66 protein-coding genes, 2 pseudogenes and 2 riboswitches (1 of these 70 cut by a window edge) are annotated in these 55,131 nt (G+C 34.9%); of the genes and pseudogenes, 35 read left to right on the forward strand and 33 right to left on the reverse strand.

Annotated elements, in window-relative coordinates:
• Window positions 1–765: the 5' portion of a diacylglycerol/lipid kinase family protein gene (locus AC22L0_RS12585; protein WP_000167895.1), read on the reverse strand. 138 nt of this gene lie to the left of the window's left edge; the window shows 765 of its 903 coding nt (coding positions 1–765); its start codon is at window positions 763–765; its stop codon lies off the left edge, out of view.
• 175 nt (window positions 766–940) lie between these two features.
• Entirely contained in the window at window positions 941–1,468 is a 528-nt protein-coding gene (gene hpt, locus AC22L0_RS12590) for a hypoxanthine phosphoribosyltransferase (RefSeq protein ID WP_001019298.1), read from the reverse strand.
• Window positions 1,469–1,629: 161 nt separating this feature from the next.
• Between hpt and AC22L0_RS12595 the strand changes: the two genes are divergently transcribed.
• The 6 genes from AC22L0_RS12595 to AC22L0_RS12620 all read left to right on the forward strand — a co-directional run bounded on the left by AC22L0_RS12595 (window position 1,630) and on the right by AC22L0_RS12620 (window position 6,318).
• Window positions 1,630–1,845: a hypothetical protein gene (locus AC22L0_RS12595; protein ID WP_002001286.1), complete on the forward strand. Its 216-nt coding sequence runs from the start codon at window positions 1,630–1,632 to the stop codon at window positions 1,843–1,845.
• A 183-nt stretch (window positions 1,846–2,028) separates the two neighbouring features.
• Entirely contained in the window at window positions 2,029–2,361 is a 333-nt protein-coding gene (locus tag AC22L0_RS12600) for a hypothetical protein (RefSeq protein WP_000415619.1), read from the forward strand.
• 179 nt (window positions 2,362–2,540) lie between these two features.
• Window positions 2,541–3,032 (forward strand): LPXTG cell wall anchor domain-containing protein, encoded by a 492-nt coding sequence (locus AC22L0_RS12605; protein WP_000728023.1) that lies wholly within the window; start codon window positions 2,541–2,543, stop codon window positions 3,030–3,032.
• Between the two features lie 89 nt (window positions 3,033–3,121).
• Window positions 3,122–3,742, forward strand: a complete 621-nt coding sequence (locus AC22L0_RS12610; protein WP_487272286.1) for a class D sortase — start codon at window positions 3,122–3,124, stop codon at window positions 3,740–3,742.
• Between the two features lie 39 nt (window positions 3,743–3,781).
• Window positions 3,782–4,471: a response regulator transcription factor gene (locus tag AC22L0_RS12615; RefSeq protein ID WP_000041848.1), complete on the forward strand. Its 690-nt coding sequence runs from the start codon at window positions 3,782–3,784 to the stop codon at window positions 4,469–4,471.
• The gene (locus tag AC22L0_RS12620) at window positions 4,468–6,318 is read left to right on the forward strand and encodes a sensor histidine kinase (protein WP_087967184.1); all 1,851 of its coding nucleotides are present in this window, start codon (window positions 4,468–4,470) and stop codon (window positions 6,316–6,318) included. The genes AC22L0_RS12615 and AC22L0_RS12620 overlap by 4 nt, the downstream gene beginning before the upstream one ends.
• Window positions 6,319–6,526: 208 nt before the next feature.
• Here AC22L0_RS12620 and thiT read toward each other — a convergent pair whose 3' ends face one another.
• Window positions 6,527–7,195, reverse strand: coding sequence for an energy-coupled thiamine transporter ThiT (gene thiT, locus AC22L0_RS12625; protein WP_001246585.1), 669 nt, complete (start codon window positions 7,193–7,195; stop codon window positions 6,527–6,529).
• A gap of 86 nt (window positions 7,196–7,281) precedes the next feature.
• Window positions 7,282–7,383: riboswitch (TPP riboswitch) on the reverse strand.
• A 194-nt stretch (window positions 7,384–7,577) separates the two neighbouring features.
• Between thiT and AC22L0_RS12630 the strand changes: the two genes are divergently transcribed.
• The 3 genes from AC22L0_RS12630 to AC22L0_RS12640 are packed head-to-tail and all read left to right on the forward strand — an operon-like array spanning window position 7,578 to window position 9,974.
• Window positions 7,578–7,805 (forward strand): FeoA family protein, encoded by a 228-nt coding sequence (locus tag AC22L0_RS12630; RefSeq protein ID WP_000060512.1) that lies wholly within the window; start codon window positions 7,578–7,580, stop codon window positions 7,803–7,805.
• Window positions 7,802–9,790, forward strand: coding sequence for a ferrous iron transport protein B (feoB, locus tag AC22L0_RS12635; protein ID WP_070757021.1), 1,989 nt, complete (start codon window positions 7,802–7,804; stop codon window positions 9,788–9,790). Before AC22L0_RS12630 ends, feoB begins: the two co-directional genes overlap by 4 nt.
• Window positions 9,791–9,803: 13 nt before the next feature.
• Window positions 9,804–9,974 (forward strand): FeoB-associated Cys-rich membrane protein, encoded by a 171-nt coding sequence (locus AC22L0_RS12640; RefSeq protein ID WP_000989593.1) that lies wholly within the window; start codon window positions 9,804–9,806, stop codon window positions 9,972–9,974.
• A 36-nt stretch (window positions 9,975–10,010) separates the two neighbouring features.
• Here AC22L0_RS12640 and AC22L0_RS12645 read toward each other — a convergent pair whose 3' ends face one another.
• Window positions 10,011–10,589 carry a lipoprotein BA_5634 family protein gene (locus AC22L0_RS12645; protein ID WP_000737502.1) on the reverse strand — a complete coding sequence of 193 codons (579 nt, stop codon included), beginning with the start codon at window positions 10,587–10,589 and terminating at the stop codon, window positions 10,011–10,013.
• A gap of 403 nt (window positions 10,590–10,992) precedes the next feature.
• Here AC22L0_RS12645 and AC22L0_RS12650 point away from each other — a divergent pair, with 403 nt between their 5' ends.
• From AC22L0_RS12650 to AC22L0_RS12665, 4 genes are all read left to right on the forward strand, one after another.
• Complete coding sequence (locus AC22L0_RS12650; protein ID WP_000110280.1) at window positions 10,993–11,658, forward strand: PspA/IM30 family protein; 666 nt, start codon at window positions 10,993–10,995, stop codon at window positions 11,656–11,658.
• Between the two features lie 79 nt (window positions 11,659–11,737).
• Entirely contained in the window at window positions 11,738–12,142 is a 405-nt protein-coding gene (locus AC22L0_RS12655) for a DUF350 domain-containing protein (protein WP_000220087.1), read from the forward strand.
• 21 nt (window positions 12,143–12,163) lie between these two features.
• Entirely contained in the window at window positions 12,164–12,670 is a 507-nt protein-coding gene (locus tag AC22L0_RS12660) for a DUF4178 domain-containing protein (RefSeq protein ID WP_000051746.1), read from the forward strand.
• Window positions 12,671–12,682: 12 nt separating this feature from the next.
• The gene (locus tag AC22L0_RS12665; RefSeq protein WP_000071185.1) at window positions 12,683–13,501 is read left to right on the forward strand and encodes a DUF4247 domain-containing protein; all 819 of its coding nucleotides are present in this window, start codon (window positions 12,683–12,685) and stop codon (window positions 13,499–13,501) included.
• 257 nt (window positions 13,502–13,758) lie between these two features.
• On the opposite strand, the gene AC22L0_RS12670 is transcribed toward AC22L0_RS12665, so the two are convergent.
• Entirely contained in the window at window positions 13,759–14,631 is an 873-nt protein-coding gene (locus tag AC22L0_RS12670; protein WP_000411244.1) for a YitT family protein, read from the reverse strand.
• Between the two features lie 187 nt (window positions 14,632–14,818).
• Entirely contained in the window at window positions 14,819–15,856 is a 1,038-nt protein-coding gene (locus AC22L0_RS12675) for a YdcF family protein (RefSeq protein ID WP_000990101.1), read from the reverse strand.
• 673 nt (window positions 15,857–16,529) lie between these two features.
• Between AC22L0_RS12675 and AC22L0_RS12680 the strand changes: the two genes are divergently transcribed.
• On the forward strand, window positions 16,530–16,763 hold the full coding sequence (locus AC22L0_RS12680) for a spore germination protein (protein ID WP_002062565.1): 234 nt from the start codon (window positions 16,530–16,532) through the stop codon (window positions 16,761–16,763).
• 168 nt (window positions 16,764–16,931) lie between these two features.
• On the opposite strand, the gene cydB is transcribed toward AC22L0_RS12680, so the two are convergent.
• Window positions 16,932–17,960: a cytochrome d ubiquinol oxidase subunit II gene (cydB, locus tag AC22L0_RS12685; protein ID WP_000017662.1), complete on the reverse strand. Its 1,029-nt coding sequence runs from the start codon at window positions 17,958–17,960 to the stop codon at window positions 16,932–16,934.
• Complete coding sequence (gene cydA / locus AC22L0_RS12690; RefSeq protein WP_087967186.1) at window positions 17,950–19,299, reverse strand: cytochrome ubiquinol oxidase subunit I; 1,350 nt, start codon at window positions 19,297–19,299, stop codon at window positions 17,950–17,952. The genes cydB and cydA overlap by 11 nt, the downstream gene beginning before the upstream one ends.
• A 224-nt stretch (window positions 19,300–19,523) precedes the next feature.
• Between cydA and AC22L0_RS12695 the strand changes: the two genes are divergently transcribed.
• On the forward strand, window positions 19,524–20,087 hold the full coding sequence (locus tag AC22L0_RS12695) for a beta-class carbonic anhydrase (RefSeq protein WP_000838164.1): 564 nt from the start codon (window positions 19,524–19,526) through the stop codon (window positions 20,085–20,087).
• On the opposite strand, the gene yidD is transcribed toward AC22L0_RS12695, so the two are convergent.
• On the reverse strand, window positions 20,084–20,320 hold the full coding sequence (yidD, locus tag AC22L0_RS12700; protein WP_000809334.1) for a membrane protein insertion efficiency factor YidD: 237 nt from the start codon (window positions 20,318–20,320) through the stop codon (window positions 20,084–20,086). The two genes, AC22L0_RS12695 and yidD, sit on opposite strands and share 4 nt — an antisense overlap.
• 128 nt (window positions 20,321–20,448) lie before the next feature.
• Here yidD and luxS point away from each other — a divergent pair, with 128 nt between their 5' ends.
• Window positions 20,449–20,922: an S-ribosylhomocysteine lyase LuxS gene (gene luxS / locus AC22L0_RS12705; protein WP_001141371.1), complete on the forward strand. Its 474-nt coding sequence runs from the start codon at window positions 20,449–20,451 to the stop codon at window positions 20,920–20,922.
• A 62-nt stretch (window positions 20,923–20,984) separates the two neighbouring features.
• Here luxS and AC22L0_RS12710 read toward each other — a convergent pair whose 3' ends face one another.
• The 4 genes from AC22L0_RS12710 to ytzI form a co-directional block, all read right to left on the reverse strand.
• Entirely contained in the window at window positions 20,985–21,215 is a 231-nt protein-coding gene (locus AC22L0_RS12710; RefSeq protein ID WP_000916673.1) for a YczI family protein, read from the reverse strand.
• A gap of 353 nt (window positions 21,216–21,568) precedes the next feature.
• Entirely contained in the window at window positions 21,569–21,796 is a 228-nt protein-coding gene (locus AC22L0_RS12715) for a DUF3953 domain-containing protein (RefSeq protein WP_487272287.1), read from the reverse strand.
• A gap of 12 nt (window positions 21,797–21,808) precedes the next feature.
• The gene (locus AC22L0_RS12720; RefSeq protein ID WP_000944456.1) at window positions 21,809–22,039 is read right to left on the reverse strand and encodes a DUF3953 domain-containing protein; all 231 of its coding nucleotides are present in this window, start codon (window positions 22,037–22,039) and stop codon (window positions 21,809–21,811) included.
• Between the two features lies 1 nt (window position 22,040).
• Window positions 22,041–22,190, reverse strand: a complete 150-nt coding sequence (gene ytzI, locus AC22L0_RS12725; protein WP_139894694.1) for a YtzI protein — start codon at window positions 22,188–22,190, stop codon at window positions 22,041–22,043.
• A gap of 83 nt (window positions 22,191–22,273) precedes the next feature.
• Here ytzI and AC22L0_RS12730 point away from each other — a divergent pair, with 83 nt between their 5' ends.
• The 3 genes and pseudogenes from AC22L0_RS12730 to AC22L0_RS12740 all read left to right on the forward strand — a co-directional run.
• Entirely contained in the window at window positions 22,274–22,591 is a 318-nt protein-coding gene (locus AC22L0_RS12730; protein ID WP_000448409.1) for a hypothetical protein, read from the forward strand.
• A gap of 84 nt (window positions 22,592–22,675) precedes the next feature.
• Window positions 22,676–23,155: an antimutator 8-oxo-(dGTP/GTP)ase gene (gene mutTA / locus AC22L0_RS12735; protein WP_000276385.1), complete on the forward strand. Its 480-nt coding sequence runs from the start codon at window positions 22,676–22,678 to the stop codon at window positions 23,153–23,155.
• Between the two features lie 112 nt (window positions 23,156–23,267).
• Window positions 23,268–23,390, forward strand: a pseudogene (locus AC22L0_RS12740) (DUF3267 domain-containing protein); the annotation flags it as partial.
• A 14-nt stretch (window positions 23,391–23,404) separates the two neighbouring features.
• On the opposite strand, the gene AC22L0_RS12745 reads toward AC22L0_RS12740, so the two are convergent.
• The gene (locus AC22L0_RS12745) at window positions 23,405–24,070 is read right to left on the reverse strand and encodes an HAD family hydrolase (protein WP_139894693.1); all 666 of its coding nucleotides are present in this window, start codon (window positions 24,068–24,070) and stop codon (window positions 23,405–23,407) included.
• Window positions 24,071–24,162: 92 nt separating this feature from the next.
• Between AC22L0_RS12745 and AC22L0_RS12750 the strand changes: the two genes are divergently transcribed.
• Both AC22L0_RS12750 and AC22L0_RS12755 read left to right on the forward strand, forming a co-directional pair.
• Window positions 24,163–25,275 carry a hypothetical protein gene (locus AC22L0_RS12750; RefSeq protein WP_000737832.1) on the forward strand — a complete coding sequence of 371 codons (1,113 nt, stop codon included), beginning with the start codon at window positions 24,163–24,165 and terminating at the stop codon, window positions 25,273–25,275.
• A 227-nt stretch (window positions 25,276–25,502) separates the two neighbouring features.
• A complete protein-coding gene (locus AC22L0_RS12755) occupies window positions 25,503–25,730 on the forward strand; it encodes a hypothetical protein (protein WP_000849112.1) in 228 nt (75 codons plus the stop codon).
• A 34-nt stretch (window positions 25,731–25,764) separates the two neighbouring features.
• Here AC22L0_RS12755 and AC22L0_RS12760 read toward each other — a convergent pair whose 3' ends face one another.
• The 3 genes from AC22L0_RS12760 to AC22L0_RS12770 are packed head-to-tail and all read right to left on the reverse strand — an operon-like array spanning window position 25,765 to window position 28,347.
• On the reverse strand, window positions 25,765–26,571 hold the full coding sequence (locus tag AC22L0_RS12760; protein ID WP_000368771.1) for an ABC transporter permease: 807 nt from the start codon (window positions 26,569–26,571) through the stop codon (window positions 25,765–25,767).
• Entirely contained in the window at window positions 26,564–27,328 is a 765-nt protein-coding gene (locus tag AC22L0_RS12765; protein WP_000009025.1) for an ABC transporter ATP-binding protein, read from the reverse strand. The genes AC22L0_RS12760 and AC22L0_RS12765 overlap by 8 nt, the downstream gene beginning before the upstream one ends.
• 11 nt (window positions 27,329–27,339) lie before the next feature.
• Window positions 27,340–28,347: an ABC transporter substrate-binding protein gene (locus tag AC22L0_RS12770; RefSeq protein WP_139894692.1), complete on the reverse strand. Its 1,008-nt coding sequence runs from the start codon at window positions 28,345–28,347 to the stop codon at window positions 27,340–27,342.
• A gap of 120 nt (window positions 28,348–28,467) precedes the next feature.
• Here AC22L0_RS12770 and AC22L0_RS12775 point away from each other — a divergent pair, with 120 nt between their 5' ends.
• The 3 genes and pseudogenes from AC22L0_RS12775 to AC22L0_RS12785 form a co-directional block, all read left to right on the forward strand.
• The gene (locus AC22L0_RS12775) at window positions 28,468–28,764 is read left to right on the forward strand and encodes a DUF3986 family protein (protein WP_000455580.1); all 297 of its coding nucleotides are present in this window, start codon (window positions 28,468–28,470) and stop codon (window positions 28,762–28,764) included.
• Between the two features lie 10 nt (window positions 28,765–28,774).
• Window positions 28,775–29,005: a hypothetical protein gene (locus AC22L0_RS12780; protein WP_000578981.1), complete on the forward strand. Its 231-nt coding sequence runs from the start codon at window positions 28,775–28,777 to the stop codon at window positions 29,003–29,005.
• Between the two features lie 65 nt (window positions 29,006–29,070).
• Window positions 29,071–29,142, forward strand: a pseudogene (locus tag AC22L0_RS12785) (DUF2196 domain-containing protein); the annotation flags it as partial.
• An 82-nt stretch (window positions 29,143–29,224) separates the two neighbouring features.
• On the opposite strand, the gene AC22L0_RS12790 reads toward AC22L0_RS12785, so the two are convergent.
• Window positions 29,225–30,478, reverse strand: a complete 1,254-nt coding sequence (locus AC22L0_RS12790; protein ID WP_487272288.1) for a glycosyltransferase family 39 protein — start codon at window positions 30,476–30,478, stop codon at window positions 29,225–29,227.
• Window positions 30,479–30,768: 290 nt separating this feature from the next.
• On the opposite strand from AC22L0_RS12790, the gene AC22L0_RS12795 reads away from it, so the two are divergent.
• Entirely contained in the window at window positions 30,769–32,838 is a 2,070-nt protein-coding gene (locus AC22L0_RS12795; protein WP_061654618.1) for an LTA synthase family protein, read from the forward strand.
• 211 nt (window positions 32,839–33,049) lie between these two features.
• On the opposite strand, the gene AC22L0_RS12800 is transcribed toward AC22L0_RS12795, so the two are convergent.
• Window positions 33,050–33,859, reverse strand: a complete 810-nt coding sequence (locus AC22L0_RS12800; protein WP_000498275.1) for an alpha/beta fold hydrolase — start codon at window positions 33,857–33,859, stop codon at window positions 33,050–33,052.
• A gap of 250 nt (window positions 33,860–34,109) precedes the next feature.
• Between AC22L0_RS12800 and AC22L0_RS12805 the strand changes: the two genes are divergently transcribed.
• Window positions 34,110–35,363, forward strand: coding sequence for an ATP-binding protein (locus AC22L0_RS12805; RefSeq protein ID WP_061654617.1), 1,254 nt, complete (start codon window positions 34,110–34,112; stop codon window positions 35,361–35,363).
• Complete coding sequence (locus tag AC22L0_RS12810; protein ID WP_001032637.1) at window positions 35,360–36,580, forward strand: ATP-binding protein; 1,221 nt, start codon at window positions 35,360–35,362, stop codon at window positions 36,578–36,580. Before AC22L0_RS12805 ends, AC22L0_RS12810 begins: the two co-directional genes overlap by 4 nt.
• Before the next feature lie 423 nt (window positions 36,581–37,003).
• On the opposite strand, the gene AC22L0_RS12815 is transcribed toward AC22L0_RS12810, so the two are convergent.
• Both AC22L0_RS12815 and AC22L0_RS12820 read right to left on the reverse strand, forming a co-directional pair.
• A complete protein-coding gene (locus AC22L0_RS12815) occupies window positions 37,004–37,924 on the reverse strand; it encodes a Nif3-like dinuclear metal center hexameric protein (protein WP_061654616.1) in 921 nt (306 codons plus the stop codon).
• Between the two features lie 32 nt (window positions 37,925–37,956).
• Window positions 37,957–38,133 (reverse strand): hypothetical protein, encoded by a 177-nt coding sequence (locus AC22L0_RS12820; RefSeq protein ID WP_033667186.1) that lies wholly within the window; start codon window positions 38,131–38,133, stop codon window positions 37,957–37,959.
• A 165-nt stretch (window positions 38,134–38,298) separates the two neighbouring features.
• Between AC22L0_RS12820 and AC22L0_RS12825 the strand changes: the two genes are divergently transcribed.
• Window positions 38,299–38,622, forward strand: a complete 324-nt coding sequence (locus AC22L0_RS12825) for an iron-sulfur cluster biosynthesis family protein (RefSeq protein WP_000289569.1) — start codon at window positions 38,299–38,301, stop codon at window positions 38,620–38,622.
• A gap of 297 nt (window positions 38,623–38,919) precedes the next feature.
• Window positions 38,920–39,825, forward strand: coding sequence for a DMT family transporter (locus AC22L0_RS12830; protein WP_001255414.1), 906 nt, complete (start codon window positions 38,920–38,922; stop codon window positions 39,823–39,825).
• Between the two features lie 28 nt (window positions 39,826–39,853).
• Here AC22L0_RS12830 and AC22L0_RS12835 read toward each other — a convergent pair whose 3' ends face one another.
• Entirely contained in the window at window positions 39,854–40,075 is a 222-nt protein-coding gene (locus AC22L0_RS12835; protein WP_000639042.1) for a hypothetical protein, read from the reverse strand.
• Between the two features lie 279 nt (window positions 40,076–40,354).
• Between AC22L0_RS12835 and AC22L0_RS12840 the strand changes: the two genes are divergently transcribed.
• The gene (locus AC22L0_RS12840) at window positions 40,355–40,738 is read left to right on the forward strand and encodes an ATP synthase subunit I (protein WP_000624926.1); all 384 of its coding nucleotides are present in this window, start codon (window positions 40,355–40,357) and stop codon (window positions 40,736–40,738) included.
• 352 nt (window positions 40,739–41,090) lie between these two features.
• Here AC22L0_RS12840 and pckA read toward each other — a convergent pair whose 3' ends face one another.
• Window positions 41,091–42,677, reverse strand: coding sequence for a phosphoenolpyruvate carboxykinase (ATP) (gene pckA, locus AC22L0_RS12845; RefSeq protein ID WP_000108802.1), 1,587 nt, complete (start codon window positions 42,675–42,677; stop codon window positions 41,091–41,093).
• A 228-nt stretch (window positions 42,678–42,905) separates the two neighbouring features.
• A riboswitch (SAM riboswitch) is annotated at window positions 42,906–43,027 on the forward strand.
• Between the two features lie 169 nt (window positions 43,028–43,196).
• Here pckA and metK point away from each other — a divergent pair.
• Complete coding sequence (gene metK, locus AC22L0_RS12850) at window positions 43,197–44,396, forward strand: methionine adenosyltransferase (protein ID WP_000163123.1); 1,200 nt, start codon at window positions 43,197–43,199, stop codon at window positions 44,394–44,396.
• A 41-nt stretch (window positions 44,397–44,437) separates the two neighbouring features.
• Here the strand turns inward: metK and AC22L0_RS12855 are convergent, their stop codons facing one another.
• From AC22L0_RS12855 to AC22L0_RS12865, 3 genes are read right to left on the reverse strand one after another with little or no spacing between them, the layout of a single operon-like run.
• Entirely contained in the window at window positions 44,438–44,962 is a 525-nt protein-coding gene (locus AC22L0_RS12855) for a GNAT family N-acetyltransferase (protein WP_000464120.1), read from the reverse strand.
• Window positions 44,963–44,982: 20 nt separating this feature from the next.
• Window positions 44,983–45,162, reverse strand: coding sequence for a hypothetical protein (locus tag AC22L0_RS12860; protein WP_000473617.1), 180 nt, complete (start codon window positions 45,160–45,162; stop codon window positions 44,983–44,985).
• 6 nt (window positions 45,163–45,168) lie between these two features.
• Window positions 45,169–45,348 carry a hypothetical protein gene (locus AC22L0_RS12865; RefSeq protein ID WP_000424800.1) on the reverse strand — a complete coding sequence of 60 codons (180 nt, stop codon included), beginning with the start codon at window positions 45,346–45,348 and terminating at the stop codon, window positions 45,169–45,171.
• Window positions 45,349–45,584: 236 nt separating this feature from the next.
• Between AC22L0_RS12865 and AC22L0_RS12870 the strand changes: the two genes are divergently transcribed.
• Together AC22L0_RS12870 and AC22L0_RS12875 are read left to right on the forward strand one after the other, a co-directional pair.
• Window positions 45,585–46,094 (forward strand): MogA/MoaB family molybdenum cofactor biosynthesis protein, encoded by a 510-nt coding sequence (locus AC22L0_RS12870; protein WP_000117124.1) that lies wholly within the window; start codon window positions 45,585–45,587, stop codon window positions 46,092–46,094.
• Window positions 46,091–46,693 (forward strand): molybdenum cofactor guanylyltransferase, encoded by a 603-nt coding sequence (locus AC22L0_RS12875; RefSeq protein WP_000030834.1) that lies wholly within the window; start codon window positions 46,091–46,093, stop codon window positions 46,691–46,693. The genes AC22L0_RS12870 and AC22L0_RS12875 overlap by 4 nt, the downstream gene beginning before the upstream one ends.
• A 281-nt stretch (window positions 46,694–46,974) precedes the next feature.
• On the opposite strand, the gene AC22L0_RS12880 is transcribed toward AC22L0_RS12875, so the two are convergent.
• The 3 genes from AC22L0_RS12880 to AC22L0_RS12890 form a co-directional block, all read right to left on the reverse strand.
• Window positions 46,975–48,117 (reverse strand): glycosyltransferase family 4 protein, encoded by a 1,143-nt coding sequence (locus AC22L0_RS12880; RefSeq protein WP_087967196.1) that lies wholly within the window; start codon window positions 48,115–48,117, stop codon window positions 46,975–46,977.
• Window positions 48,118–48,129: 12 nt separating this feature from the next.
• The gene (locus tag AC22L0_RS12885; protein ID WP_000868592.1) at window positions 48,130–48,663 is read right to left on the reverse strand and encodes a phosphatase PAP2 family protein; all 534 of its coding nucleotides are present in this window, start codon (window positions 48,661–48,663) and stop codon (window positions 48,130–48,132) included.
• A 143-nt stretch (window positions 48,664–48,806) separates the two neighbouring features.
• Window positions 48,807–49,319 carry a gamma carbonic anhydrase gene (locus tag AC22L0_RS12890; RefSeq protein ID WP_000640186.1) on the reverse strand — a complete coding sequence of 171 codons (513 nt, stop codon included), beginning with the start codon at window positions 49,317–49,319 and terminating at the stop codon, window positions 48,807–48,809.
• A 74-nt stretch (window positions 49,320–49,393) separates the two neighbouring features.
• On the opposite strand from AC22L0_RS12890, the gene AC22L0_RS12895 reads away from it, so the two are divergent.
• Entirely contained in the window at window positions 49,394–50,197 is an 804-nt protein-coding gene (locus AC22L0_RS12895) for an alpha/beta hydrolase (protein ID WP_000267424.1), read from the forward strand.
• A 40-nt stretch (window positions 50,198–50,237) separates the two neighbouring features.
• Window positions 50,238–51,302: a tetraprenyl-beta-curcumene synthase family protein gene (locus AC22L0_RS12900; protein WP_070757014.1), complete on the forward strand. Its 1,065-nt coding sequence runs from the start codon at window positions 50,238–50,240 to the stop codon at window positions 51,300–51,302.
• Window positions 51,303–51,339: 37 nt separating this feature from the next.
• Here the strand turns inward: AC22L0_RS12900 and AC22L0_RS12905 are convergent, their stop codons facing one another.
• The 4 genes from AC22L0_RS12905 to AC22L0_RS12920 form a co-directional block, all read right to left on the reverse strand.
• The gene (locus tag AC22L0_RS12905) at window positions 51,340–52,641 is read right to left on the reverse strand and encodes a PepSY-associated TM helix domain-containing protein (RefSeq protein ID WP_087967198.1); all 1,302 of its coding nucleotides are present in this window, start codon (window positions 52,639–52,641) and stop codon (window positions 51,340–51,342) included.
• Window positions 52,642–52,796: 155 nt separating this feature from the next.
• Window positions 52,797–53,471 carry an aspartate/glutamate racemase family protein gene (locus tag AC22L0_RS12910; protein WP_061654612.1) on the reverse strand — a complete coding sequence of 225 codons (675 nt, stop codon included), beginning with the start codon at window positions 53,469–53,471 and terminating at the stop codon, window positions 52,797–52,799.
• Between the two features lie 24 nt (window positions 53,472–53,495).
• On the reverse strand, window positions 53,496–54,176 hold the full coding sequence (locus AC22L0_RS12915) for a hypothetical protein (protein ID WP_000457775.1): 681 nt from the start codon (window positions 54,174–54,176) through the stop codon (window positions 53,496–53,498).
• Between the two features lie 18 nt (window positions 54,177–54,194).
• Window positions 54,195–55,028 carry an ABC transporter ATP-binding protein gene (locus AC22L0_RS12920; RefSeq protein ID WP_000959746.1) on the reverse strand — a complete coding sequence of 278 codons (834 nt, stop codon included), beginning with the start codon at window positions 55,026–55,028 and terminating at the stop codon, window positions 54,195–54,197.
• Window positions 55,029–55,131: the final 103 nt, after the last annotated feature.

Below are 55,131 nucleotides of genomic sequence, written 5' to 3' on the forward strand. Positions count from 1 at the left end.
TACGTGGAAGATGTCATTTTCATTTGAGTCTTCAAATAGTTTCTTTCCGATGTAATCTTTAAATGCTTGAATACCTGTTGATTTGACTACGAAAATATCAAGTGTTCCGTCATCACATTTTACGTTCGGAATAAAGGATGGAATACCACCAAGATATTCACCATTTCCAACCATGACAAGGACAGCTTCGTCTTCATATACTTGTCCGTCATAAGTAATTTTTACCGGGAATGTTTCAGCATTTTTTACAGTTCGAATTGTGCTTAAATAGTAACCGATTTTACCAAGCTTTGCTTTTTCTTCTGCATCGATATTGTTTGATACTTCAGATACGAGTCCAATGCCCCAGAAGTTTAAGAAATGTTGTTCATTTGCTTTTGCAACGTCAACTGGTTTTATATGTTCTTTTGTAATAAGTTTTGCCGCTTCTGCAATGTTTTGCGGAACACCAAGTGTGCGAGAGAAGTCGTTGCAAGTTCCACCTGGAATGATTGCAAGTGTAGGTCTAGTTTCGAGAGGTGCTAAGCCATTTGTGCATTCAAATACTGTTCCATCACCACCAAAGACGATAATTAAATCTACTTTACTAGCAAACTCTTGGCAATATTTTGTTGCATCACCTTGTTTTTTCGTATGAAGGATATGTAGATCAGGAAAAGCTGCGGCAAGAGGTGGTACGATTTTCGTTAAATTTGTATGTAAGTCACCTTGACCAGCTTTCGGATTTACGATGAGGAGTACTTTTTCAAATTTTGTCTTTGTCATATTTCATCTCTCCCTGTAGTTTGTAATGGAAAGAAAGGAGCTGTTCCCATGTATTTTAGAACAGCTTCTCCCTATTAATTGGGTGCTAAGATTGTCAGTTATTGTCGGTAAGGCGATATATTTAAAAAATCGCCGATATACATTTTATGTACTATCGATTTTTTAAGTTATACGATTATTCCGTTACAACTGAAGCAATGAATGGTAAGTTACGATATTTTTCCGCACAGTCGATACCGTATCCAACGATGAATTCGTCTGGAATTTGGAAGCCAACATATTCAGCTGTTAAGTCTACTTTACGACGTTCTGGTTTATCAAGTAATGTACAGAACTTGAGTGCTTTTGGTTTATGCATAAAGAAGTGATCTTTTAGGAAATGAAGTGTTAAACCAGAATCGATAATATCTTCTACAACAATTACGTTTTTCCCAGTAATGTTTACGTCGATATCTTTTAGTAGTTTCACTTTTCCTGTTGTTTCTGTTTGATTTCCGTAGCTAGATGCAGAAATAAAGTCAATTGTTACATCATTTTTGATGTTACGAATTAAATCAGCAGCAAATACGAATGAACCTTTTAATACTGCGATAACTACGATTTCTTCTCCTTCAAAGTCACGTTCGATTTGAAGTGCTAATTCTTTAACTTTTGCTTGTAATTGTTCTTCAGAAATTAAAGTGTCTTTTATTTCAATATTCATTGTAATCCTCCTACAGTGTAAAACTTATGAACATTTCGACTGTAAAGGATAGAATAGAAAAAGTCAAAGGAGATAGTAATTTTTTACAAAGATAATGACAAAATCATCTGATGATATGATATACTAAGTGTATTAAGAAAACGCTTCCATGAAGGGTGAATATGATGAAGAAGAAACAGTACACAAGTGTAACATTTATAAAAGCATTACTTTTAACAATTGTTCTTGGCCTGTTGGCTTACGTAATTGATGTACCTGCGATTCGTATTTCATTAATTGGAATGACTTTAGTGTTAGGAGCAATTTCGCATGGTATGATGTCGCAGCTAAAAGAAGCTGGACTTGATGATATGAGAGATCATATAGATAAAAAGTGAGAAACCTTCATTATATAGAGTGAAGGTTTTTTTGTTTCTTACAAAAATGTAAGGTAGTTGTAAGGCAAATCGATAGTTGCATAAGAGCATTTTGGATAAACTATGGGTGTAAGGTAAAAGGCAAGCATATTTTAGGTAAATTAAGTTTTAGGCACTCTATATGTGAAAAAGGAGTAGGAGGGCATGGAGAAACGTTGGACGACCTTTTCTTTTTTAGCGACTAGTAACACCGTAATGCTAGATGGAAAAATGGATTTTTTGCACTTGTTTGATCGTGAAAATGATCATTCTTCTTCTAAATTTACAATGAAATGGAATAAATGGAGCGAGAGTTGTAAGATTGAAGAAGAGGCCCCTAACGAAGAGCAAAAGATTATTTTAACAAACCCTATTAAAGCGTGGGTTGTTCAACGTCGTAAGTGTAACGTCAAAAATCACTTCAAGAAAACTGAGCCGAGACAATTAGTTATCGCTCCGGCCCGTTCTACTTCCAAATCACGCGAAAGTAACATGTAAATAATTGAGACACACACCCGAAAAAAACATCGTACATATTGCGATGTTTTTTTCTTTTTCTACAATGAAATCTTTAAATGAAATATATTTCATCTGCATCTTATATTTATATCTCTTGCTTATTCTAGTAATACATCCGATGCGAGTAGATGTGAATAAAATATAAGGAGAGAGTGAAAATGAAAAAGAAACTATTACCAATTTGTGCAATGGCACTTTTAACAGTAGGATATTCTTCAGTAGCGAGTGCGGATACTGGAACAGTAACAAAGGAAGAAGAAGCGCAAGTACAACAGGATAAAGCTAAAAAAGAAGAAGCAATTAAGGAACAGCAAAAAAGTGAAATAGAGAAAAAGCAAGCAGCACAAGTACAAGAAAAAAATGATATGGCTAAAAAAGAGGAAACAATAAAAGCTGAGAAAAAAAGTGAAGAAGAGAAAAAGAGAATAGCGCAAGAACAGTTAAAAAACGATATGGCTAAAAAAGAAGCAGCGATAAAAGCCGAGCAAAAGAATGAAGTAGCTAAAAAAGAAGAAGCAAAGCCAGTTGTACAAGGTGAAAAATTACCAAATACAGCATCAAATAATGTAGCAATGATGGGATTAAGTGCATGTCTTGTAGCGGTAGGTACATTATTTGGTTTGAATCGTCGCAATAAGATTCAAGCGTAAATAAAATATTTTCCTATAAAGAATGGGATAATTTCATATATTAAAAATGGTAGGTTACTCCTACCATTTTTGGCATGGAGGAATGAAGAATGAAGTTACTCAATTATATCGGTATCATATTGATGGCTATAGGGCTATTCATGGGATCCTATTATGCTGTGGAATGGTATAAAGGAAGAAGCTCTGCCGGGCAATTAACGGCAGAAGAAATAAAGAGCCTTAAAAATATACAAGATACTCAACTTTCTCATGAAACACCTGTAACTTCTCAAGTGCCTTCTTCTCAAACAGAAAATAAAGAAGGAGAAAAGGTAGCGATGTTAAACATACCGAAAATAAAGAAGAAGTTTTCTATATATTGGGGAGCAGATGATACGACTTTGAAAAAAGGAGTGGGTATGTTCGTTAGTGATTTAACGACAACTCCATCTGGAGGGGGACATACTGTACTGAGTGGACATCGAGATACTGTATTTACAGATTTAGAAGAGTTGAAAGAAAAGGATACCCTTGTTTTAGAGTATGATAATAAAACGTACACATATGAAATTCAAAAGACATGGATTACTCATGCGGATGATCGTACTGTTATTATAAAAAAAGAAGAACCGATATTAACACTGACAACTTGTTACCCATTTGATTATATAGGGGATGCACCAGATAGATATATTATCGAGGCGAAGTTAACTGGCAGTTATTCAAAGTGAAATTATAGTTTCTGAAAGCGAGAGGGGGATATATAAGTTATGTCAAAAAACATTTTAATTGTTGAAGATGAAGACATATTACGTGAAATATTAAAAGATTATTTTTTAAGTGAACAATATGTAGTGTTTGAAGCGAGGGACGGGAAAGAGGCTTTAGTTGTATTTGAAGAAGAAGAGGTTGATTTAGTTATTTTAGATATCATGTTGCCAGAACTCGATGGATGGTCTGTTTGCCGAAGGATTAGGAAGACGTCCGAGGTGCCTATTATTATGCTGACGGCGCGTGTAGATGAAGACGATACGTTACTTGGTTTTGAACTTGGAGCAGATGACTATGTGACGAAGCCGTATAGTCCTCCAATTTTATTAGCAAGAGCGAAACGATTATTAGAAAGTAGAAAAGCATCGAAGAAACCTTTAGAGAACGAAGATGATACGTTATCGATTCATGGCATCCATGTCCATTTTCCGTCGCGTACTGTTACTGTTGATGAGGCAGATGTTAGTTTAACGCATACGGAGTTTGAAATATTGGTGTATTTCATGAAAAATCAAGGAATCGTTTTAACGCGAGAGCAACTCATTTCAAGAATTTGGGGATATGAATTTGCTGGCGATGATCGAACGGTGAATAGCCATATTCGTAATTTAAGAAATAAATTAGGAGAGAAAGCAAAGTATATTACAACTGTAGTACGAACTGGTTATAAATTTGAGGGGAATGTATGAAGAAAGGAATTGTACTAAAATTATTTACTCTTACAACAGCATTATGTATGTTGATTTTAGCGACGATATTTATTGGACAAACGATATTTTTTAAACAATATTATGCGAATCGAAAAGTGGAAGATATTAAAGTGAATTTAAATTCTTTTGAGAAGAATTATTTAAATTATGCAGGAAATGCAGAAGAAATTCAGAAACTAGAGCAAGACTTTTTAAGAGAAAATAATACGTGGATTACGACATTAGATAAGAACGGGAATTTAAAACATGCAGATGATTTTTATTTTGAAGTAACGATAGATCGTAGGCAACAAAAGAGCTTTGGACAACAAATATTTAAAATTCCCTTAGGTAATCTCGTCAATATAGAGGAAATTGATAATAAATTATCAGAGCAGTTTTTAGGGCAAGAAATTTATTTTTCTGGAGTGAGAAAAGAAGATAGTTTTATTCCATTCTCTTTTTCTTTATCTAAGCAGAATTTAAGTGGATCTAATAAACCGTTAGAAAAAGCATTTAATGAGAAAATGAGCAAATTAAATGAGGAGAAAAAGAGAGCAGTTGAGGAACAACTTGTTAAGGAAAAGAAACCAGCTGTTCAGGAGCAAGCTGCTCAAGAATTAAATGTTTACATAGGAGGACGTGTTACAAAAGTACAGTTACCAGATGTAAAAGGTCCTGTGAATCCAATTTATAAAAATGGCATCTTCTTAGATAGCATAAAAGAATTTCAAACTAATTTATTATTAAAAGAGAGCAAGCCCATACAATATACAACACAAACAATGGACTATGAAAAAAATGATATTAAATATAAATTATTAATCAAGCCAATAGAAAAAGACGGATCAGTAACATATATTTATGCGATGGCTTCTTTACAGCCCGTAGATGAAGCTGTACAAATGGTGCAAGATTACTATATCTATATCATTGCATTTGTAGTTGTTCTTATTTTTTTAGCTTCGTTCTATTACTCAAAACAAATTGCCAAACCGTTATTAAAAATAAATGATACGACGAAGAAAATAGCACAATTAGATTTTACAGAAAAAATACCGATTACTTCAAAAGATGAAATTGGAGATTTATCGAAAAATATTAATGTGCTATCAAATAAACTCCATTCCCATATTGGACAGTTAGAAGAAGATATTGAAAAGGAAAGAAAGTTAGAAAATACACGGAAAGAATTCATTTCTGGTGTTTCGCATGAATTAAAAACACCGCTAAGTATTATGAAAAGTTGTATTTCCATTTTAAAAGACGGGGTAGCTGAGCATAAAAAAGAGTATTATTTTCAAGCGATGGAGAGAGAAGTAGACAAAATGGATACTTTAATTTTGGATATGCTTGAGTTAGCTAAATTTGAATCTGGTACATATAAAATGAAAAAGTCTTCGTTTTATATTGATACAGTAATTGAAGATATATGTGAACATCTATCTGTGGAAATAGAGAAAAAAGAACTTCATGTTCATAAAAATATACATTCATTTGAAGTGATTGCAAATCAAGGCCGGATTGAACAAGTCATCGTTAACTTCATTACGAATGCCATACGTTATACACCAAATAAAGAAGATATTATTATTTCTACAATAGATGAGAAGGATCGTATAAAAGTGTGCATTGAAAATAAAGGTACTCACATTGAAGAAGAACAATTAGATAAAATTTGGGATCGTTTTTATCGAGTGGATACAGCTCGTCAGCGTTCACAAGGTGGGACGGGACTTGGGCTTGCTATTTCTAAAAATATTTTAGAATTACACGATGCTGAATATGGAGTGAAAAATACAGAAGACGGTGTATTATTTTACTTTTACTTACCGAAAAAAGCGTAGATAATGCATGCTACGCTTTTTTTAATTTATTTTCATATTATCTTTACCTAATCTTTATTTTTAAGCGATATAATCTGGTTAGAAAATGAGGTTATGTAAGGAGTCGATGAACCGTGCATAGCAATTGGCTAAGTATAATGGTATTTATTTTCTTTTGCGCATTTATTGTATTTTTAATTAATATTACGATATGAAAAAAGAGCGCTCATTAAGCGCCCTTTTTTTGTGTATTCATTTGATAAGCACTGATGCTTTTGAATAAGCGTGGGGAAGTGAGGAATAAAAATATAAGTAAAACTGTACATAAAATAAAAGAACCAAGCATTGTACTTCCATTTACGATTAATGAATATAACACAGCTGATTGACCTTTCGGCGCATATTGTCCCCAGAAAATAATACCGGCAATAAAGTGACAGAAATAGCGAGCAAAGCTACCGACAAATGTAGCAAGGATAATGTAAACAAGGATTTTCTTACCATGGTTTTGTTTTGCTGAAGGTTTTTCATTGCGACTACCTAAACTTGAATGTTCTTCACTATTTTCATTAGACGTTAAAAGTGCTTTTTGAATTGGACGATAGAATAAGCCAGCAAATCCGATAAAAGCAAAGGCAATGAAGTACTCAATGAATGCTTGAACAGGTGTTAAAATATAAGCATCCCCCACGACTATTTGTAATAGTCCCCAAACTAAACCACCTAAGAAAGCTGATTTAAAGCCCCAGCGGTAAGCAATAATAAAAATAGGAATCATAGCGAATGAGATAGAACCGCCTGTTGGAAGTTTAAGTGATAATGGTAAAATATCGATAATCATGGCGAAGGCTGCAAGAATAGCAGATTCGATCATCGCTTGTAAATTGGTGTTACGCATGTTGTCTCCCCCTAAATCCAAGTTGTACAAAAAAGAATAGATATCATAGGAGGATACGAAATACGTAAATAAAAATGAGGTATGTATTTCGGACGTTTGCACAATCCCTGCGTTAGCATTAACTAACAGGTTCGAAGGGTCGGAACGAAGTGTTCCCTCTCAGCGGCATGGCTCCCCCAGTGATAACGAGATTCTTTATTTGCTATTGTTTATTGTAAGCGAAATGGATGAGAATGGCAAACGAATACAGTATGACAATAATTGAAATAGAATTGTAGCGAAATGTTAATAAATATGAAGCAAAAGGGTATAGTACAAGAGAAATTGGGTGTGGTATAATTTTTTTGAAAATAATTATCATTCTCTTCTGAGGGGGAAGGTTATGAGTTTAGTAGATATTAAAATTGGAGAGAAAGTGTTAGTAAAAAGTATTCAGTCTTTAGATCAGCTATTAAAGCGTAGACTAGCTGCTTTCGGTCTTGCTGAAGGAAGCGAACTTCGCCTGAAACAGAAAGCGATGTTCAAAGGTCCTTGTACATTGGAGTGTCGTGGACAGTTAATTAGTATTCGTCATTGTGACGCGAAAATGATAAAGGTGGAATTAGCGTGAATAAGGTAGCTTTGCTAGGGAATCCGAATACAGGGAAGACATCATTATTTAATGCACTTACTGGTTCTTATGAGTATGTAGGAAACTGGAGCGGTGTAACAGTAGAAAAGAAGGTTGGTAAATTAAAAGATAGACAAGGAACATTAATTGATTTACCAGGTGTTTATGATTTAAATCCAGTTTCACGTGATGAAGGTGTTGTAACAAACTTTCTATTAACAGAAGAATTTAATCATATGTTAAATATCGTAGATTCCTCGCAGTTTGAAAGAAATATGCATTTAACGTTGCAATTACTTGAATTTGGTAAGCCAGTCTCAATTGGTTTAAACATGGTTGATGTGGCGAAGCAAAGAGGAATTGTCATTAATGTAAAACGATTATCAGAACTATTAGGTGTAACAGTCGTTCCTGTTGTTGCAAGAAGTGGAAAAGGCTGTGAAGAACTGCTTACGACTCTTAAAGAAAATGACAAAAAAGAGAAAAAGCCATTCCTTATTTCATATGGTGTACAAATGGATGAAGGAATTGGAGAAGTAATTGCTCTTTTAGAGACAGCGAATTACGAGCATCCGAGATGGTTAGCACTTCAATTTTTAAGCAATAACGAAGTAGTAGAAAAAGAAATGAAAGCATTACCAATTTATAAGGAACTCATAGCCATTCGATCTCGCTTAGAAGGAAAACTTGATTGTACGTTAGAAGAGCACATTTACAAAACTCGTGAAGCGTATATTGAAAAGTTAAAAACAAATGTTATGAAGCATGAGAAAGAAGGAAAAATTCCTTTTTCAGAAAAAATTGATAGATTAATTACACATAAAATTTTAGGACTTCCAATCTTTTTAGCAGTTATGTTTTTTATTTTTCAGGTTACGTTTACGTGGATTGGTACACCTTTATCTGATATGTTAGATGAGTTTTTTGGTGGCCAGCTTACGGATTGGGTGACGGCTGGACTTACAAGTATTGGAGCTTCTCATTTTATTCAAGCACTCGTTACAGAAGGTATTATTGCCGGTGTTGGTGCTGTATTAGTATTCGTACCACAAATCTTTGCACTATTCTTTTTCATTTCATTATTAGAAGACTCAGGGTATATGGCGCGAATTGCAGTTGTTATGGATAGAATTATGGAGTTTTTCGGCTTAAACGGAAAAGCTTTTATTCCGATGATTATCGGTTTTGGATGTAACGTTCCAGGTATTATGGCTGCGAGAACGATTGAACAGGAGAAAGAACGTTTACTTACCATTTTAGTAACACCATTTATGTCTTGTTCAGCACGATTACCTGTATATGCATTATTTGCGGGCGTATTCTTCCCGCATAGTCAGGCGACTGTTGTATTTTCTTTATATGTTGCAGGGATTGTTCTTGCGTTATTAGTTACAAAAATTATGTCTCTTACGATTTTGAAAGCGGAAAAGTCTATTTTCGTAATTGAATTACCGCCTTACCGTGTGCCACAAGCGAAAACATTATGGCTGAGCACGTGGGAGAAAGGAAAAGGATTTGTTCGTAAAGCTGGTACATTCATCTTTGGTGGTTCGGTTGTCATTTGGTTATTAAACTATGCAGGTCCATCAGGATTTGGTGTTGATATGGGAGACAGTTACTTAGCGATGATTGGTGGATTTATCGCACCGCTATTTGCACCGCTCGGCTTTGGAACGTGGCAAGCTGCAGCATCCCTTTTAACAGGATTTTTAGCGAAGGAAGTTGTCGTTTCAACAATGGCAATTATTTATGCAGTTAAAGAAGATGTGCTTGGAAACGTAATGGGAGCACATTATACAGCATTATCAGCTTATGCATTTATGTTCTTTATTTTATTATACGTTCCATGTTTAGCGACGGTGGCTGTTATTAAACGTGAAACAGGATCAGCGAAATGGACGATTTTCTCAGTCGTTTACCCGCTTGTTGTTGCTTATGTATTAACGCTTATTATATACCAAGTTGGATCTTTACTAGGATTCTAAAAGGAGATGTATAATGATGGTCAATATTATAATTGGAGCTATCATTTTTGGTTATGCAGCATACACGTTAGTTAATTTTGTAAAGAGAAGTAAAAAAGGAAAATGCGCAGCATGTTCTTTAAATAAGTCATGTCAGTCGAAAACTTGTAGTCCAGATATGGAACAAGTTGCTCATAATAAATAGAAAAAAGCTTTGCGAATGTCGCAAAGCTTTTTTGTTTTACTTTTTAATTTTTACAAGTTGAGAAGCTTCGACGCCGTTGTAACCAGGGAATTCTTTACTTGGGTCTTTATCAAATTTTAATACACCTACAGATTTTTCATCACCTTTTACATTGTTGTAAGTTGCGTCATCGACAATCGCATACATATCTGTATATGCACGGCCACTTCCGATAATTGTGTTGCCTTCATATTTTAATTTCGCTCCATCAAGTGTAGCATTTTCTACTTTTTCTTTTGCAAATAATACACCTTGTTCTGTTGTTACAGCTGGTAATTTATCAAGTGGTTTCGTGTTGTCTTTTTCATCAACTTTGCTAAGTAACTCTTTTTTCACTAGTTCCTCACCAGTTTTCTTATCCATTACAAGAACTTTTTTACCATCTAATGTTGTCATTTTCATTTTATAGAAGTCTTTTTCTTTCACTTCTTTTTTGTTTTTATCTGTAATTTGCTGAACTTGTTCTTCTGAGCCGTACAGTACAAAACCGTTCGCTTTCTCTCCTAATAAAGAACAACCTGATAATGCTCCAAGTGAAATTGCTGCTGCTAATCCGATTCCTACTAATTTTTTCATGATGATTTCTCCTTTTATATGTTTTATATTAAATACAATTTTTGTATTATTGCTTACAAGTGAAGAAGCTTGTTTGTTGCTTCTGGTATTAGTGTATAAGAAATATCAGAATGCAACTATCGAGTTAGCTTACAGTAACATTACACTTATGTAATTTAGTGAAATTGCACAAAAGTAAGTTAATTTCAAAGAGGGATAATGAGAATATATTAGAAATACAATATTGTATATAGAATGTCATATTATAATGGATGTATTTTGGAAATAACATGTAAGGACATATTAGTTTTGTTATAATAAACACATAGGCTGTAAAAATGAATATTCTTTACTGTAAAGGGAGATTTTTCAGTTTTCCAAGTAGTGAATTTGAAATATGAGGTATATCATAGGAGGAATTTAGATGTCTGTATTCAAACGATTAAGAGATTTAACAATGTCGAATGTATATTCATTAATTGAAAAAGCGGAAGATCCAGTTAAGATGACTGATCAATATTTACGTGATATGCAAGCGGATGTACAAGAAGCAGAGAAAAGTGTAGCGGCTCAAATCGCGCTTGAGAAGAAATTCAAAATATTATTTGAAGAGCAAGAAGCACTTGTGAAAAAACGTGAAGAGCAAGCTCATATGGCTGTTCAAGCTAATAACTTAGATCTTGCGCGTCGTGCTCTTGAAGAAAAACAAAACGCAGAACAAAAGATGAATGAGTATAAAGCAAGCTATGAGCAAAATAAAGCTGCTGCTGATAACCTGCGCCTAAAGCTAGAAGAAATGCGTAAGCAATTAAATGAGCTGAAAAATAAACGTGAGACACTTGTAGCGCGTGTAAATGCGGCGAAAGCACAAAAGAATATTAATCAGGCGATGTCTGGATTTGATTCAAACTCAGCAAAAGCTGGTTTAAGCCGTATGGAAGAGAAAGCTCTTCAATTAGAGGCTGAAGCAGAAGCAAGCGGTGAAGTTTATAAGAAAGAAAAATCATTAGATGATGAATTCGCAAGCTTAAACAAAAATTCTGCTGTTGACGATGAATTAGCTCGTATTATGAAGCAGTATGAGAAATAATATAGAATAAAGACAAATGAACCGACATGTCTAAATATATTCATGTCGGTTTTCTATTATATTTAGAGGAGGTTTTGCAATGACATGGATGAATGTAGTTGCCATGCTTGTATGGACTGGAGCGAGTGCAGTACTTTTATTTGCAATTATGTGGGTTGATTCAATTTTTACAAAATACAATGATTTAAAAGAAATTAAAAATGGAAATACAGCTGTAACAACTCGTTTTATTATGAAATTATTTGCACAAGGGTACATTTTATCCCAATCAATTACGAAAGCAAATGACTTATGGCAGGCACTTCTTGCTTCAGCAGTTTCTTTCGTTATTTTATTAGTGGTAGAAATGTTTATCGAATTTGTATTAAAGAAAATGTCTGGTCTTGATTTAGAAGAAGGTACGAAAGAAGGTAGCGTTGCACATGCGATGTTAGCCGGATCATTACATATTGTTGGTGCACTAATTTTAGGTGCTTGTTTATAAAGAGAAAAGGAGGGGTAGATCATGAGTTTATTTAAACGAATTAAAAATATAATGAAAAGCCCAGAGCCACCGAAGCCGGAAAAGAGTCTTTTAACGTTAGCTCCTGGCGATATGATTGAAGTGTCATTAGTTATGTATGAATTAATTGGGAAAACGAGTATGCATTCGCGTAAGGAAATTGTTTTGACATTGCAAGATGGAAAAGACATTCGTTATTTAAAAATTGAAGATCGTGAAAATACGTATTACAAATTATATACACCAATTGATGGTCGCTTAGATTCAATTGATGAAATTCCGACGACAATTGAAATGGATGATACCGAGTACCATATGGAAGAACAATATAACGGACGTGTTGTTGTTATGGGAAAAACTCCATTCTCAGCTTCAGAAGAACAGTACGTATGGGAATTCCAATCAGACAATCGAAAATTATTGCGTATTGAATGGCAAAATGGTCGCACAATGATGTATGAGGGAGAAGCAATCATTCCTGCTGATGTACAAATTATAAGAGCAACGTAAGGGGGCGTAATCATGTCAAACCGATTGTTTACCATGATTAAATCGTTTGTAATCCCTATACTTGCTATCGTTATATTACTTGTTGTTGCTGGTTATGCCTTATCAGGTTGTCAAGGCGGGCAGACAAAGTCGATTCAAGACCGTTATCCACTTGAATCTGTTGCCAAGGAAGGTAAACAAGAATCTTACGTGTATAGGGCCGCCAATCGGTCAGTTCCTGAAGTAGCGAAGGAACTCATTAACGAAAGAGAACCGAAGCAAGCATCTAAAGAAGACGAAAATCAAATGTTCCTCGTTTATTCTGATAAGATTTATAACCTGCAAAAGGATAAAGAGAAACCATCTGATACGTTAATTGAAATAAGTAATAAAGAATTTGTCCGTCAAAATTACCAACCGTCCTTCTTGCAAGGATATATTATGGGTAGCATATTAAACGATATATTCGGTTCAAAAAGATCATCATCCGGTGATTACCGAGGATATAATGACAGACAAAATCATCAACCAGTTATTCCAGAAAGACCACCTACAAAAGAAGAAAAGAAAACCCCACCTCCAATTACGAAGGAAGGGAAAGGGTCTATCATTAAGCGAGGCGATAATGTAGATTCGAAACCATCAGTAGGTGATAAGGGAAGTATTACTGAAAAAGGAAGTAATACGACGCCCCCACCTTCTACTGGAAGCAAGGGGAAAATTACGAAAACACCAGGCGGTTCAAGCGGATCAGATGTGAAGCCAAAATCATCTATTAAAACGCCGCCAAGGAATACATCTCCTCCGAAAACGAGGGTCGGTGGTTCAGGAAAGATTACGAAGAGAAGATAGTGTAGAGACCGAAAAGTGTAAATTGCTTTTTGGTCTTTTTTTGTTATGGGAATTAATCCCTTTCAGTTGGTACGATTTAGGCATAAGGGGGGAAGTAAAAATATATCAGCGATTATTAGAATATATCGACCACAACTTAAAATATATCAGGGATTATTGAAATATATCGACTTACCCACAAAAACTGACAACGATAGCAACTTAATAATAAACAGAGGGTGTGCCAAAATTTTGGCACACCCTCTTTTATATAACGATTAATGAATATCACGTTTCTTGAAATTACCGCCTTTTACTTCTGCTACGTCATAAACTGTAATAAAGGCGTGTGGATCGATTTCATTAATAAGTTCTTTCATTTTACTTTCTTCTAAACGGTTAATTACGCAAGAAATTTCTTTGAATTTCTCTCTTGAATAACCACCGTATACTTCGTTATATGTTGCACTTCGGCCTAAACGATCGCGAATTGTTTCTACCATTAATTCAGGCTCTTTTGTAATAATTTTAAATGCTTTTGAACCACTTAAACCAACTTCAACGATATGAATCACTTTCGAAGCGATAAAGTAAGCAATTGCCGAAAGGATAGCTCCCTGAAGACCGAATACCGTTGATACGAAAATAAATACGAACATGTTTAAGAATAAAATAAGGTCACTCGTTCCAAATGGTAACTTACGAGAAAGCAATACAGCAAGCATATCGATTCCATCTAATGCCCCACCGTTACGTAATGCTAGTCCCATACCAAAACCGATGATAATACCACCAACAACTGTAACTAATAATGTATCGCCTTCAATAATAGCTGGTATTCCGTGCATGACAACGGTACCTACTGCTAATGAAGCAATTCCGATAATAGAATAAATCGCAAAGCTTTTACCGATTTGCTTATACCCTAACCAAACGAAAGGAATGTTAATAACTGCGATTAGAGCTCCTAATGGCAATCCAAATAATCTTGAACTAACGATACTTAAACCAGTCACCCCACCGTCTGATACGTTATTTGGAATTAATACTGCTTCTAATCCGTACGCTGTGATAAATGCCCCAATAATAATCATCAAAGCTTTTGAAGCAATTTTTAGCTTATTGGGCTTGTTTTTGATAATTTTCTCCATATAATTTCCTCGTTTCAAACTAGTTTCTTATTTGTTACGTCATTCACACCTAAATTTTATTTTAACATTTAATTTGAAAAAATTCTCCTTTAATGGATGTATGCAGGGAATATTATCACCATATTATCTTTAAAATATTTTTGAAATCAGTATAAGAAATCCCATCCTTTCAAAGGATGGGATGCTATTAAGAAAATATAAAACTAAGTATTGATACGAATAAAGCGAAACCTAAAATAGTTCCACATATTTTCATATGGCGCTTACGTCCCATTACGACAATCGCAACATATTCGCGAATCATTGCGTTAGGCCAGTAATAAAATGCAGTTTTTGACCCGATTCCTTGGCTATTAAGACCAGCTTGTCTAGCGTATATGCCAGCGCGGAAAAGGTGGAAATTATTTGTGGTAAAAATACTTTTATATTTACCTTCAGGTTTTAAAGAATCCATAATTTCTTTAGAGAACAACATATTTTGATATGTGTTTACAGAGCGATTTTCTTGCACCGTATGTTCAAGAGGAATTCCTTTTTCAACAGCATAATTTTGCATTGCTTCTGCCTCTGGAAGACCTTCATCTGGACCTTGACCACCAGAGAAAATAATTGTTGGTGGTGTATTTACAGCTGCTTGTTTCCAATAGAAGTCGATAGCTTTATTAATGCGGCTTGCAAGTAATGGTGGTACTTTATCATTAATTAAGCCGCTACCAAGAACGATAATGAAATCTTGATTACGTCTTGGTCTGTTGAATTGGTATAAAAAATATGCGCTTAAGAAGTTAGATAAGTGTATAAAGAAATAGAAGCTTATAAGAGAAATAGCTGCAAAAATAGGCTCTAAATGCGATGAGACCAAACTTGCTGGGTTTATAATAGGGAGTAACATAAAGAATAACATCCCTAAAGCAGCAAGGAGTGTTAAACAGTTAGTGAACCGTCTTCCTTCTCGCTTCATTAAAATTCTAGCATTAAGAAATAGCCCAAACATTAAAGCAACAATACCGAAAGGAAGCATAATAAGAAGTGCTAAAATAGGTAAAATTATAATATAGCGTAGGACATCACTACTTGAATTTACAGATATAATCACACAAAAAAGAAGGAAAAAACAGACAAAGGAATTAAATAAAAAGCCGTTTATTATTTTTCGCGGATCTTTTAAATATGAGATAAGAAAAATAATAAATAATATAAGAGGAATAATTCCGAAATACATCATAAATATAGTACACCTCAATTTGTATAAGAATTTGACATACCTTTTATATTACATGATTTTATAAGTGAAAATGAAAGAAAAAGGATTTTGAATTTTCTCAATAAAATATATGGATACATATGTTACAATATATTCAAAGCGATATATTAAAAGTAAAATGGTTGAAAAGGCACTCAATAGAGTGCTTTTTCTTTTTGTATGCAATTGTGCATATTATATTTTTTTTCAAATGAAGAGGATTACAATATAATTTGTAGACAGACTTTATAAAGCAGAATTTAATACAAACATTTCCCTCTACTTTTTGTATCTAACAATCGTATAACAATAAATAATTCTGTTTTATAGTGTCTGTTTTTGAAAGGTGTCTTTTTTGAAGGCACCTTTTTTTATTAGTATAGATAGTTTTCACTGTTAGCATAGTGTAAACTATCTATACTAAACATTAGCAATCTTCCGTATAAATATTATCAATTTACTATATATTCCAGTGGTGTTAACCTACATATGAAAGGCTTTCTTTTTCAAAATATTACCCCTAATAAAATTTTGAAGAAGTCAACTGTCTCCAAACTTGTCTTTATGCTTAAAGAAAAAGCACTCAAATTGAGTGCTTTTTCTTATTGAAACATGCTATTTTTCTAGGCGATTTTCATAAAATAAAAGTAAAGAAATGAAAGTGGGTGACAAAATGCCGGCAGTTGTGGAAGGTGTTATTATTGAAAACTGCAATGGAACAATTAATGTAGGGGATAAATATAACGTACAGCCGATTGAAAAGACGAAAGCTTATAATGGATCGGGATCATCAAATACAGGAATGAAAGTACAAACGTTTAGCGGGATTAGTACGGCGGATGTAAGGGATAATGATGCGTATGATCAAGTTATTCAATCAACGTTATAATTTTAAAATGCAAAATTGCATAAAGTAACATGTTTGTTGTATGTTACACTCTAGCTGTGAGCTGTTAATGATTCTTCTGTATTATAGTTGTTAGATTAGAAATATAACATCTTATCGAAAATCATACGTACAAAAAAAGACACTTCAAACGAAGTGTCTTTTTTTACTTTAGTGATACCCTTTAGCAGAGTCTTTATGAATTTTATTTTTAAAAATACTGTAGCTCCAAAGCTGATATCCAATAACGATTGGTACCATAACCATTGCAACGAAGAACATAATTTTTAAGTTTAATTGACTACCAGCTGCGTTATATAACGTTGTACTGTATGCATCGTTAATACGAGATGGTAACATTCTTGGGAACATACCTGCAAAGCCAGTTGTCATAAACATTGCGATTGTTAGGCAAACGAATGTGAATGCAAGGCCAATTTTATGTTTGTACACCATAATAAGTGCGAGTACACTCATTAGCATTGCAAGTACTGGAAGAATGAATAGTACCGGATATTCCGTAAAGTTTTGGAATAAGTTTGTCCGATTAGCAGTTGCTACATAGAAGATAGCTAAAATAATAGCAGCTGCCATTGAAAATGGTCTTGCGATTTTATAAGCACGATCAGATACTTCACCAGTCGTTTTAATCATGACCCAAAGGGCACCGGATACGACAAATATAGCAGTGAAGAAAAGACCACCTAATATACCGTAATGGTTTAGTAAGCTAAGTAAATTTCCTTCATAGCCATTTTTTCCGATTTGTAGTCCGTAATAAAGATTAGCGAACGTAACACCGAATAAGAAGGCGATTAGGAAACTGCCAATTGCAAATGCCCATTTACAAGTTTTTTGCCAAATTGGTGAATCATCTTTATGCATGAATTCCAGTCCAGCGGCACGAGCAAATAGTGCAAGTAATACTAAGAATAACGGTGTATATAAATAACTAAACATATTAGCATATGTGACTGGGAAGGCAGCAAATGTTGCGCCACCAGCTGTAATTAACCATACTTCATTACCGCCCCAGAACGGGCCAATTGCTTCTTGTAATTGATTTCGTTCTTGTCGATCTTTCGTAACGAAAGGAAAAATCATTCCGTTACCAAGTGCATACCCGTCAAGAATGAAGTAAACTGTCCAAATCACGCCCCATAAACCGAACCAGATGATTGCAAGCATATCATGAGACATGAGCCACACCTCCCTCAGTAGCAGATTCTTCTAATGCGGCAGGTCCTTTTTTCGCGAACTTCAGCATTAAGTATACGTCTGCGATTAAAAGTAAAGTGTAGAATAAAATTAAACTAATTAATGAGAACCAAATTTGCGGGACAGATATAGGCGATACAGATTCTGCTGTACGCATTAGTTTATATACTGTCCATGGTTGACGACCTACTTCAGCGACAATCCATCCTGCGTTAATCGCGATATAAGGAAGTAAGACAGACCATATTGTAATTTTTAAATAACGTTTTGAGTTTTCTAGTTTTCCTTTTCGGTTTAAATAGAAGCCATACCAAGTTAATGCCATAAAGAACATGCCGAGTGCAACCATTAAGCGGAAGCTATAATACACGAGGTTAACATTTGGACGTTCATCTTTCGGAATATCTTTTAAACCAACAATTTCGCCATTAAATGAATTTGTGTAGAAGAAGCTTCCGAGTTTTGGAATCGTAAGGAATTCAAAGTTCTTCTCATTTTTTACATCAGGAATTTGAACAATTGAGAAGCCTTGTCCTTTTCCAGTTTCCCAAACTGCTTCCATTGCAGCACCTTTTGCGGGTTGATATTTAGCCGCTGATACACCAGATTGATGTCCCATAAACGGTGTAATTGTTGCGGCGAATAAGCCTAACATTAAACCAAACTTAAATGATTTTTTGAAGAATTCTACTTCATTTTTACGTAATAAGTGATAGGCACTAATTGCCATAACGAAGAAAGCACCTACGATATAACAACCAACTACAGTATGGAAGAACATGTTCCAAGCGTATGGATTCGTAACGAGTGCCCAGAAATCATTTAATTCAGCGCGGCCGTTACGCACGACGTATCCAACAGGGTTTTGCATAAAGCCGTTTGCTGTAATAATCCAAAGGGCGGAAATGTTTGTTCCAAGTGCAACCATCCACATACAGAAGGCACGGAACTTTGGTGAAATTTTGTCTTTACCGAATAACCATATTCCCATGAAAGTAGATTCTAAGAAGAAGGCAACGAGTGCTTCGATTGCGAGAGGTGATCCGAAAATGTCTCCCATATATTTGGAGTACTCAGACCAGTTTGTTCCAAATTGGAATTCCATCGTAATCCCGGTTATAATCCCCATTACGAAGTTAATTGTAAATAATTTACCCCAGAAATTTGCCATTTTACGGTATGTTGGATTCAATGTGCGGGCGTATTGAGTTTCCATACATGCTACTAAAATGACAAGTCCGATTGTCAAAGGTACAAATAAAAAGTGATAAAAAATAGTAATTGCAAATTGAAAACGACTCAGTAACAGAACGTCGGACATAATAAATATTCACTCCTTTTTTACATTATCTACAATCAGTTTATAGTGAAAATACGTTTAAAGTATGTGAAACTTGTTACAAAGATGTGTGTATATTTTGAAAGAATTATGTCGATTATCTGAAAATATCTTATTTTTACTATAAAGCGATATCCTTTTTGAGTTTTTCATATTTTGGTACACTATTTATGTAGTGTAAACGAGAGAAAAGAGGGTCCTTTACTATGAAGTCATTAGAAGAGATTTTGCAGTACAATGAGAAATTTGTTGAAGAGAAAAAATATGAAGAGTTTGTAGCGGGGAAATTTCCAAACAAAAAGATGGTAATTATTTCTTGTATGGATACACGACTTGTTGAACTATTACCGAAAGCGATGAATATGCGTAACGGTGATGTGAAAATTATTAAAGTCGCAGGCGCTGTTATTTCACATCCATTTGGAAGTATTATGCGTAGTATTTTAGTCGCTGTATACGAACTTGGCGCTGATGAAGTATGTGTAGTTGGTCACCATGATTGTGGTATGGCAAAAATTCAAGCAAGCAGTACGATTGAGAGAATGAAAGAACGCGGTATAACAGAAGAGAAATTAGATATGCTTCGTTATTCTGGAATCGATTTAGAACAATTCTTGCGCGGTTTCTCTAGTGTGGAAGAAAGTGTAGAACATAGCGTATCAGTACTTCGCAACCACCCATTACTTCCGGAAGAAGTACCTGTTCACGGTCTTGTTATAGATCCTGATACAGGAAAATTAGATTTAGTTGTGAATGGTTACGACAATTAAGAATTTACTTTGTCATCCTTTTTATCTGGGACAGGATCAAATCCTCCCGGGTGGAAGGGGTGACATTTTAATATACGCTTACAAGTAAGCCAAAAGCCTTTGAGTGCACCATGTTTTTGAAACGCCTCTAATCCGTAATGAGAACAAGTTGGATAAAAACGACATGTTGGTGGCGTCATCGGAGAAATGAACTTTTGATAAAAGCGTATAATCCCAATAAAAATCTGTTTCATAACGGTCTCCTTTTCAGCATATTCTTAAAGTATTATAGCACGACTGTACATAATACTTTACTAATGTGCATTTCCGTTATATCATATTGGATATAACGGAATTAAATTAAAAGCGGGAGAGATGTTGTATGCCATCAGTAGAAAGCTTTGAATTAGATCATACGATTGTAAAGGCACCTTATGTAAGACATTGCGGAGTTCACAATGTAGGTAGTGACGGTATTGTAAATAAATTCGATATTCGTTTCTGCCAACCGAATAAACAAGCAATGAAACCAGATGTTATTCATACGTTAGAGCATTTATTAGCATTTAATTTACGTAAATATATTGATCGTTATCCGCACTTTGATATTATCGATATTTCACCGATGGGCTGCCAAACAGGATATTATCTTGTAGTAAGCGGAACACCGACAGTACGAGAAATCATTGATTTATTAGAACTAACATTAAAAGATGCAGTTCAAATTACAGAAATTCCGGCTGCAAATGAAACGCAATGTGGTCAAGCGAAGCTTCACGACTTAGAAGGAGCACAACGCTTAATGAACTTCTGGTTAAGCCAAGATAAAGATGAACTTGAGAAAGTTTTTGGATAAAAAGAAAAACTGCCTGTGAAAGGGCAGTTTTTTATTTTATTAAGAGCGAACATGTTCTTTTTTTATGAAAGTATACTAGACACTCCAACATATAAAACAAAGGCAGAACAGAGAAAATAAACAAATGCTTTCGTTTTTTGCTGCTTCTTTATTTCATCGATTCCAAAAAGGATACACATAATACTTAAAAGGATAGACACGTAAGGTAAAAGAATAGTGAAGTTTGCAAAGAAGCTAAATAGGGCGAGAGAAAGAGCGATAGTGGCGATTATAATTTGAATGTTTTTTAACATGGAATCCCCCTTAAGTAGAAAGAAATAGTTACTGAGAGAAAATAATTATAAATGCTAAATTGGTCAAAATTTCATTCTACATATAACGAAAGTAGTTTGATATTAAAAAGAAGAATATGAGACTGGAAACGAAAAAATACGGGATACTCATTGATTTTCGTCCGGATTTCAATTCATTAATTCCTAGAAGAATAAAGAAACAACTGAGAATAAATTGTACGTATGGGAGAAGTGAAAAATTATCGGTAACATGGATATAAGTGCTTAGAATGAGTAAGAGAAGCATGAGAAATGCTAAAAAACTCCGTAATATAGTTAGAGTTAGCATTGTATAGCCTCCTTTAGACCATTTACTAGAATATTTCTGTGAAACCAATAAATAAAGCAGCGGCCCCTGCTAGTAGAGCGAACAGACTACCTCCTGTTTGTCGTTTTAATATTCCCTCTAAACTTATGGTGAGGGCCATACCTCCTAAAAAGATGAACATATAAGGCATTATTTCTCTACTACCAGTAAAAAATCCATAGATTGCTATAGATAAGGCAATAAGTGATAAAGTAATCCGACCCCCTTTTAGCATAAAAGACCTCCTCTATTTTATGTAGGTAATAATGAGAACTATCCAAATGAAAGCACCGGCAATAATACAAATAAATCCAGTTGCTGCCTCCTTTTTCTTTATTTGTTCAAATGCGATGAGAAACATTAAAGCCCCTAATAGAAATTGTGAAAGAGGTAAAAAATTATTTTGACCTGTATATAATCCAATTGCCGACATAACGATCACAGTGAGTGCTACTATGATGCGAAGTATACGAAGCATATTAGGAATTCTCCTTATTCTTTTTTGTATAAGGATTGTCTTCTAGTTTATCGATGGAATGTTTATAAGCATAGCCTTTATTAATTGTCATGATGGAGAGTACGAGGATGATTAGGACGATGATAATACCGATAATTAATATTTTGAACATAAAATCCCTCCTTTTCTTTATTTTACATAATTTTGTAATTGATGAAAACAATAGAAAATAAAAGGATGAAAGAAGGGTGTTACATGGAGACGAAAAAAACATATTATATATCAATAGGAAATGGTCAAATTTCACAAGTGAAGACGGCGGATACGTATAATTTTGAGATTTCCGCAAATGATGAGGAAATTACGGAATTAAGAGAGCACTTTGATCAAGCATATGTAGAAGATTTAGGGTCATTTGTACGCTCCCACGTTCCATTTGTTGAGTATCACCACGATTCAAATAATGACCGATATGATGAACAACTACAAAAAGCATATAAAATGATTTACGATTTAGGAAATCATGAGACGAAAGAATTAGTCGCGCAAATGGGAATAATCAATGGATTGTAATTGGATAATATTATGCAGAAAAGCGAGAATATGCTACAATTTGTGGTAGGAAAAACTTGTAACCATCAATAGGGGAGTAATGGCATGTACAAATTTAAAGATTATTACCACAACACTGTACAATTATCGTTTGAACGTTATCCATTTTCTCCTGAGCCAAAGCATGTTTGGGTTGTATGCCGGTACGGGGATCAATGGTTATTAACGCATCATTTACGTCGCGGTCTTGAATTTCCAGGTGGTAAAGTAGAACTAGGGGAAACACCGGAAGAAGCGGCAGTTCGAGAGGTTCATGAAGAAACCGGCGGCATAGTTTCTGATTTAACTTACTTAGGACAATACAAAGTATCTGGAAAAGACAAAATAATCATTAAAAACATTTATTTTGCAACAATTAGTGCGGTAGAAGAACATACGCATTACGAAGAAACGAAAGGGTCTGTTTTATTAAAAGACATTCCTGACAACATTAAAACGAATAGAAAATTTAGCTTTATAATGCGCGATGACGTATTAGCGCGTACGATGAAACATATAGAAGAAATCGGCTGTTTTACGAAGTAAAGTAGCCGGTTTCTTTTTTTGTATGTAAGAATAAATGTAAATATATCTTCACATTATTTTGGGTATATTATACAATTTTGTAAAGATATATTTACATTTTAGGAGGGGGAAGATGGATAAAAGAAAAGAAACGACTGTTACTGTTTCGATGGTTAAATTAAACTTTTCTTTATTTTTTATAATAATTGCTTTGTCGTTTGGAATTGGTTATTTGCATATATTTCTTTCGGGTGGGGGCGGATTAAAGTTTCACTTTATCTCCACCTCTAAAAACGAAAGCACCCCCAACAAATCATCTACGATACGTGAATGCTTAAAATCACCCCAAAACGAATTTTTTTTCCAAACACCAAAAATCCCTACTTGTTCAGAACCAAGCACATCGTTTTCTGGATGATCTCCAACATAAAGACATTCTTCTGCCTTCACATCTAGTCTTTGCAAAGCACGTTCGAAAATTTCAGGATGAGGTTTTTTAATTCCTTCAGCTTCTGAAACGAGAATGGTGTTTGTATACGTATGTATATGTAGTGCTCGAAGGTTGCTCATCTGAAATTCAGTAAAACCATTTGTAATAATACCAATTTTAATGTTTCGCTGTTTTAACTGTTGAAGTAGTTCATGCGTGTTTTTGAAAGGAATACAATGATGTTGGAAGTTTGTAATATAGTCGTGTAGTAGTTGTTCTTGCGTTAAAGTAGTAATGTTGTATTCGGAAAGGAGAGTAGCATATACTTTATCCTTCCACGTATAGCCATTATTATCGAGTTCAAGAAATCGAGAACAATACTTTGATTTCTCTATGCTCTTCAAATGTGAGGCGAAGCGATTATATTGCTCACAAATAAATTGTTCTAAAGATTGGCGCCGATCTAATAGTGTTCCATCTAAGTCGAATAAGATTGCACGAATCATGGGAAGCCTCCTTGCAGTTTTTATAATTAATTATCGCATATTCGTAAAAAAATGATTATGATATTTTGTAGAATGGAATAATGGGGGATTGTATGAAGAAACTGTATGGCAAGTTAGTGTGTTGTATTATAGCAAGCAGTTTAGTTGCAGGATGCGAGAGTGCTATCGAGGTTACGAATGAAAAAGAAATTTGTAAAACAGAAGAAGAGTGCACGCAAATAGGAGATAAAACATTACAAAAAGTATATAAAAAGATAGAGGGACTTTCAGAACTTGAAAAAGTAGAGGATTATGACATAGAAGAGTATGAAAGTATGAATATGAAAGAGGCGGAACAGAAAAAAGAAGAGGATGACAATTACTTCTTTTTAGCTTCTTATTATATCGATGATGATGAAATTGTAGATCCTTATTTTGAGAAATTGGATCGTAAGAGATTGAATAAAGTTTTTGCAGATGACAAAGTAGCAAAAGATGATTTGTTAAGCCAGCGGCAAGATAGAGAGTATCATGAAACGTTATGGGACATGTATCGCACTCTCATTCCAGTGAAATATCGTGAGAATATAACAGGGTTGGATTTAATAACGGATGGTTATGACGGCGTTGTTGCCCATGTCATGCCAAGTATGGATGACCCGAGAGATTGGTTGCTTAGTTTAGACGTGCTCGATTCTGGGGTGAATATAGATGAAGTGATGAAAACATTAATTCATGAAACGGCTCACGTATTAACGATTGGGCATAAACAAGTACCAGTGGATAGGAAATATTTAGAGGCGTTTGATGAAGAGAAAGACATTTCATCATATCGAAATAAATGTAACACGGTGTTCTTGAAAAATGGATGTGCGAGAAAAACTTCGTATATTAACCAATTTTATAATGAATTTTGGAAACCAATTGAGCAAGAGTGGACAGAAAAGAAAGTAGAAGAAAGTGAAGAGGCACAAATTGAATTTTATAAAGAAAAGCATGATGATTTTGTATCGCTGTATGGAACAACAAATGTAACGGAGGATATCGCAGATACATTTACAGCGTTCATTTTACAAGATTCAAAAAAGGTGAAAGAAGGAACAGAGTTAAAATATAAAAAAATTGCTTTCTTCTATCAGTTCCCTGAGCTTGTAAAAATGAGAGCGGAAGTGCTGTCGGGATTATATGATGTTTCAAAAACGATAGAACAACAAAGTGGAGACTAATGTGAGTTATGCTTTCGATATAGTTTCGTTAAAGAAAAGCGTGAAGAATTTTTAATTCTTTGCGTTTTTTTATGTTGATAAAATTGAAAATTCTGTATTTTTATTAAAAAGAAGAAGGAACTTGCGGTATAAAATAGAATTAGTATAAAAATGTCACAATTTAGACACAATTATAATGCGCGTGTTGTAGGGACTATAAGTTTACTCTCGAGGAGGTAATGAAACGTATGAAAACGATTCTTGCTGTTGCTGGTCTCATTTGGGTAATGTCTCACGGTTTTCCGATTTTTGAAGGGGAGCAAATTCGTAGTGCTTTGAATGAAAAGTTTAATGATTATCATGTGATAGATCGAAAAGATAATGTCGTTACAGTACGTGTGAAAGACTGTTTCCATACAGTTACGGTTGCGGATGGAAACATTACAAATGAAACGAAAATGTGTGATAAAAGGTAAAAGAAAGAAGCTGACTATAGCGCACTGTTTTGAGTCAGCTTCTTTTTCTTTTTCCAATTAGAATTTTTTCAAATGCCTCAACAAATACATACATAAGAGTTGCAAGAACACATGTGAGTAGTACGCTAAGTAAGACGAGTGTGAAGTTAAAGACTTGGAATCCGTAGCTAATTAAGTAGCCAAGTCCTTGTTTGGAAACGAGAAGTTCTCCGAAAATAACACCGACCCAGGATAAACCAACATTTACTTTTAACGTTGAGATAATTGCTGGAAAGGATGCAGGGAGAACGACTTGCTTATAACATTGCCATTTATTTGCGCCAAATGTGTCCATCACTTTTATATAGTTAGAATCGACTTCTTGAAATGCACTGTAAATAACGAGAATGGTAATGATGATGGAAATGATTACTCCCATTGCGATAGAAGATGAAATGTTTGGACCGAAAATAACGATGATGATTGGACCGAGTGCAACTTTTGGCATTGCATTTAGGACGACGAGGTAAGGATCAAGTACGCGGGCTAGAAGTGGCATCCACCAAAGAAATGTGGCAATAATAGCACCGAGTACCGTTCCGAGAATGAAGCCTACTCCTGTTTCCAGCAATGTCGTCCATATGTGGACCCAAAGTGAACCGTCGATCCATTTCGTTAAGAAGAGATCCCAAATACTCGAAGGAGAACTAAAGAGTAAAGGATCGATCCATTCTTTTTTGCTAGCTATTTCCCATAGTGCAAAGAAAAGAATAAGTAGTAAAAGCTGTAATGAGCGAGCAATCCAAGCACGCCTGCGTTCTTTCTTTCGAAATTGTTCATGTAGTTGTTTTATATTATCCAAGTCGTTCCAGCTCCTTCCATATATCTTGAAAGAGGGCTGGGAAATCGTAGTGATGGCGTGCTTCTAACGGTGATAAAGAACGGATACTTTCCGGGACGATAAAGGTTTTTGCGATTTTTCCAGGATTCGCTTGCAGTAAATAAATACGATCACTCATCGCAATCGCCTCTTCAATATCGTGAGTAACAAGTAGTGATGTTTTCTTATATTTATTTAGTAAGTTGAAAACGAGTTCTTCTAGTTTTAATTTCGTTTGATAATCGAGTGCGGAGAATGGTTCATCTAGTAATAAAATTTTCGGATCAGTTGCTAACGTTCGAACGAGAGCAGCACGTTGACGCATACCGCCGGATAGTTCACGAGGATATTGTCCTTCTACCCCATGTAGACCGACTTGTTTTAAAAGATTTAAAGTATGTTCTTTCATCTGTTCATCATAAATCTTTCGAATATGAAGTCCAAGCATAATATTTTCTTCAATTGTTTTCCACGGGAATAAGTAATCTTGCTGCAACATATATCCCATAGATGAAGTTTTCGTTGTAATTGGTTCACCATCTAAAAAGACGATACCATCAATTGGATCAAGTAGTCCAGCAATGATTGAGAGGAGCGTTGTTTTACCGCAACCACTTGGGCCGAGTATAGAAATAAATTCGCCTTCTTCCACTTGTAAGCTCATATCTTCGAGAATAAGTTTGGCATTCTCTTTTGCGAAAAAACAGTGAGAAACGTTACGTATTTGTAAAAAACTCATACACTTCGCCTCTATTTCTTAATAACACTTTCGGCAATTTTTGTATTGACGAGCGCTTCATGTGGGACTTCTTTTTGTAATTCACCAGCATCTTTCATAATCGTTTGGAGCTGTTTCCATTCTTCCGCATCTAGTAGTGGATTTGTCGCATAAGAATGTTGTTTTTTATACCGTTCAATTACTTTTACTGTAATGTCTTTCGAAGTGTCTTTAAATAGCGGAGAAACAGCATCAGCAATCTCTTCTGGACTATGTGTATCAACCCATTGCTGTGCTTTATAGAGCGAACGTGTGAACTTTTCAGCAGCAGCTTTATCTTTCTTTAAGAAACTTTCTTTTGCCATGAACGTTGTATAAGGAACAGTACCAGATTCATTTCCGAATGAAGCGACGATATAACCTTTACCTTCTTTTTCGAATATGCTTGCAGTCGGTTCAAAGAGCTGCACAAACTCTCCTGTACCAGATGCAAAGGCATTTGCAATATTAGCAAATTCGATATTTTGAATTAAGTTCGTATCTTTCCGAGGATCAATGCCATTTTTCTTTAAAACGTATTCCCCAACCATTTGCGGCATGCCGCCTTTACGCTGTCCTAAAAATGTAACACCTTTTACGTCATTCCAATTAAAAGAGTCTAGTTTTTTACGTGAAACTAAAAATGTCCCATCTGTTTGTGTAAGCTGTGCAAAGTTAATGACAGGGTCTTTCGCTCCTTGTTGATGAACGTAAATAGACGTTTCAGAACCGACGAGAGCAATATCAATTCCGCCAGATAATAGGGCGGTCATCGTTTTATCGCCACCAGCTGTTGTTTGTAGGTCAATATTTAGTCCTTCATCTTTAAAAAATCCTTTTTCAATCCCGACATATAATGGGGCATAGAAGAGAGAATGGGTAACTTCGCCAACGCGAATGTTTTGAGTTTGTTCTTTCGTACTTTCTTTTTTACTACTACAAGCAGCAAAAGTAAAAACAGCTAGTAACATGATGCAAAAAATCGCGATTAATTTTTTCACTATATAACACCTCCTAGAAGTCACTCTACAAGCATGATATGTAGGTAAGTGCCCATATGTGAGTGTAGATAGCAGGAATTTTTTGGGTGGTAAAGAAGTACAAATATAAGGGGTGATAAAATGGAGTACGAATACGATGATAGCGTACATTTACATCTTGATTATTTCGGGACAGAATGTGATATGGAATCGATCGCTTATAAGAGGAAGAATGAAGACGTATGGGATGTGTATTTTAATTTTGGAGTATACGGTATTCAGAAAGACGATGTAGAGTTAGGTAGGTTTATGGACGAATATGCCGGTTATTACGTTTTTTCTGTACATGCTCGCGATCTTAGTTGGGAATTTGGAAGTGCCCAGTTTGAAGAGTGGGTTTTGAAAAATCGGATAGTAGAAAAAACGCTACAAAAATAGGAGGAATTTTGTGATTGGATTTCTCATCTTATTATTTATTTTTGTGGCCGGATTTTTTATTATGCAAATGCTTATTTACCGATTTGCAAAGAAAAACATCCATAAATATACAAAAATAAAATGGTTTCATATGTGGCTACATATGAATATGAAAAAAGGACCGAGATTAGATTTTTTTGATTTTGTAGTTATAGTGCTCGTATGTATCGTATGGAAAATATGGCTGCTTCCTTTTATATAATACACATACTAATCATTTTCTCTTTTCGTTATAGTAATAGTTGTAAAAAACTTGCATTTATACGTAAAACAGTGAGTGGTGTTGTGAAAGATATTTTGACAAATACAGACACAAATACATACGGAATTAAAGTGTGATTACAGAATGGACAAATTGGCCGTGTGTAAAGTGTGGGGGAATAAGAAAGAGGTCGTCCAACGGTGGACGACCTCTTTCTTATTATGCTTGATTAGTGCGGAAGAATGGAAGCTTCTGCACAATGTGAATTAATCCGTATGCAAGAATTAAGCACATAAGAGGATTAATGAAAAATCCATAGCGATTAATTGCTAAGAATAAGTTTGAGAAGATAATGTAAATAATTGAACTTGCTACTAGCATCATAACGCGTTTATGTTTAAATGAATTTAGCATGAAGCAGAAGCTGCTCAAGAATGTACCGATGATAAACACTCTATGACATAGTTGCATAAAGTTGTGAATACGATATTGGTCTACAGCAGGAGCTGTTTTGAATAATTCAATTGTTTTACCGACAGTGAACCAAGAGAACCAATAAGTGAAGTCCGTCTTAAATCCGTTCTTAATTAATTCTTTTGCGTATGCACCTTTGTCATCTAAGCCTTTAGCTCTCATTTCATGTACTATATTTTCATATCCAATTTTATTAAATGGATCTGCACCGGCAATTAGTGGATCTGCACCTTGGGTTGAGAATAAAATAAATTGGTTGAGTGCTAAGTAGTTACGAACAACCCATGCGCCAATAATAAAGAAAGGTCCGATAAACCATAACAATCCGATTCGAATGGATTCTTTAAATCCATATGTAAATAACACAACAAGAACAGGAATGAGCATCATTGGAGCTGGATTTGGACGGAACATAAGTAAAATTGAAACGACAATTCCAAACCATATATGGAATTTCACTTTATTGTATTTCCATGCGAGAACAAATACATATACACATAACGCCAATAAGAATATGGATGGAACTTCTGTTAGCAATGTACGGAAGTATGTATAGTTACTTGGATAAATAGCATATAAAATACTTGCAACAATTCCATAAATGTTTTTTTCGAACAATTCTTTTCCTATTAAGAATACTAATAGCACTGTGCAAAGGTTCATGATCATGTTAATAACAGTTGCTACGTAATAGTAAGGAATTGATGTAATATCAGAAATAATCATAGCGCCAGCTAATAGTAATGGCTGACCTGGTGTAATATATGCATTTTTCCCTGGAACTTCACTAGGTTCTAAATACACATAACCAAATACACCATGTTTTAATAGTTGTTCAGCTGTTAACGAATAGTTAAAGGCATCATTTGCACCATATGTTACTTTGACTAACTCTCCATCTAATCCTGGCTGTTTTACTAAACAAAAAACGTGCAACAGGAAAGAAAGCGCCAAAATTGCATATACCGCTTTAGGCAAACTCTTAAACTTAGTAAGCAAAAATGAGCAACTCCTTTTTTATTAATTCTTTCGTATTTTTATGTGAAATCTTTAATAGTATTAAGGATTTCCAAAACATAGTTATTATATCATAAAGTGGAATGCTGAAATTAAGTTTTTCAAGAATGAGTAATTTGTATACCACAATTTAACTGTTGATTAAGGGAATATTAAGACAATACATTTATGGTAGAAGCAAGTATGCAGACGAAATATGTAATATATGTTATTTTAATAGAAATAGTTCTTTCGATGCGGGGGAAATTAAGACATAGAAACGAGGGAATGAATTGAAGTATGGTTCTACACTTTTTCATCTTCCAAAAAGAAATATATTAATTTCTAGCATTATAAGTAGTATGGTGACTTTATTAGTAATAACTATGCTGTTTATGATTTTAAAGGTTTTTAATTTAGACATGATGAAAGATCATTTAAATCAAAAGCTTGTTTTAAGTGTTATGATGATTTTCATATGGGGCATAACGTTTTATATTACGCATTTCAATAAAAAAGAGATGTCTATACTTAGAGCATCCCTGCGAGTGCATTTTATATTACTTTTATTAGCTCATACAGTAGCGTTATTTTATATTGTCATGCAAGTTAATATGAGTTTCATAGAGGCAATGAATTGGATTTACTTTTATAATATGCAGTTTATATTAAGTTTTGTAGTAATTTATGCAATATATATTCTTGTATATAATTTAATAGGTAAGGTTTTTCTAAGTATGGTTTTAACGAGCTGTACGTTAGTCATTTTATGTATTGTGAATTATTTGAAGCTTATTTTCAGAGGTGATCCGTTATATCCTTCTGATTTCACACAAATTACGCATATGCAATCTGTTATACCGATGGTGATGGACTATTTTAGTTGGAGTTATATTTTTGTCATTATCGTAAGTATCGTAGCTTGTATTGTAGCAGGGATATATATGAGAAGGTATATTCAAAATGTAAAGATTCATCTAGGAATAAGAGCCTTATTAGTAGTAGGATCTATTTTTGTTCTATATGCGTACGGTAATTTTGCGAATACATTTATGAATAAAGTATTTCAAAAATCAGGTGTAGATTTTGTTTTGTGGAATCAAAATGAGAACTATGCTTCAAATGGTTTTGTACTGGGGTTTATTAGCAATTTAGATACAACAGTTATGGAAAAACCAAAAAATTATTCTAAAGAAAATATGCTTCAAATAGCAAACGATATAAAAAAACAATATAGTGGAAATATAGGGAATCAAAAGAAAAAAGAGAAACCGAATATTATTTTTGTAATGAGTGAATCGTTTTGGGATCCGACGAAAGTAACCAACCTTTCTTTTAGTGAAGATCCTGTACCAAATTTGCATCATTATATAGAAAACTTTCCTGGGGGACAAACTATTTCTCCTACATTTGGGGGAAATACAGCGAACGTTGAATTTGAGGCATTAACAAGTTATTCAATGAGTTTGTTAAAGCCAGGTTCTATACCATATCAGCAGGTTATTACAAATAAGAAAGAAATTCCATCAATCCCTACGGCGTTGAAAAAAGAAGGGTATTACACAAGTGCAATTCATTCATTTGGTCGCACATTCTTTAAACGTGATGATGTATATAAGGTGTTAGGATTTGATAAGTTTAATGCAGAGGACACGATGAAAAATGTGGATATTGATGGAGATTATATTAGTGATTTAGCGATGAGTAAAGAGATAATTGCTGAGTTAGAGGAACAAAAACAGCCTACATTTATTCATGCAGTTACGATGCAAAATCATTTTCCATTTACAGAGGGCCGATTTGGTGAAAACCTAATAGAAATTAGCGGGCTAGAAAATGAAGAATCAAAGGGAGAATTAGAGACGTATACAGAAGGGTTAAGACGTTCAGATGAGGCACTTCAATATTTAATAGAGCAACTAGATAATTTAGATAGACCTACATTATTAGTATTCTTTGGAGATCATCTTCCATCACTAGGAACAAATAAATCTTTTTATAAAGAAAACGGGTATATAACGAATGAAAAAACACCGAGTGAACGTTTAGCGATGGCGCAAACGCCGCTATTAATGTATGCAAACTTTGATATGCCAAATGATAATTTAGGTTTAGTAAGCCCAATTCATTTTTCTAATCTTATTTTTGATTATGCAGGATTAAATAAATCCTTATTTTATCAATTTTTATCGGAACTTTACAAGGAAATACCAGTGCTTAGAGATGAATTAAAAGTTGATAAAAATGGAGAAGTAATCAATGATTTAACAAAGAAACAAAAAGAAATGTTAGAGCAATATAAAATGCTCCAATATGATTTACTCGTTGGAAATCAATATAGTACAGATATCCTCTTTAAATAAAAGAAACAAAAAGAACTTGTATAACGATACAAGTTCTTTTTTCATAGTATTTAACGGGGTAACCAGACAAGCTGGGTTTAGGGAGTATTACCTGTACATTTAGTATATATGAAAATGTAATCGTTTTATTTGTGTATTTGTGAGAAATATGTGAATTTTATGTTTTGTGAAAAAATCTATTATATTAACTTTCGTTCTTGTATTGCAGTTGTTATGCATGTAAAAATTTTATCAGTTCTTTATTTAATTCATCCGCTTGATCGATTGGTGAACCATGACCACTATTTGTAAGAGCATGTAACTGAGAATTTTTAATTCGTTGTTGCGTAAGCTCAGCACTTTTGTAAGGAATTAGTTGGTCGTGAACGCCGTGGAAGATTTTTGTTGGGACGTTAATTTTATTTAAATCTTTCGTTACATCTTCATTTGCAGCTGCTTGTAAAATTTTGATAAGGGCATAAGAAGCGGACTGCATACCGAGATAAGAAAACCATTCAAGGGTTGCAGCCCCTAAGTTTCTATTGAAAAAGGATAAAGATACGTCATTTAAAAATTTTGGTAAATTAGCATACATTTGATTAATGAGAGCATCTGCTTGTTCTTTCGGTACACCGTAAGGGGACTCTTGATTTTTAACGAAAGAGGGGGAGACAGCGTCAATTAATGCGAGCTTAGAAATGCGGCGCCCATGATAGCGAGACATATAGCGAATAGAAAGAGCACCACCAACTGAGAAACCGACTAATGTAGCGTTCTCTACTTGGAGTGCTTCTAGAACAATTGCGATATCATCGGCTAATCGATCATACGTGTAACCAGTCCATGGCTTATCAGATTGCCCATTCCCTCGTATATCCATGGCGATACAACGAAAGCCATGCTCTGGTAAAACATTGAGTTGATATTGATACATTTGATGATTTAAAGGCCATCCGTGAACGAAGAAAACAGTCTTACTACCTGGACCAGGATTAACGTCTTGCACAAAAATATGCACATCTTTCTCGACAGTAACAAACATAAAACTCCCCCTGTTCTATCAATAGGCTCCATTCTAAAAGCTTTGTTTTACTTTTTAGGCCGTCTATATAAAACATCCTCCATAATATACGTATTAATGATCATAGATTTTATGCTCTGTATATAGTCTAAATATATTGCGTTTTTGGTACGATTTTCCTCAAATGTTCGATTTATCTTTGTTTGTCTATGAAAATCATTTATTATAATAAATGGTATTCTTTGAGATGTTATTTTGAAGGGGTGTTGAAGTGAAAGAAAGTTTTCTATCATATAAAGAAGAAGAAAGGAATGCAAAACTCCTTTTATGGGTGTTATATGTCATTGTTATTGTATATCAAATTTTCTATGCAATCGTATTAGAAGATAAATCAATAATGGATAAGGGATACAACATAATATGGCAAGTTATTTGCGGAGTAGCAATACTATGCGTGAATATATATTTACTGAAAAAAGAGAAGGCAAACCTTGTTAAATATGCATGGATATTTGCATACATAGGGATAGAAATCGCTAATATAGTTTCGTATATTTTTTATAATAAGGCGGCGTTTGATGCGACAAATATAATAGAAATTATTCTCATTTTCTTTGTACCCATATTTTTAAATAAAAAATTTTATGTGTTTTTGCTTTCCTCTATTGTAGGAAAATATTTAATTTATTTATTTGTATTAGAGGAAATAAAAGCATTTATGTTCCTTATTATGTGTACACTTATGTTAATAGTTGCATATATCATTTTAAATCGATTTTTACAATATCTTTCAGCCGTAAAGGAAAGTATTGCGATTGCTAGTGAATCACAAAAATTAGCAGTAATCGGAAAAATGGCAGCGACTGTTGGACATGAAATTAAAAATCCACTGGCTTCATTAAAAGGATTTACGCAATTACAACGAGAGAAGCATGAAGAGGATCCTATTTATAAACGTATGATTTTTGAAATAGAAAATATGAATAATATGATAAGTGAGTTGATGGAAGTTGCTACATGCAAACCTTCTATTTATAAGAAACATGATGTAGGAAAAATTGTATTACAAGTAATAACAAGTCTTCGCGGAAAAATGAATGAATTAAACGTGCAGTTTATTTCTAATGTGGAAGAAAAAACAATAGAAGTTGAATGTGATGAACGAAAAATAAGAGGAGTCTTTTTATATACGATAAAAAATGCTTTAGAGGCAATGGAACAAGGTGGCATATTACATTTGCAATTAGAGAATAAAGGGAAAGAATATGTAATAATCAGCGTAATCGATAATGGTCATGGTATTAAGCAAGAAAACTTAACCCGTGTTACAGAAGCCTTTTATACAACGAAACAAGATAAAATTGGTCTGGGACTTACGGTAGCGAATCGAATTGTCGCCGAGCACCTTGGTGAGCTGCATATTTCAAGTGAAAGAGATACTGGAACGAGAATAGACATCATTCTCCCAAGGAAGTGTGGAAATACTGAAATCCAAGTGGAAGAAAAGCTAGGAGTTACCATATGAATAAAGGCTATATATTTAAAAATGAAGAAATAAAGGCGTTGAAAGTATTTTTAAGTTTATTTTTTATTATATTTTTTGTGTATGATCTTGCCTATGAATTTATCGTACCTTTAATCGCGGGAGAGCAAGAAGGCGTAGGAAAGTTTGAAGATGGTTTAGGTTTATGGCTTTACTTTTTGACGGTAGTATTGTTTTGCAGTGGAATATACTTTATGAAATGGAAGAATGTTTTTGTGGTAAAGTATATTATTCTAATTGGCTATAATGTATTAGATTGTATCCATAACATTATGATTTATTATGGTAGCGATGCGGAATTTGACGGTGGAAATATAGTAGAAGTATTTTTTATTTTGTTCGCACCAATCTTTGTGAACAAAAGATATTTCTGGTTAGTTCCAGCGATACTTGTCGGGAAGTACGCTCTTACAGGAATCATTATTCAATCTTCTCTCGTTTTAATCCCAATGGCATTATATAGTGTATTTACTATTATATGTTGGATTATATTTTTGAGGGTTCAGTCTTACGTTCGTACGCTTGAGATGATGGACAAAGAAATAAAACAAACAGAAAAACTAGCAGCTGTTGGAAAAATGGCAACGGTTATTGGTTATAAGATTAGAAGACCTTTAGCAAACTTAAAAAAACTTGTGAATAAACAAGCCGACAAGCATCCAGAGGATAAAATTTATAGTGATATTATGAAACAAGAAGTAGATCGGATTCATATAATTGCTACAGAACTTAGTGGATTTGAGAAATCTAAATCACTAGAATCAGAAACTCATAACATACAAGAAATTATCTCTTATGTTATTCGAGTTATGGAAAAGCCTGCTTTAAAACAAGGAGTCCACATACAAGGTATTTACAGTAAAGACTTACCGTCCATTACATGTGATGAAAAACGATTAAAACAGGTCTTTTTTAATTTAATCAAAAATGCAATTGAAGCAATGTCAGTTGGAGGAACAATTACGATTAAAGTTACTGTAAAAGATGGAATCATCGTTCAAGTGAAAGATGAGGGATGTGGTATTCCAAAAGATAAAATTCCAAAGTTAAATGAAGCCTTTTATACAACGAAAGAAACAGGAACTGGTCTAGGTTTAGTAGTTACAGAAAAAATTATTAAAGACCACAATGGTAAAATGAGTTTTGAAAGTGAAGTTGGGGTTGGAACAACGGTTGAGGTTATGTTACCACTGCATTAAATAGAAAAAACATCACTTATTTGGAAGTAATGCTTTTGTGTTCTTCTTAGGTAGACGTTCTAAAAAAGAGGACGATAACGAAAAATAATATATTGATAGTGTAAAAAGAAAATAATGGATGTTTTACTATGAAAAATATATAATGGCTTTGTCTGTTATTTGTTGTAGTTCATTTATATTTCTATTTGTTGACCCGAATCTCGGGTCTTTTTTTTATGAAATGAATTGCTATATGTCAGTGATTAGAAAAATAGAATATATATTCATGCTGTAATACTGGTAGCGTCAGTAAACTCGGTGCTACCAGTAGGTTCGTTTTCCGGCACAACGAAAGCATTTACGTTGGTACAGGTGGTGCTTTCACATTTCTCTATTTTTCTGTGGTCGATTGTATTGTGTATATAAATTTAAAAAATGATAGCGTTAGAGCCACCATTTCTCCTGCGGAAGCAAAATAACATCCACATCAAAATTTTCTTTAAACCACTCATACATTAATGTCTCTTTCACTAAATATTCAGAGGCAGAGTGTGACACACCAATTAGAGACATATTCGTTTCTTTTACATAATCCATAATGAGCGAGTATTTATGTCGGCCGTAATCATTGTCGATATGGCAGTGGATTTCTCCTGTAATATATGCTTCAGCACCTTTTTCTTCTGCTTCCTTCATTAAAGATACAACATCGCCACACCCAGCGATAATTGCGATTTTTTTAATGGAATCATGTCGTTTACCTTCGAAGTCTGTGTAAGGAATCTGGAAGAGTTGTTTTAGATGTTTTTGGAGTGCTTCTGTTGATGTTTCATCTATTTCACAAATAAGGCCAATTGGTTCTTGTTCTGGACCTCCATATGCAAAGTCGTCCACTACAGTAGCGTTTAATGCTTTTGCAATTGAAATACTCGTTCCATGCGTTTGATGAAAATCCATTGGTACATGACATGTATATATAGAAAGTTGTTTTTCTTTTATTCCTTGCAAATATTTTTCAGGAATTGGTATGAAACCGCGACCTGATCTTCCAAGCGGATCACCACACTCCATTACAAGGGGATGGTGCATAAAGAGTAAATCACCAGGTGTGGATTGTGAAATGAATGTTTCGAGAACGTCATCTGTAGGGAATACAGCTAAAAATACTTTGTTTACATTTTCAGATCCGTGCATCATAAGGCCGTTAAATAAATCTACAAAATTTGCTTCGAAAAATTGTTGCCAAGGAAATTTGATAGGATCATATACGGCTGGGATAAATCGACTAAAGGCACTATCTTTTCCGTATTTTTCAATTTGGAATAAGTGATTGAGTGATTGCTCTATTTTTTTTAAGGCTGGCATGTTTGATAATCCTCCTTAAGATGATTCTTGCTTTATGAGTTGTTTGTATTCTTCGTAGCAAAATAAGAAGCGGATAGGAAACAAATAAAACCTAGGATCCAGCTAATAGAAGGAGAATAGGGAAGTACATGCTGTAATAGCATTCCGCTAGAAATGAAGAAACTACTAAATAGACCTAATAACATAGGATATCGTTGTAGTTTGAACACGGATAGTAAACCTCCTTTCTCCTGCATGAACTACTCATAAAAGCTCGATTGCTGAAACTTTATCACATACATTGTATATTAGTCTTAATTTTCTGTATATAACTTTTAAGAAAAATGGTGATACAATATATGAATGATAAGAGAAGAGAGGATGAAGATTAACATATGTACGTTACTGTAACAGAAGCAGCATATAAAAAGATTATGGATACGATTCCAAGTGAAGCGAAATATATAAAGTTATTTTACGATAATGAGGGTTGCGGTTGTGTCATGAGCGGAATCATCGATTTAGTAGCTGTAGCAGAGAAAGATGAGCGCGATGTGGATATTGAATCAAGCACAATGAACTTTATCGCTGATCGTACAAAGCTTGTATTTATGGACGATAAGTTAACGGTTGATTGGCATGAAGGTGGAGGAACTTTTCAGTTGAAGAGCCCAAGCCAGTTTTATAATCCAAATATGAAGTTACACGTTCGAATATAGTAAAGGAAAGGTGATTCCAAAATGTATTTTGGAATCACCTTTTTTATTTTATAAGTCGCTATTATTGTCGATTTTTGTTGATAAGTCGATATATTGAAAAAATCGCTGATATAAATGGAGTTGCGCTGATATATTTGGGAAATCGCCGATATAAATGGAGTTGCGCCGATATATTCAGAAAATCGCCGATATAATTTCATTTACCAAAACGTTTCAATAGTAAAAAGATTTTTTCACATAATGAAATGTACATGTGATTGAATTTTCTGTATAATTTTCTTTGCGGAGGGGATACGCATGAGAAGATGGGGAATTGAGTTGTTAATTTTAAGTGTTGTTATTATTTGGGGGATTAACTATACAATTGCGAAGTATGGACTTTTAGAATTTACAGCAATTGAGTTTACTGCACTTCGCATGATGGCGGCGGCACCGCTTCTGTTACTCCTTACCTTTTTTATTGAAAAGTCGGTTTATATGGAGCGAAAGGATATACCTAGATTAATTATCGTTAGCATTGTAGGTATTGTACTGTATCAAACGTTATTTATGGAAACTGTCAAATATACATCTGCTACAAATGCCTCTTTACTCATTTCTATTTCACCTATTTTTACAACTGCATTTGCGATTTTCTTGAAACAAGAAAAGTTTTCTTCTCGAAAGTTAATCGGTTCTATGACTGCCTTTGTTGGTGCAGCATTAGTTTTAGTAGCAGGACATTCGCTTACTAGTTCTTTTTATGGCAATGGAATTGGACTGATTACATCAATATGCTGGGGGCTTTATCCTGTTTTAGCAGGACCATTAATTAAAAAATATTCAGCATTACGTGTTACAGCATGGTCTGCATTAGTGGGTGCGATTCCGCTATTATTGTTAAGTGGTCCACATGTGTTTGTCATGCCATTTCACATTACTCACGGAATGACACTATTTGCTTTACTATATTCTATTTTCTTTGTAACAGTATTTGGTCTAGTAATGTGGTATGTTGGTGTTCAAAAAATTGGGGCGTCACATACGATGGTATATATGTATATAACGCCGCTTGTAGCGGTTTTATTTGCAGCTGTCTGGGCAAATGAATATGTATCGTTTCAACAAATCATCGGTGGAATTATCATTTTTGTCGGTCTATGGTTTGTGAAATCGGAGAAAGTAAAAGTTCATTCTATTGCAGGGGAACCTATATCAAAATAGGAAAACAGATCACCTATGATCTGCTTTCCTATTTTTTTATTTTTGGTAAGAAGATGAGAAATAAGATAGCAGTAATAAGTGGAATTAAGTTTAAAAATGGAATACGGAAGAGTGTAATAAGAATAATACCTGGAAGAAGAACACCGAGGACAGCGTAAAAAATGCTATGGTTTTTCGTGTACCAATACAATGAAAGTCCAATAAGTGCAGGGATAATGAGGTGAATGAGAGCCATTAAAAAATAAATCATTAGACGCCCCCTTTATTTGTGTGCTTATTACATCATATCCGTATGTTCATAGATTGATATCATTTTTTTCATAAATGGACGAAAAAAGTTTGAAAAACCGTCACAAAATATGAGAATATGATGTTTGAAATCTTGTATAATATTATTTCCTAAAAACATTTAAACAACATAAACATACTGTTTATGTTGTTTTTAATTTGAGTGAAATGGATGTAAGGAATATGAATTTGAAAGAAATTTTTTGTTGGATAGATAAGAACGAATGAAGAGAGGTACAGCATGATTAGTATGTCACTAAGATCATTTAAAATCCAATCGTATTATATACTAGGTATTTTGTTACTAGGTTGGATGTTAACACCTTTTTCGGCACATTTTTTAGGAGCTGGAATTGGGCTTATTGTAAGTATGTATTGCGTTTGGCTTTTAGGGAGACGAATTGAGAAGCTTGGAGATAGTATTGTAAAGAAGACGAAAGCACCGACACTCGGTATGTTTAACCGTTTTGCAGCTGCCATTTTGGGTGCTATTATTATGTACGAAATTGAGCACCACATGGTTATGTGGGCATTTGCAGTAGGGATTATGGGTGGGTATTTCTTAATCGTTGTTAATTTAGGATACTATAGCATGAAAGATGAGAAAGAACTAACAAAGAGCTAAAAAAAGATAAAAGACTTCTTTTTAGATGGGATAGATGATCCAGCCACGGATAGAAGCGGTCGGGGCCTTTTTTGCTCCCATGTGGTGTGAAACCAGAGAGATGTAGCGAGTAGGGATATAATTTATATATTCGAAGCTGTAATTTTATAATCTAGGTCACAGATGAAGAGATTAGCGTTTCACTTTATATAAGATATAGAAAGAAGCTTACGTTTTCACGTAAGCTTCTTTTTTATGTAAGTGTGTGTAACCGTTAAGCCGCATTGGGTTTTGTCGGTGAGTACGCGAAACTTTACGGTTACACGACACTTATTCATATGAGTAAAGGGTTATTCCAACAGAAAGTTTTAATTTAAGCGATTGGACCGCCTAAGTTAATAATGTCTTCAGATACGCTGTCGAACTTTTTGAAGTTAGCTTTGAATTCATTTGCAAGTTCGATTGCTTTTGCTTTGTAAGCAGCTTTATCAGCCCAAGTTTGTTCAGGCATTAACACTTCGTCAGGTACACCTGGTACGTGAAGTGGAACTTCAAGACCGAAGATGTCATGTTTAGCTGTTTCAGTTTTCGCAAGTTCACCGTTTAATGCAGCTTGAATCATTGCACGAGTGTAACCTAAGTTCATACGTTTACCAACGCCGTATTCGCCACCAGTCCAGCCAGTGTTTACTAAGAATACTTTCGCATCGTGTTTCTCAATTTTTTCACCAAGCATTTCAGCATAGCGAGATGCATCAAGTGGTAAGAATGGTGAACCGAAGCAAGTTGAGAATGTTGCTTGCGGAGATGTAACACCGCGCTCTGTTCCTGCTAGTTTACTAGTGTAACCACTTAAGAAATGATACATAGCTTGTTCTTTTGATAACTTACTGATTGGAGGCAATACGCCAGATGCATCAGCAGTTAAGAAAATGATTGTATTTGGGTGTCCAGCAACACTTGGCAGTACGATATTGTCGATCGCATGCATAGGGTATGCAGCACGAGTATTTTCTGTTAAAGTAGTATCGTTATAGTCTGCGATACGCGTTTGGTCATTAATGATAACGTTTTCTAAAACAGATCCAAATGTGATTGCATCGAAAATTTGTGGTTCTTTCTCGTGAGAAAGGTTTACACATTTCGCGTAGCAACCGCCTTCAATATTGAATACACCGTTATCAGACCAACCGTGCTCATCATCACCAATTAATTTACGGTTTGGATCAGCAGATAATGTTGTTTTACCTGTTCCAGATAAACCGAAGAATAATGCTACATCGCCTTCTTCACCTACGTTTGCAGAACAGTGCATAGAAAGAATATCTTGTTCAGGTAATAAGAAGTTCATAATAGAGAAGATTGATTTTTTCATTTCTCCAGCGTATTCTGTACCACCAATTAATACGATGCGTTTTTCGAATGAAACCATAATGAATGCTTCAGAGTTTGTACCGTCAACAGCTGGATCAGCTTTGAAATTCGGTGCAGAAACAATTGTGAATTCTGATTCATGAGTCGTTAATTCTTCTTCAGTTGGACGAATGAATAATTGATGTACAAATAAATTGTGCCATGCATATTCGTTAATAACTTGAATTGGTAGGCGGTAATTGCGGTCAGCGCCTGCAAATCCTTTGAAGACGAATAACTCTTCTTTTTCTTTTAAGTATTCTAAAACTTTAGTATATAATTTATTAAAATGTTCTTCAGAAATCGGTTGGTTCACAGCTCCCCAAGCAATTTTGTCAGCAACCGATGCTTCTTTCACAATAAATTTATCTTTAGGAGAACGTCCTGTATATTTTCCTGTTGAAGCAGAAACGGCACCAGTAGAAGTTAATTTCCCTTCATTTCGCATTAATACTTTTTCCACTAATTGCGGAACACTTAGTTGAATCTGTGCATTGCTTCCGTTCAATAATTCGTGTAAACCAATTTGGACATTCACAGTACTCATATTTATATACCATCCTTTTCATTTAATGAAATATTTCTCGTAATCCCCAACAAGAGTATAACACAATTATATAAATAATGTATACTATTTATTTCTTTTTGTTTGTGTGAATGCATTATTTCCCTATTAATATTTCATTTCAGGCGTATTGAGAAAAACTTTCAGGAAAATGTGAATATTAATTGACAAATGAATATCATTTCTTTAGTATAGGTTGGGACGGATACTCTCTTATCCCGAGCTGGCGGAGGGACAGGCCCGATGAAGCCCAGCAACCTCACTTGTATTGATAAATGCAGGTGAATAGGTGCTAAAACCTGTGCGAGGCTACAGGTCTCGAACGATAAGAGCGAAGGGCAAAAAGCAGTATGCAAGTAGCAAATTAAACCTTTCCTCTATGTAAAGTAGGAAAGGTTTTTCTGTATGCTTGTGTGGGAGAATAAATGTATGTCGCAGTTTGTGGCAAATTAAGGATGAGTTCCGTACAATATATACAATTACTGTAGGGAGGTTTACCACATGACAAAAAAACGTCATCTGTTCACATCTGAGTCTGTAACTGAAGGACATCCAGATAAAATTTGTGACCAAATTTCTGATTCAATTTTAGATGCGATCTTATCAAAAGACGCAAATGCACGTGTAGCTTGTGAAACAACTGTAACAACTGGTTTAGTATTGGTAGCGGGGGAAATTACGACTTCTACTTACGTAGATATTCCGAAAATCGTTCGTGAAACAATTCAAGGCATTGGTTACACACGCGCAAAATACGGATTCGATGCAGAAACTTGTGCTGTTTTAACATCTATCGATGAGCAGTCTGCTGACATCGCTATGGGTGTTGACCAAGCGCTAGAAGCACGCGAAGGTCAAATGACTGACGCTGAGATTGAGGCAATTGGTGCAGGAGACCAAGGTTTAATGTTTGGTTTTGCATGTAATGAAACACAAGAATTAATGCCACTTCCAATCTCGCTTGCTCACAAATTAGCTCGCCGTTTAACTGAAGTACGTAAAGATGATACATTATCATACTTACGTCCAGATGGAAAAACGCAAGTTACAGTTGAGTATGATGAAAATGGTAAACCAGTACGTGTTGATACTATCGTAATTTCTACACAACATCACCCAGATGTTACATGGGAAGAAATCGATCGCGACTTAAAAGAGCACGTAATTAAAGCTGTAGTACCAGCAGAATTAATGGATGGAGAAACGAAATTCTTCATTAATCCAACTGGCCGCTTCGTAATTGGTGGACCACAAGGTGATGCTGGTTTAACAGGACGTAAAATCATCGTTGATACTTACGGTGGATACGCTCGCCACGGTGGCGGTGCATTCTCTGGTAAAGATGCAACGAAAGTTGACCGTTCTGCAGCATATGCAGCTCGTTATGTTGCGAAAAACATCGTAGCAGCTGGTCTTGCTGAAAAAGCAGAAGTACAACTTGCATACGCAATCGGTGTAGCACAACCAGTATCAATTTCAGTTGATACATTCGGCACTGGTAAAGTATCTGAAGACGTACTAGTAGAACTAGTTCGTAACAACTTCGATCTTCGCCCGGCTGGTATTATTAAAATGTTAGACTTACGTCGCCCAATTTACAAACAAACAGCAGCTTACGGCCACTTCGGACGTACTGATGTAGATCTATCATGGGAACGTACAGACAAAGCTGCAGCTTTAAAAGAGCAAGCTGGTCTATAATATATGAAAAAAAGCTTTGCGCGGTGAGCGCAAAGCTTTTTTTATTTATAATTACGTTGGAATAAAGCGAAGAGTTCAATGTCATGCCAAGTGCCGTTGCGGAATATAGCTTCTTTACAAGTTCCTTCATGTTGAAAACCAAGTGATTTATATAATTTAACTGCTCTATCGTTAAAGGAAAATACTCGTAAAGAAAGGCGATGTAAATTTAATTCTAAAAATGCATAATCCAATAATAGGGTTAAAGCTTCCTGCCCATAACCTTGCCCCCAGTAATCCTTTTTACCAATATCAATAATGCATTCAGCGTTTCGATTATACGAATCAATATGAATTAAAGAAGTAATACCAATTGGAAGATGCGTAGCTTTTTCTTCAATGATATAGCTCTTAGAGTTCGAAGAATGAATAAATTGCCGGCAAAGTTTTTCTGTGTCTTGAAAGGAATATTTATCAAGAGTGAGTGTAGTTGAACTCATAACGTCTATATCATTATGCCATTTATAATATGTTAGAATATCATCTTCGGAAAACTTTCGTAACTGGATACGGTTGGATTCAAACAATGTAAACACCCCTTTTGTATTTACTGGTTTTTGTTCATTATCTCAACACACGAACTACAATAAATTTGTCCTTCTAATTCAATATACTTTTTCATATTCGTCATGCCATTCGCCGGAAAGGGCATATGAATCCACGCTTTTTCATACGTTTGTATTTCTGTTTTACATGATTTACAAAAGATTGATTTCTTTTTGAACATATGTAATCAACCTTTCATTTGACGTGCTTTACTTGCGCAAAAGGCACTACTTAGTAAAAATAGTGTCGCGAATATAATGCTTACTAATGTAGCGTATGGAATTGCGCCTTTTAAGGAAAAGCCGACAGTGATTGAAGCGATGAATAAGAGGATAAATGTTGTTGTTAATTTTTTATAAAGTTCCATACTATGTAGACCTCCAATTTATTTTTTAGTACAAGTTTTAAAATTGAATTCTATTATGTAGAAAATATAAAGAGTAGCTAAAGATGTGTAGTCTAGGAGTATAAGAAAGTACACTTTCCTTTTTGTGGGTTAGTATACTTATATTGTATCATGGCGCATGATTGGCTTCATACATAATTGTGTAAAGGTATGTATGATAAAATGAAGAAAAGTCTTTAAGAAAGGAAAGATAAAAAATGAGTGTAACTGAACATAAAAAACAAGCTCCAAAAGAAGTGCGTTGCAAGATTGTTACGATTTCCGATACACGTACGGAAGAAACAGATAAGAGCGGACAACTATTACATGAATTGTTAAAAGAAGCGGGACATAAAGTAACTTCTTATGAAATTGTAAAAGATGATAAAGAAAGTATTCAGCAAGCGGTGTTAGCTGGTTATCATAAGGAAGATGTAGATGTTGTATTAACAAACGGCGGTACTGGTATTACGAAACGTGATGTCACAATTGAAGCAGTATCAGCGTTATTAGATAAAGAAATTGTTGGATTTGGTGAGCTGTTCCGTATGATTAGTTATTTAGAAGATATCGGAAGCAGCGCAATGTTAAGTAGAGCGATTGGTGGTACAATTGGGCGCAAAGTAGTCTTCTCGATGCCAGGGTCTAGCGGAGCGGTTCGACTTGCGATGAATAAATTAATTTTACCGGAATTAGGCCATATTACATTTGAGCTGCATCGCCAATGAGTAAGTGTGCTGGAATTGTATTAGCGGGCGGTATGTCGAGTAGATTTGGTGAGCCGAAAGCGTTAGCAATTTGGAAGGGAACTACTTTTGTTGAGCATATTGTGAAAGTGATGGGAACTACTTTGCAAGACATTGTAGTAATTAGCCATACTGATATAAAAGAGCGAGTAGAGCAATTCGTACAAGTTCCTGTTATAGAAGATATCCCGCACTATAAAGGAAATGGACCGCTTGCGGGCATTGTATCAGGTATGGAATACATAGAAGCAGATTGGTACGCTATTATGCCTTGCGATGCACCAAACGTTTCGCATCAATGGTTTGCCATTTTACTAGAGCAAACGAGCAATGAATATGATGCGGTTGTACCTATTATTAATGGAAGAAAACAACCGCTACTTGCGGCGTATCATAACCGCGTGAAAGAAAAGATTTATGCTTTACTTCAGGAAGAAAAAAGAAGTATGGGCCAGCTTTTATCACTATGTAATGTGAAGTATGTTTCTGGAGAAGATGTACAGGCGAATGCGGATTGGTTTATAAATGTAAATACGAAAGAAGAATATGTGCAGGCTCAAAAAGACCTTTCAAATGAATGAAAGGTTTTTTGATATACAGAATTGGGGAACAATTGCTGTATAAAGGTATGTGAGTAAGTTGATTTTAAGGGGAATTCTTAAAATCATTATACAGTTTAAAATACTGTATAACCATATATTAATTTTTATGGGTTTTTATTACAAGTCTGTTTAGTTATGTTTATTTTTGATATAATTAATATAGAAATAAAACAATGTTTAACCTTATGTATCATTTATTAAACTAAAATTTATGACCATGTAATAAACTCCCTTCGTTTTTTTGAAGGGAGTTTTTCTATTTAAGCAAGCAACTCTGATGCGTTATGCTGCAGGACTTCTTCATATTGGTTAAGCAAACCGCGAAAGATCTCATCCCAGCTCTTTGATTTCGCAAAAGATGAAGCTGCTATTCCCATCTGCTCAAGTTTTTCTTCATTTTGTAATAAAAAATAAATGGATGATAGAAATGCATCTTCATTTTTAGGCGGACAAAGAACTCCCGTTTTTCCATCTGTAATAATATTTTTAACCCCGCCACTACTTGCACCAATGACAGGTGTACCGCATGCGAGTGATTCAAGTACGACATTTCCGAATGTTTCAGTAGCTGATGGAAACACCATTATGTTAGAACAAGCATATGCTTCAGCTAAATCTGCACTTTGTAAATAGCCAGTAAAAGTGATATTTGTTTTCGGAACAGCTTCACGTAAACTTGTTGCTAGAGGACCGTCTCCTGCAATGAGCCAATGAATATCGTTTCGAGTATGTGCTGTTTTAACGATAAGGTGTTGCAGCGTATCAATATCTTTTTCAGGAGCAATTCGTCCAACATAGGAAAGGACATACTTCGCTGTAATATTATATTTTTTTCGGAATAGGTCTGTATTGTAAGCAGGATGAAAGAGTGTGCAATCTACACCACGTCCCCATATAGAGAGGGTCTGAAAGCCTTTGTTTTTTAATTGATGTAATGTTTCAAAGGAAGGTACAAAATTTTTTTGCATATGACTATGAAACCATTTTAAATAGTTCCACAGCATATTGGAGAGGAATTCGATTTTGTAATAACGTAAATAGGCATCGAAATCAGTATGATAAGAACCGACAACTGGGATGGTTAACTTTTTTGCATAATACAATCCACAAAGTCCCATGTTGAAAGGTGTGGCAATGTGAATAATGTCAGGTTTAAAGGAAAGTAGTTCTCGTTTAATGCGCGGAGTAGGAAAAGAAAAACGACATTCTGGATATAATATTGTTAACGGGATACTTCTCATCTTATTCACATTCGCTACAAAATTATCTTCAGCTGTATGCTGAGGAGCGAAAACAGAATAGGAGATCTGTTCTTTCTGAAAATATTGTGTTAATCGCTCTAACGTTTTCGCAACCCCGTTAACTTGTGGCGTAAAAGTATCGGTAAAAATGGCGACTCTCATCATATCACTCCTTTATGTGAAAAGTGGGATGAATTGATAAAAAGAGATGATGCCAGAGCAAGTGCCAAGGCACATACCGACGAATACATCTGACGGATAGTGAAGTCCTAAATAAATACGTGAAATACCGACGCATAATGCTAAGGGTAATAGGAAAGCAAGTAAGCTTGGATTATAGCAAATAAATGGAATGAAGACAGAGAAAACGGCTGTTGTATGACCAGACGGGAAAGAGTGGTCTTTTAATGGATGGACTGGATATTTTGCATCCTGAATTGTTAAATAAGGACGTTTTCGCGGATACCACCTTTTTAATATTTGCACAGGAATATGGCTAATTGCTAACGAAATAGCAGTTGCAATTGCAGCTTGATGCAAAGTTCCCTTTGCGAAAATTAAAAAGAAAAGTGTGAGTGCGATGGAGAAAGTCGCGCCACCGATATGAGTAATATTGCTGAAAAAGATATTTAATGTTTTTTGATCAAAGTAGCGGTTAATTCCTCTGAAAATGTAACATTCTATTTTATATAACCCACTGACCTTCATGAAAATTCTCCTCCCTCATCTACATATATATGGAGATATTAGCTTTTATTTTAATAAGATTTTGTTGAGGGAGTAATAATGTTTTGTAAAGAAAAAGTTAGATTTTATATAAAAAAAGCTGCCAATCTTATGGCAGCGGAAATTTACTTCTGTAATGATTTATAATATTGACCTTTTTCAACGTATTGCGTGCGAATACGCTCCATATCTTTACGGTCTTCTTCTGTTAATTCACGAATGACTTTCGCGGGACGACCGAAAGCTAACGTGTTTGGTGGAATTTTCTTTCCTTGTGAAACGAGGCTTCCAGCGCCGATAAAAGCTCCTTCGCCAATTTCAGCACCATCTAATATAATAGATCCCATTCCAATTAAAGCATCTTTCTTAATATGGCAACTATGTAAAATGACTTGATGCCCAATTGTTACGTCGTTTTCTAAAATAAGAGGATACTGCGGGCTTTGGTGAAGTGTACATTGGTCTTGTACATTTACTCGGTCTCCAATGATTGTCGGTGACACATCACCACGGATGACTGTATTAAACCAAATACTTGATTCCTCGCCAACGGAAACATCGCCTGTAATCGTAACATAGTCAGCGATAAAAGCACTACTCGCAATTTTCGGTTTTTTTTCTTTGTAAGGATATATCATGTAAAGTCTTCCTTTCCTAGAGACTAGTTTTAGTGTATCAAATTATGAGAAAGAGTGAAATGGAGGAGAGCCGTATGTGGAATTATGAAGCGGAGGAAGCAAAAGCGGTCATTGTTATTGTGCACGGCGCAATGGAATATCACGGACGTTACGAAGCCGTTGCGGAAATGTGGAATCATATCGGCTACCACGTCGTGATGGGGGATCTTCCGTCACATGGAACGACTTCAAGAAATAGAGGACATATTGACTCATTTGATGAATACATAGAGGAAGTTAAATTATGGGTGAAAGAAGCAAGAAAGTATAGGTTACCTATTTTTCTATTCGGTCATAGTATGGGTGGTCTTATTGTCATTCGTATGATGCAAGAAACGAAGAGAGAAGATGTAGAAGGTATTATTTTGAGTTCGCCTTGTTTAGGGGTAGTGACTGGACCCTCTGCCCCGCTTCAATTTGCTTCAAGAATATTAAATGTTGTGGCTCCAAAATTGCAATTTGCAACGAATCTTACGGTGGAAATGTCAACACGTAACCATGAAGTGAGAGATGCAATGGAGAATGATTCTTTGTTCTTGCGTAAAGTATCAGTACGTTGGTATAGTGAATTGATTAAGTCTATCGAAATTGCTCATAAAAAAATAGATGATTTTCCAGATGTTCCGCTCTTGCTAATGCAAGCTTGTGAGGATAAACTTGTAGATAAAACACGTGTCCGCACTTGGTTTGATAATGTTAAAATAAGTGATAAGGCTTTTAAAGAATGGCCGAATTGTTATCACGAGCTATTAAATGAGTATGAGCGTGATGAAATTTTGAGTTATATTCAGTCATTTACTGAAATGCATGTCAATAATATAGTAAAAACAAACAAATAAATCATTATTTGTACATTTAATAGAGGAGATGAAGGAAGAAGTGAACGTACCGAGTAATCCCATAACGCTCATGGCGAAAGTATACCGTGATGTGTTTCCGGTTGTACACCATGAGCTAGCGATGTGGAAAGAGCGTGCCTACCATATTCCGAATGATGAGCTTCATAGTCAGGCAATCGCAAGTATTGAGCATAAAACGTTTCATTGTGAGGGCGGTGGCATTTTAGCTCTGCTAGCAAATGAACACCGAGAAGAATGTATTCGTTTTATCGTAGCGTATCAAACGATCAGCGACTATTTAGATAATTTATGTGATCGCAGTACATCACTTGATCCAAATGATTTTGCCGCACTGCATGAATCGATGTTAATGGCATTATCACCTGAAGTAGAAGGCGGCGGTAATTATTATCGTTATCGTGATGATCAAGATGATGGTGGTTATTTAGATGAACTTGTTGAAACATGCCAAGATGTTTTAAAGAAAACGAAGCACTATGACAAAATTGCTCCTGTTCTTCATGAACTTGCTTGTTATTATTGTGATTTACAAATTCATAAACATGTAAAATTAGAAGAAAGAGAACCACGATTACAAACGTGGTTTGAAGCACATAAAGAAAACTTACCTGAGATGAGTTGGTTTGAATTTTCAGCATGTGCCGGTTCTACACTTGGAATTTTCTGTCTTGTCGCATATGCATTTCATGATGAATTACATGACGAAGATATTGCGAAAATTAGACAAGGATACTTCCCTTACGTACAAGGACTTCACATTTTGCTGGATTATTTCATTGATCAAGAAGAAGACCGTATAGGCGGAGATTTGAATTTCTGTAGTTATTACGAAAACGAGCAAGCGATATTAGATCGGATGAAACACTTTGTAGAAGAAGCAGAGAAGAGCATTGGTGATTTGCCTCATGCGAAGTTTCATCGCCTTATAAGCCGAGGGTTACTTGGTATTTATTTATCAGATCAAAAAGTATCGGCACAAAAGAATATGCACAAAATGGCACGGCGCATTGTAAAGTACGGAGGCCTCACTTCACGATTCTTCTATTGGAACGGGAAGATGTACCGAAAGAAAACAGCGCAGTGATGAAGAAAACCACTCATGTAGAGTGGTTTTCTTTTCATTATGATTGTATTTTTGAAAATACATATATAAGAAGTTCAATCGCAAAAATCACTAATACAGATAATCCAAATAAAGGCATGACAGCGCCCAGTATAACCATCATGATAAAGAAAACGAATATACTGTTCTTATCTCTTTGTTTTGGAGGTGCTGCTAATTTTCCTTTCGGCTTTCTTGCTAACCACATTTTTACTCCGTAATAAATAAGAAGTAGTAGAGATAATGTTGTTAGTAAGCATAATATTTTATTTGGCCATCCAAATAAATGTCCTTCATGAAGCGGGATGCCGTAAGTGAACCATTGTGCAAGTAATCCATAATCACGATAGTCCGTTTTGGAAATAAGCTTTCCGCTATATTGATCAAAGTAAGCTGTTATCTCTTCATTTGGTGCAACATGCATACCTGTAATACCAGAACCGCTCGATTTCGAAACAGTGAATACACCTTTCGGATCAGCTGGTAGTGAGATAACGTATGGCTTCTTTATTTCAATTCCTTTTTGTAATTCATCGACAGAAATAGCTTTCGGTTCATTTGAATCCGATTCAGGAGGAGCTTCTTTTCTTGTTGCCCATGGCAATTCTTTTACCTTTGATTCAGGCGGCGCCATATACAATTTCGGATATCCGAGCGATTCATTCGACGACGCAATTTTATAAATTTGGTTACCCATAAATCCTGACCATGGCAATCCAGATGCGACTAGCAGAACGAGTGGAATTGTAAATATAATACCGATAATAGAATGACGTCGTTTTGCTTTTTCTCGCTTATTGGATGCTGGTGTGTTTTTGAACTGTCGTATACTCATATACAAACCAGTTACAATTAAAAAGATTGTCCAGCACGCCGCAAGTTCTACAGTATAGTTGATGACAGTGCCACCAACTAAAAGAGAACTATGTAATTCCCGCATTATATTGGCAAACGTTTCACTTGCGTTTTGATCTCCGACAATTTGATTATTGCTATCTAAATACACATACTTTTGTTGCCCTGTATATTCATTTGTAATCGTAAGTCTCGTATTATAATCCCCATTAAACTCACTAATTTTCGCCACGCTATAATGTGGATATTTTTTTTCTGTTAAGGAAATAGAATCAGCCATCGAAATAGATTCTGTTTGGGCGCTCTTCCCAAAATATAAATCTTTATAGATGAAATCTTCAACTTCCTCCCGAAATAAATACCCAATTCCGCTTAGTGACAACGTAATAAGAAGCGGCGTAATAAAAAGCCCAGCATAAAAATGCCAACGCCAAAAAATGTAATGAAGCGAACGATTTACTTTCATACTTTCAGTTCCCCTAACCTTCCCTATATGAATAACTACTTATTTAATATAGCGAGATTAAGTGTGATTACTTTGAAAGAATTGTGAAGAAAGTTAAAAGTTTGTGGGATTTTTATTAAACAGAAAACACATTTTAGAAGGAGTGTTTTTTATGTTTATGAAGATCTCTTTATATTTGATAAGTACATCCTAACAACCGCTTTCGCAAGACATTGAGAAGAATCAACAAAATCCTCACTAGCCACAACATTCAAATCAGTACATGCGATAATTACCGTATCAACTTCCTCTCTCAATTGTAAAACGAGCGCATTCCACAATTCGCGAGCTTCTTCAATCTCTCCAGATTTAATGCAAGTAATAATTTGATTAATGCTTTCCTGCCATTTTTCATGATGAATGTATTCTATATTACGCTTTGTAATCCCATCTTGGTAAATCCTAGATTGAACAGTTGCTTCTGTTGCGAGAAGAGCGACTCTTTTTATATTTTCAGGAATTGCTTGTAACGTTTCATCGACTATATTTAAAATCGGGATAGAAAGAGAGCGCTGTAATTCTTCAAAATAAAGATGCGCCGTATTGCACGGCATAGCGATAAAGCTTGCGCCAGTACTTTCAAGTTTTTGTGCTCCTTCAATAATCGCTTTTTTCATCGCTTCGTGATCAATAGGGCGATCCATGTAAAACGGTGTTGGGCATGAATAAATCATCATATGAGGAAAGTCCATATCATGCTTTGCTCCGTATATTGTTTGACACCCTGCTACAACTGTATCGACGAATGGTCCAGTTGATTTTGGCCCCATTCCTGCTAGTATTCCGATCATTGTGTCGTCTCCTTTAATATGTAATTAAAAACGTTTTTTGCGAACGATAAAAAGAAATAAGGTAAATAATAAAAATGAATATACGATAGCCCAAGCTGTGAGCCATAGTGTGTGAGTCAGTATATTATATTTGTATTGGCCAAGCATTAGAAAGCTTTCGACAGGTGGTAAAAACCATAATAACTCTTTTTTAAACCGGATAGATGCGATCGTTATAAGCAATATAAAGGTAAGGCTAAGCCAAGCAGTGCCTGTTTTTTGAATCATATTTCTAGTAAATAATGTTGCGATTGAAATTCCTAGTATAGAGAAAGACATGTGAGAGAGAAATCCGACTAGAAATAAAGAAACTGTCATTTTTTCATTAAACATTTGCAAAATAATTGGATAGATTACGGATATAAAAGATAATACAGTACAAATGAGAAGAGCTGTAATATATTTACCAACATATAATGCGGAAATATTATTTGTGTGAGAAATAGTAATTTGTTCTTGTACAGGGTCTTCAGTATGAAAAATTGTGACCGTAATCCAGGCAGATAATAAATAAAGCGCGAGAGCTGTTTCTAAATATGTCGGTACAATAGGAGTCGGTTTATATGTATATACAAAAAGCAAGCTCACAAAGTACATCGCAATAGGAGGGACATACTTATATGATTTTGTATAGTCGAGAAAATGGTAACGAATAAGCGCAAACATAATAAACCTTCTTTCGATTTAAAAGTTAGGTTGTAGCAGTGTGATAGATGCTTTTTTATGTAATAAAAACTGAAGTATTTCGTTTGTATATTCTTTTTCGATTTGTAATTGAATAAGATTTTGATTTGCATTGTGTGCAACGTGTATAAAACCGGATTGCTTTTGTAGTTCTATTGCTGAAAATGTGTCGTGAACGATTGCCTCAATATAGACCTGTTCCGCTACTTTTTGTGCAGAGGTATTTTCTGCAATTGTATGATTTGCTAACGTCACAATTCTATCGGCGAAGTTTTCTAATAGTTGTTTTTCGTGACATGTGAAGAGTATAGATATACCTTGTTGTTTTAATGAGAGTAAAATATGTTCTAATTCTTGCTGAGAGTTAGGATCGAGCCCAGAAAGCGGTTCATCTAAAATTAATAAATGGACGTCCGTAAGTAATGCTTGCATAATACCTGTTTTTTGTTTCATACCTTTTGAAAAGTTTCGTACAACGGAATGTCTTGCATGATGTAAGTGGAAAGTCTCAAGGAGCATCGGAATTTTATTTCTTAAATATGTTGTTGATAAGCCGTGAATGCAGCCGAGATGAAATAAATAATCCGCTAATGTAAAACGAATTCCTTCAGGAAAATGTTCAGGTACATAACCAATTTGTATATGTTCTTTTCTTTTGAGTGTCCCTGCCGTAGGTGAAATAAATCCTGCAATTATTTTGAGCAGAGTACTTTTTCCAGTCCCGTTCCCGCCAATAATAGCGAGCGCTTCTCCTTCTGGAATGGATAAATCAATGTTGTCTAGTATAAGTGATTTGCTATACTTCTTTTGAATTCCCCTTAGTTCTACTAGCAAAGTTCTATCCTTCTTTCTTTAAATAGTGTATATATCCATTATATAGGAGAATAACAAAAAGACGTGCAGTGAGTGCACGTCTTTTTTTGTTATGTTTTGTCGA

The sequence above is a fragment of the Bacillus sp. LQ01 genome (assembly GCF_057624735.1).

Excerpts from the sequence above, each read along its gene's own strand:
- hpt (WP_001019298.1), bottom strand. The coding sequence starts at position 1,468 with ATGAATATTGAAATAAAAGACACTTTAATTTCTGAAGAACAATTACAA.
- AC22L0_RS12595 (WP_002001286.1), top strand. The coding sequence starts at position 1,630 with ATGATGAAGAAGAAACAGTACACAAGTGTAACATTTATAAAAGCATTA.
- AC22L0_RS12600 (WP_000415619.1), top strand. The coding sequence starts at position 2,029 with ATGGAGAAACGTTGGACGACCTTTTCTTTTTTAGCGACTAGTAACACC.
- AC22L0_RS12605 (WP_000728023.1), top strand. The coding sequence starts at position 2,541 with ATGAAAAAGAAACTATTACCAATTTGTGCAATGGCACTTTTAACAGTA.
- AC22L0_RS12610 (WP_487272286.1), top strand. The coding sequence starts at position 3,122 with ATGAAGTTACTCAATTATATCGGTATCATATTGATGGCTATAGGGCTA.
- AC22L0_RS12615 (WP_000041848.1), top strand. The coding sequence starts at position 3,782 with ATGTCAAAAAACATTTTAATTGTTGAAGATGAAGACATATTACGTGAA.
- AC22L0_RS12620 (WP_087967184.1), top strand. The coding sequence starts at position 4,468 with ATGAAGAAAGGAATTGTACTAAAATTATTTACTCTTACAACAGCATTA.
- thiT (WP_001246585.1), bottom strand. The coding sequence starts at position 7,195 with ATGCGTAACACCAATTTACAAGCGATGATCGAATCTGCTATTCTTGCA.
- AC22L0_RS12630 (WP_000060512.1), top strand. The coding sequence starts at position 7,578 with ATGAGTTTAGTAGATATTAAAATTGGAGAGAAAGTGTTAGTAAAAAGT.
- AC22L0_RS12640 (WP_000989593.1), top strand. The coding sequence starts at position 9,804 with ATGATGGTCAATATTATAATTGGAGCTATCATTTTTGGTTATGCAGCA.
- AC22L0_RS12645 (WP_000737502.1), bottom strand. The coding sequence starts at position 10,589 with ATGAAAAAATTAGTAGGAATCGGATTAGCAGCAGCAATTTCACTTGGA.
- AC22L0_RS12650 (WP_000110280.1), top strand. The coding sequence starts at position 10,993 with ATGTCTGTATTCAAACGATTAAGAGATTTAACAATGTCGAATGTATAT.
- AC22L0_RS12655 (WP_000220087.1), top strand. The coding sequence starts at position 11,738 with ATGACATGGATGAATGTAGTTGCCATGCTTGTATGGACTGGAGCGAGT.
- AC22L0_RS12660 (WP_000051746.1), top strand. The coding sequence starts at position 12,164 with ATGAGTTTATTTAAACGAATTAAAAATATAATGAAAAGCCCAGAGCCA.
- AC22L0_RS12665 (WP_000071185.1), top strand. The coding sequence starts at position 12,683 with ATGTCAAACCGATTGTTTACCATGATTAAATCGTTTGTAATCCCTATA.
- AC22L0_RS12670 (WP_000411244.1), bottom strand. The coding sequence starts at position 14,631 with ATGGAGAAAATTATCAAAAACAAGCCCAATAAGCTAAAAATTGCTTCA.
- AC22L0_RS12675 (WP_000990101.1), bottom strand. The coding sequence starts at position 15,856 with ATGATGTATTTCGGAATTATTCCTCTTATATTATTTATTATTTTTCTT.
- AC22L0_RS12680 (WP_002062565.1), top strand. The coding sequence starts at position 16,530 with ATGAAAGTGGGTGACAAAATGCCGGCAGTTGTGGAAGGTGTTATTATT.
- cydB (WP_000017662.1), bottom strand. The coding sequence starts at position 17,960 with ATGTCTCATGATATGCTTGCAATCATCTGGTTCGGTTTATGGGGCGTG.
- cydA (WP_087967186.1), bottom strand. The coding sequence starts at position 19,299 with ATGTCCGACGTTCTGTTACTGAGTCGTTTTCAATTTGCAATTACTATT.
- AC22L0_RS12695 (WP_000838164.1), top strand. The coding sequence starts at position 19,524 with ATGAAGTCATTAGAAGAGATTTTGCAGTACAATGAGAAATTTGTTGAA.
- yidD (WP_000809334.1), bottom strand. The coding sequence starts at position 20,320 with ATGAAACAGATTTTTATTGGGATTATACGCTTTTATCAAAAGTTCATT.
- luxS (WP_001141371.1), top strand. The coding sequence starts at position 20,449 with ATGCCATCAGTAGAAAGCTTTGAATTAGATCATACGATTGTAAAGGCA.
- AC22L0_RS12710 (WP_000916673.1), bottom strand. The coding sequence starts at position 21,215 with ATGTTAAAAAACATTCAAATTATAATCGCCACTATCGCTCTTTCTCTC.
- AC22L0_RS12715 (WP_487272287.1), bottom strand. The coding sequence starts at position 21,796 with ATGCTAAAAGGGGGTCGGATTACTTTATCACTTATTGCCTTATCTATA.
- AC22L0_RS12720 (WP_000944456.1), bottom strand. The coding sequence starts at position 22,039 with ATGCTTCGTATACTTCGCATCATAGTAGCACTCACTGTGATCGTTATG.
- ytzI (WP_139894694.1), bottom strand. The coding sequence starts at position 22,190 with ATGTTCAAAATATTAATTATCGGTATTATCATCGTCCTAATCATCCTC.
- AC22L0_RS12730 (WP_000448409.1), top strand. The coding sequence starts at position 22,274 with ATGGAGACGAAAAAAACATATTATATATCAATAGGAAATGGTCAAATT.
- mutTA (WP_000276385.1), top strand. The coding sequence starts at position 22,676 with ATGTACAAATTTAAAGATTATTACCACAACACTGTACAATTATCGTTT.
- AC22L0_RS12745 (WP_139894693.1), bottom strand. The coding sequence starts at position 24,070 with ATGATTCGTGCAATCTTATTCGACTTAGATGGAACACTATTAGATCGG.
- AC22L0_RS12750 (WP_000737832.1), top strand. The coding sequence starts at position 24,163 with ATGAAGAAACTGTATGGCAAGTTAGTGTGTTGTATTATAGCAAGCAGT.
- AC22L0_RS12755 (WP_000849112.1), top strand. The coding sequence starts at position 25,503 with ATGAAAACGATTCTTGCTGTTGCTGGTCTCATTTGGGTAATGTCTCAC.
- AC22L0_RS12765 (WP_000009025.1), bottom strand. The coding sequence starts at position 27,328 with ATGAGTTTTTTACAAATACGTAACGTTTCTCACTGTTTTTTCGCAAAA.
- AC22L0_RS12775 (WP_000455580.1), top strand. The coding sequence starts at position 28,468 with ATGGAGTACGAATACGATGATAGCGTACATTTACATCTTGATTATTTC.
- AC22L0_RS12800 (WP_000498275.1), bottom strand. The coding sequence starts at position 33,859 with ATGTTTGTTACTGTCGAGAAAGATGTGCATATTTTTGTGCAAGACGTT.
- AC22L0_RS12810 (WP_001032637.1), top strand. The coding sequence starts at position 35,360 with ATGAATAAAGGCTATATATTTAAAAATGAAGAAATAAAGGCGTTGAAA.
- AC22L0_RS12815 (WP_061654616.1), bottom strand. The coding sequence starts at position 37,924 with ATGCCAGCCTTAAAAAAAATAGAGCAATCACTCAATCACTTATTCCAA.
- AC22L0_RS12825 (WP_000289569.1), top strand. The coding sequence starts at position 38,299 with ATGTACGTTACTGTAACAGAAGCAGCATATAAAAAGATTATGGATACG.
- AC22L0_RS12830 (WP_001255414.1), top strand. The coding sequence starts at position 38,920 with ATGAGAAGATGGGGAATTGAGTTGTTAATTTTAAGTGTTGTTATTATT.
- AC22L0_RS12835 (WP_000639042.1), bottom strand. The coding sequence starts at position 40,075 with ATGATTTATTTTTTAATGGCTCTCATTCACCTCATTATCCCTGCACTT.
- AC22L0_RS12840 (WP_000624926.1), top strand. The coding sequence starts at position 40,355 with ATGATTAGTATGTCACTAAGATCATTTAAAATCCAATCGTATTATATA.
- pckA (WP_000108802.1), bottom strand. The coding sequence starts at position 42,677 with ATGAGTACTGTGAATGTCCAAATTGGTTTACACGAATTATTGAACGGA.
- metK (WP_000163123.1), top strand. The coding sequence starts at position 43,197 with ATGACAAAAAAACGTCATCTGTTCACATCTGAGTCTGTAACTGAAGGA.
- AC22L0_RS12860 (WP_000473617.1), bottom strand. The coding sequence starts at position 45,162 with ATGTTCAAAAAGAAATCAATCTTTTGTAAATCATGTAAAACAGAAATA.
- AC22L0_RS12865 (WP_000424800.1), bottom strand. The coding sequence starts at position 45,348 with ATGGAACTTTATAAAAAATTAACAACAACATTTATCCTCTTATTCATC.
- AC22L0_RS12870 (WP_000117124.1), top strand. The coding sequence starts at position 45,585 with ATGAGTGTAACTGAACATAAAAAACAAGCTCCAAAAGAAGTGCGTTGC.
- AC22L0_RS12875 (WP_000030834.1), top strand. The coding sequence starts at position 46,091 with ATGAGTAAGTGTGCTGGAATTGTATTAGCGGGCGGTATGTCGAGTAGA.
- AC22L0_RS12880 (WP_087967196.1), bottom strand. The coding sequence starts at position 48,117 with ATGAGAGTCGCCATTTTTACCGATACTTTTACGCCACAAGTTAACGGG.
- AC22L0_RS12885 (WP_000868592.1), bottom strand. The coding sequence starts at position 48,663 with ATGAAGGTCAGTGGGTTATATAAAATAGAATGTTACATTTTCAGAGGA.
- AC22L0_RS12890 (WP_000640186.1), bottom strand. The coding sequence starts at position 49,319 with ATGATATATCCTTACAAAGAAAAAAAACCGAAAATTGCGAGTAGTGCT.
- AC22L0_RS12895 (WP_000267424.1), top strand. The coding sequence starts at position 49,394 with ATGTGGAATTATGAAGCGGAGGAAGCAAAAGCGGTCATTGTTATTGTG.
- AC22L0_RS12905 (WP_087967198.1), bottom strand. The coding sequence starts at position 52,641 with ATGAAAGTAAATCGTTCGCTTCATTACATTTTTTGGCGTTGGCATTTT.
- AC22L0_RS12910 (WP_061654612.1), bottom strand. The coding sequence starts at position 53,471 with ATGATCGGAATACTAGCAGGAATGGGGCCAAAATCAACTGGACCATTC.
- AC22L0_RS12915 (WP_000457775.1), bottom strand. The coding sequence starts at position 54,176 with ATGTTTGCGCTTATTCGTTACCATTTTCTCGACTATACAAAATCATAT.